Here is a 57,671-nt window from a genome sequence, read left to right as displayed (position 1 = left end):
TCGTCGCGCTGTTCGGCGCCTTCACCGTGCTGTTCGGCGTCTCGACCATCACCTGGCTGTCGATCGCAGCTCTGGCCCTGCTTGGCGCCACCGACATGTTCAGCGTCTATATCCGCGAGACGCTGATCCAGCTCTGGACGCCCGACGAGGTGCGCGGGCGCGTCAACGCCGTCAACCAGGTCTTCGTCGGCGCCTCGAATGAGGTCGGCGAATTCCGCGCCGGCACCATGGCGGCGCTGATCGGCACGGTTCCCGCCGTGGTGATCGGCGGCATCGGCGCCATCGCCGTCGCGGGATTGTGGGCCTGGCTGTTCCCAGCGCTGCGGCGGGTAAGGCATCTCAACAGCCGGAATTGATTAGCGCTGATTTACGCCGCAGAACCCGACGTTCGGGCTGAATCAGGCTGGGCCGACACGACGGGGATGGGCCGGGAACCGACGGTCCGGCATCGGTCGGGGCCTTCGACAAGCTCCCGTTCAGCTACTGGACGCGGTCCTTCGCGTCCCAAACCTACAATGGTGGGCGGAAGTCGATCTTCCTTTGAACGGCTTGGTCCACATCCTGCGGATCCATGAGCACCGTGACCCGAGACTTCACCATGCCGCTGGCCTGAGCGACAATTGCGGTCGCAGCCATGTCAATGTTGCTCGGCAGGTCAAGAATAATAACGAAGTCATCGCTACCAAAGGCGAAATAGAACACTTCGACTTTGCCGCCGATCTCCTCGGCGAGTTTCTCGACCATCATTCGCCGTTTCGAACCGCCCTCCTTCAGCAAGCCCTTGAGACCCTGGTCCGTGTAAGAACCCTGGACGAGATATTTCGGCATCGCGGCTCCTCACTTTCAAAGTTCGTGGTGACAGGAGGTAGGATACAGCTTGCAATTGGATCGCGGAATAGGTCGTCAATGTCCGCTTACCGGGCAAACGGCTTCGGACGCGTCTCACGACGCGCGCTTTGAGGCGGCGGCAAAGTTCACCTGAACGACGACCGACATGAGGCGCTAAGCCGTCTTGCCGCGCTGCCCCGCAGCGATGCCGGCAAGAGGTCGATGAAAGCCCGATTTCATCATCTGCCTGGAAGATGGCGTGAAGTTCAAATCGCTTAAGCGCCACGCAGTGCCCGTAACGGCCTGACATCGGATGAGTGCCGTGCAAAATGCAAGCTGCCCTCCGACTAAACCGTGGTAGCGACTGACTAGGCCGCCGAGAGATCCCTACTTTGCTGCCGCTAAGGACTTCGAAAGGATTTGCTCGCATCGTTGATTAGCGCTCACGAATAGATTGGCGGCTGGAATGCAAAGGGATCATTCCTTGCGACCGCATCCCCGATCGTTGGGTTGGATCGGCACTACGGCGCTGGCCATGGGTGGCAGCAACCAAAGCCTTTTTCTTATAGCCGCGCTTTTCGTCGGCCAGGGTGCGATCCCGGGCCAGGGCAGCGCTGCCGTTGTTTTGCTGATCGTAGGTGTCATCCTCAGTTGGGCAGCCGCGCCAGCGTGGACAGAGCTGGTATTACTATGGCCCGACCGCGTGGGCGGCATTGCGGCGACGTGTTCAGAGGCATTCCGACCGTACAGTCCGGTTCTCTCAGGTTTGGCGGCTATTGGTGGGGTTGGGTTCCAACCTGTGGCCTGACGGCACTGCTTTCGGCGTCGGCAATACAGCAATGGTACCTGCCGGATATTCCCGTCGAGTTCGTGGCCTGCGCCTTGGTCGTGTGCTTCACCGCAGTCAATCTATGCGGGATAAAATGGGTCTCTCGGCTGGTCGTTCCGATAGCCACGGGCTCGGCCTTGCTGGCGTTCGCGGCCGCGATCATCCCGATCCTTTCGGGCAACGTCGATTGGCGGCAGGCGACGACCTTCGCGTTAACGTCACCGTTCCCGGGCTGGTTTGGAGATCTGACCTCGATAATGGCCGGCCTTTATCTGGTCGGGTTTGCGGCCCCCGCGTTTGAAGCGGCGACATGCCATGTCGGCGAAACAGTCGATCCGAACCGCAACGTTCCTCGTGCGGTGTTTGCAAGCGCCGTCATGGCAGGACTTTACTTCATTGTCCTGCCAATTGTCTGGTTGGGTGCGTTGGGATCTCAGTCGCTGGGCAAGGACCTGGCTGTCTCTCTGGGTCCTGCCTTTGCCCCCCTGCTTGGCAGTTTTGGCAAGGCAGCCGCCATCTGGTTCATGATGCTCAACATGTTCCATGGAACGATGCAGCCGCTGGCCGGCGCCTCTCGGACCTTGGCGCAGCTGAGCGAGGACGGGCTGCTGCCGCGGTTCCTCGGCCAACGTTCGGCGACGGATTGTCCATGGGCGGCGACGTTGCTGACCGCTTCAATGGCCATTCTGTTCCTTGTCATAGGCGATCCGATATGGCTGATCGCAGCGGCGAATTTTACCTATTTGATCGGAATTTGCCTGCCGAATGTCGCGGCCTGGCTTTTGCGCCGCGACTATCCTTCGGTCGACCGACCTTATCGAGCACCGAGGGGAGCCATCGTGCTTGGCCTGGTTGCCTCCGGGATATGGATGCTGGCCGCTTTGCTCGGTTTTCAGCAGTTCGGACTCCCGACGGTCATTGTCGGTCTCGTCATGGCCTATTCGGGGGCCGCGCTCTACGCATGGCGCACAATCGAGGATCGGCTCCGCGCAGGGTTGCCGGCGGTCGGGCAGTCGCTGCATCTTAAGCTGACTGGCGCTATGTTGCTGGTTCTGGCGCTGGACGCCGCTGGCTACGTCATCGCGGTAAGCACTGTCTCGGCCGAACATGGCGCTCTCATAGCGGCGCTCGAGGACATCTTTGTCGCGGTCGCGATGTTGACCATCAGCGTCGGACTGGTTCTGCCAGGGATGATTGCGCACTCGGCAACCGAAATCAGCGAGGCTGCCAAGCGGCTCACCTCCGGTACGCTTCGCGACTTCAGTCGAGCAATGGTGGCCCTCGGTCGCGGTGACCTTGGTGCAGCCCACGCCTCCGTCAACATCACGCCCGTTTCCATTCATTCGAGGGATGAAATCGGCGAGATGGCGGAAAGCTTCAATCTAATGCAGCAGGAAGTTCTCCAGGCCGCTCATAGCCTCGATGACGCCAGAGACAATCTTTCCCTGGCGCGAAGCCAACTCGACGCGTCGTATCAGAGCATCGTTCATCTCGCCCATCACGATGCGCTCACCGGCCTGCCAAATCGGGTAGCATTTGCCAAACATTTGGCCCTGACCTTCGAACACTCGATAGCCAGCGGCGAGACCTTCGCGGTCTTTTGCATGGACCTGGACAATTTTAAGGAGGTCAACGACGTTTTCGGACATGCCATTGGGGACGAGCTCCTGAAGGAAGCCGCGCTGCGCCTCACAAGCGCCTCGCAGGATGCTTTCCTGGCAAGAGTCGGGGGCGACGAATTCACTTTGATTGCGGCACATCCAGTTTCGCTTGAACCGCTCGAGCAACTTGCTGGCAGACTGCTGGCCACGGCCGATGATGCCTTCGATATTGAAGGTCAAAGACTGCGCATTGGATTGAGCATTGGCATCGCGGTGTTTCCCAAAGATGGAAGCGATGCCGGGACGCTTGTGGCGAATGCCGATGCGGCGCTTTACCGCGCGAAAGCGCAAGGTCGACTAAATGCCCGCTTTTTCGAACCGGAGATGGATCGCCATCTGCGCGAACAGCTGGCGCTGCAGCTTGACCTTCGATCGGCGCTCGAACGGGATGAATTGATGCTGCATTACCAGCCACAAGCCACAATTGATGGAAAGGTGTTCGGATTTGAAGTTCTTCTGCGGTGGCGCCACGAAACGCTAGGCCTCGTCCCTCCCAAGGACTTTATTCCGTTGGCCGAGAAGAATGGTCTGATAGTTTCGATTGGCGAATGGGTGCTCAGACGCGCTTGTCGCGAAGCTGCAGCGTGGTTCGCTCCTTTGAAGATCGCGGTTAACCTGTCGCCGGTGCAGTTTCAACATGGCGACCTGGTGAACCTTGTCCACTCGATCTTACTCGAAACGGGGCTCGCTCCTGCCCGTCTGGAGCTGGAAATCACCGAAGGAGTTCTCATAAACGACCCCCAGCGGACTCTGTCTATCCTGCGTCGGCTCAAATCCCTAGGTGTCAAGATTGCAATGGACGACTTCGGCACTGGCTATGCTTCTCTTTCCTCGTTGCGGTCGTTTCCGTTCGACAAAATCAAAATGGATCGCAGTTTCATTGTCGATGTGGCGACCAGTGACCAAGCGGCAGCAATCGTGCGTGCCGTCATAGGACTAGGGTCCGCTCTCGGCGTGCCCGTTATCGCCGAGGGTGTCGAAACCGAAGCTCAGCGTTCCTTCCTTGCCCGGGAGGGCTGTGTCGAAGTTCAGGGCTACCTGGTTGGCTGGCCTGCGTCCATTGAGACCTTTTCCGATTTGACGGGCAAAGCCAATGCTGGGCTTGTTCGAGGCCCAGCCCGTCGGGAAATAATAGAGATCCCCCGTCGCTCTCAGCGGAAACGGTGAAGTCTGGCGAAAGGCAAGCCGCGCCGTGACTTTGTTTTCGGGGTTTGTCGCGTGGCCATTGCAGGCGAGCGACGCTGAGAGGCGGCCCACGGGAGCCCTAGAGCGGCCTGCTACAGACCACGGTCAGAGCGTGGACAATGGTCCCATCCGGCATCGGTGAAGAACCTATGCTCGAACGCGCTTAGGATTGGACCCCGGCCGGTAAGCGATGTCGATCAATGCCAGAGCAAGCGCCGACCAGCGCTACTCCCCACTCTCCTCGCCCTTGACCATGTAGCGGACGACATGGGCTACCTTGACCGCACTCGCCTGCGGGGCTTGCGCAACCCATTCGAGCAAGGTTTCGACACAGGCCTCGAGAATGTCGTCATCATCTTGGTCCGTAGATGCGACGCCACTTCGCGTTCACCCGACCCTTGGTCCGCTCGCAGATGGCCTGGAATCCTGTCGGGCGCGGCATTACCGCAACTCGCTTGCCGACAACTATTCCTGCTGGAATTGACAGGGCCAATCTTCAGGCCTGGTCAAGCCAGAAGGCAACTCGGTCCGGGCGTCTCCGCAAGCCATGTTGAGCTGCCATTGGGACAGACCCGCCGATTTGGAAAGATCGAGGCCCTCGATACGGGTCAGAAAGAAAAAAGCGCCGTCAAAGTCGATCGGCGCGGTGAACGTTGCTCCTCGGAAGTCCGCCCGCGCGAGATTGGCAAACGAAAAGCGGCTGCCACTGATATCGGCGTCATGGAACTGCGCTCGCCCCAATTCCGCCTTTGTGAAATCAACATTGGTCAAATTGGCGTCCTCGAAATTCGAGCGCTGCACTTCGGCGCTCGTAAACACGGCGCCCTGCGCGTCCATATGGCTGAAGTCGGTCCTGTAGGCCTCGATTTTGTCGAACCGGGCGCCTTTGGCGGTCGAGTCGGCTAGGGAAGCACGCACAAGCGTTGCCTTCTCAAAATTTGCCGCAAGGAGATTGCTGTCCCTGAGATCGGTCGAAGTGAAATCGACACCGATCAGGTTCGCCCCGCTCAGGTCCTGTCCTTTAAGGATGAGAAGCTTTTTGTCACAGTCCTGCCAATTGACGCCGGGCGTCGCGGCCGCGTCGCAATTTTGAGCGGCAGTGGCGTTCTGCCAAGCACATACAATCCAAACCACTAGAACCAAGCCGAATGTGACGTAAGCTCTGGTTCGTCTCAAAGTCATTGTTTCTGGACCTCTCCTACTCGCCGGCAATCAACCTTACCACATCTGCTGACACGCGAGCCACGGTGACGACCGCCGTCACATTTGGCTGTCCCATTTCATTTCTCCTTCGGCCATGATTGGCCACTGGAGGAACGGCTAAGTGGTTGGATTAGGGCCGAAACTTGCCCTTCCGGTTCTCGGAACGGAGTTATCGACAAGCACCCCTTCAGCCCTTTTGACGGCGTTTATCGCTGTTGATGCTACCTGCCGTGTTGACAGTGGGTTGGCGAAGCTAATTCCGTTGCTGCCCACATCTCGGGCACCCAATTGCCGAGCGCTACCGGCCCGGCAACTGACCGATCATATTGCAATCGACCGTGCCGCCGGAACGCTCGGTATACGCGGCGTAGATCACCTGATCCATGTTCATGGAGATTTCACGAACCAGCTTTCGACGGACCGCGGTGGCGAACATCGCGGCGTCGGTGACGCCGATTGCGAATGCGTCCGGTCCGCCGATGACGCAGCGCTCGAAATAGGATTGCAGGCTGGAGGGGTCGTACCGCGCAAACCCGTCGGCCTCGCCAATGCGGGGTAGTGCGATAGGCAGCCCGTTGATCGTCACACCTTCCGCGAGAAGAAAATGCCGGATGGGGTCAATGAGTGCTCCGGCATTGTTGGGTCCGTCGCCAGATACGTCAATAACACGGCGCGGGCTGCGCAAGCCGCTCTTTGCGAACAGTCCATTCGCGGCCTGCAACGCGCCGGAAATCGACGTTCCGCGGCCTTCAGTCAACGACAGAGCAGCGAGCCTGTCCGCCAAAGTCAGAGCGTCCTCGCGGCTTTCGACAATTGTCCACGGCACGATGACGGTTTGCTGATTTGGCCCCGCCCACTCCAGATAGAGCACTGCGATTCTTCCCAGTTCTCCGGCCCTGATTGCCATCGCGATGTCCGCGTGGCGGAAAGCATCAACATAGCCGTCGCGCTGCACTTTTTGCTCAATTCTGCTCATCGACGGCGAGACGTCCACGGCAAGGATCAATTGCAAATCGACTTCGGCCAGGCCGCCCGTGGGACGGCCCGTCGAGTGAGCCTGTGGCGCTGTCGCGAAGATCAGGGTGAGCAGGAAGGCGCCCGTGAGCCGCAGCACTGGTCTTGCACCCATGCTTGCAGCAATCCGTACTAAGCAGTCCATAGCGAACCCCTCTCACCGACAATGGAATGTGAAATTGTCGGTCCGGGGCATTTGCCAAGTCACGAACGGCTTACGATCATTCGCCGAAATCCGCGCTCCCCGCACGGTCTGGATGATGATCAGTCTTCGCAGCGCGAAACCGTGCTAGTATGGGACTGCGGCTTCGTGCTTGAGGGGAACCTGCTTGAACAGCTCGCCGCCCACGACGTTCGTGCTCAACGGCGTGACCGCCGACGTGAGCAGGGAGACCTTGCGCGACCAGTTCAACAGGACAATCGCAGTTCGCCACCAGACCTTCGCGGTACTTCGCCACCTTCTGGAGAACGCTGATCGCGTCATCACCAAGGACGAGCTGATGAAGGCGGTCTGGAATGGGCTAGCCGTCACCGATGACAGTCTGGTCCAATGCATTCACGAGATCCGTGCGGCGCTCAACGACAGTCGCCAGGCCGTCGTGCAGACAGTGCCGAGGCGCGGTTACAGGTTGGTCCTTCCCTCAAATGCCGGACCAAGATTGATTACAATTCTGGCGGCAGAATTGGCCGCCGAAGTCCGGCCGGCAGGCAAGGATGAGCGGAGCATTGCTGCACCTACCCCGGCGTACAGGCAGGTCCTTGATCGGCTGCTGATAAAACATGCCGGTCGTGTCTTCGCGAGCGTCGGCGAGACAGTCCTTACGCAGTTTGCTGGCCCTGTCGAGGCGTTGCGATGTGCGAACGAGATCCAGCATGAGGTCGATAGGCGGAACTGCGAGGTCCCCGAGACAAAGCGGCTGCGCTTCCGCATCGGCGTTGACCTCGGTTACGTCGTCGCCGAGGGCGACCACCTCAGGGGCGAGGCCGTCGAGGTCGCAGCTCATCTTCAAACCTTGTCACGCCCCGGCGGGATTTGCATCACGGAAGCGGTCCGCGCCCAGGCTCAGGACCACCTCTCGCTGGAATTCATCGATCTCGGCGAGCACAAACTGAAGGATGTCGCCCGTGCCTTGCGCATCTACGGCGTATGTCTTGCGTCCGAGGAGCCGGTCAGATCGCCATTTCGCGGTCTCGATGCCTTCGAATTCGAAGATGCCGATCTATTCTTCGGCCGAGCGCGGGCGATTGCGGCCTGCACTGCCAGACTGGAGCAGCAGGCAGCAAGCGGCACGGCATTCCTGCTCATCTACGGAATGAGCGGTTGTGGCAAGTCTTCCCTCCTGCGCGCTGGCCTGCTGCCGTCATTGACGCGACCTGGAGCCGTGGCAGGCATATCCTTGTGGCGCCGCTGCCTGATCCGCCTCTCCGAAGGACCGGATGCATTCGCTGTGTTGGCTGCGGCGCTGCTTCACGACGCTGCTGTGCCGGAGCTGTCCTCAGAAGCGACAGCCGCGGAGTTTGCTCGACTCTGCAGGAACACGCCGGATCGAGCCCTGGCGATGGTCCGACAGGCACTTCGCCAGGCCGCCGGGCCGGCCCGCTCGCAGATCAGACTGCTTGTGGTCATCGATCAACTGGAGGAGCTGTTCACGACAGAGAAGCAACCGGCGACGCGCGAGGCCCTTGTGCGGTTCATGGCGGTGCTGGCCGCGAGCGGACTGGTCTGGGTGATAGCGGCGATCCGTTCGGATTTCTTTCACCGCTGCGGTGAGGTCCAAGGTTTCTCGGCGCTCAAGGACGGCCTCGCCAGCTACGAACTTCTGCCACCAACCGGCCCAGAGATCGCGCAGATGATCCGCGAACCTGCGGTCGTGGCCGGGCTCCGCTTCGAGGAGAGTGCCGAGTTGGGGCGGCTCGATGACGTGCTGCAGGCGGCAGCAACTGCCGATCCCGGATCATTGCCGCTTCTCGAGTTTGTCCTCGACGCGTTGTACCAAGCCAGTGGCGACCGACGCGTTCTCACCTTTGCGCACTATCGTGCGCTCGGCGGGCTCGAAGGCGCAATCGCGCGCCGCGCCGACGAAGTCCTGGACTTGCTGGCGCCCGGGATCCAGGAGGCCTTGCCCGCGGTGCTGCGCGCCCTCACCACGGCGAACCTGGGCGATGAAACGGTCACGGCACGTGCGGCCCTGTATACCGAAGTTGCGGGCACTCCCGCGCGATCGGCCCTCGTCAGGGCACTAATCGACGCCCGGCTCCTCGTCAGCGACGAGGACGCCGCAGGGCATGTCTTCGTTCGTCTTGCACATGAGGCACTGTTGAGCCGTTGGCCGCGCGCCGGTGACATTGTGAATGCAAACCGCAACTTCCTCGCGACGCGCGAACGGCTGAGGGCTGACGCCCACCGATGGCACCTGGAAAGCAGGAATCGAGAGCTTCTCCTTCCGTCCGGCAAACGTCTGGCGGAGGGCGAAGAGTTGATGCTGTCAAGGCGGGAGGAGGTCGACGAAGCCGTCCTTGAATACATCGAGGAGTCCTTGCGTGCCCATCGACAGAAGGAGGAGAAGGACCGTCACGCAGAGCTAGCACTGGTCGCGGCTGCCGAAGAGGCAAAACGCGAGCGCCTGGAGCGCGAGGCCGAGCGCCGGAGCCTCGCGGCTGCCGCAGCAAACCGCCTTGCCCGACGGACACGGAACGCCGCTATCGTGGCAATAATGCTCGCTCTTATGGCGGGTGCTGGCGCACTGGTCGCCTTCAAAGCGCGGGAGGAAGCAAGAGGCCAACGCGATCAGGCGCTGCGCAATCAGTTCCTTTCGCTCTCGTTCCTCTCGGAGCGATCCGCCGCGGCAGGCAACACCGAGGCTGCGATCCGGTTGGCGCTTGAGGCGCTACCCTCGAAAGAGCAACCCGAGCGGCCATATCTCTTTGAGGCGGAGGCAGCTCTCTATAAGGCTCTGCTGGCGCACCGGCAGATCAAAATCCTCCGCCCTGGCGCCGGTGTGGCGCATGCGGCATTCAATCCTACAGGTGATCGCATCGTCACCGCATCCTATGACAGAACTGCTGCAGTCTGGGACATCTCCAGCGGTGCCGAAACTGCAATTCTAAAAGGTCATGATGGGGCCGTGGAGAGGGCCGAATTCAGCCCCGACGGGAGCCGTATCCTGACGGCCGCGAGGGACGGCACTGCACGTCTCTGGGACGCCGTCTCGGGAGAGCAGCTCTACATCCTGCGGCCGGTAGGCAATTACCCGACGGCAATCTTCAGCCCGGATGGCACCCGGGTGCTGACGGCGGGAGAGAACAGCGATGCAACGCTCTGGGATGCCGGGACCGGAAAGAAAGTCCTAGGTGTAAGCAGCGACGCATATACGCGTGCTGCTTTCAGTTCAGACGGCCGCAGGTTCGCGACGGCGGGCAAGCATTTTGTTTCGATCTGGAATACCGCAGACGGCGCGCTGACAGAATCGATCGGAGTGACCTCCTGGCCCTACACCCTGGCGTTCAGCCCGGACGGAAGCCGGATGGTAGCCGGCCCGTGGGGTTGGCATTCACACCGCGACACGTCCAGCCTTTTCGATTTGTCGAAAGGAACGGAGATCGCAAAGTTGGCCGGCAGCAAGAGCGACACGCAATTGAACGGCGTGATTTTCAGCCACCGGGGTCAACGAATCGCCACGGTATCCCTCGATGGCACTGCCCGGATTTGGGATGGAACGTTGGGAACGCTGGATGAGGTGCTCGGCCAAGAGGTTTCGGGGTTGAAACATGACATCGATACAGATGAACGCGATGTGGAGATGAACGGTGCCTTCACCCAGGACGACCGCTTCCTTGCCACGACCTCGATCAATGGGCCGATCCGCATCTGGGACGCTGAACGCGCCTCGTTGGTGACAACGATCGCCGGTCATGAATCCCTGGTCGAGCATTTGGAATTCAGCCCGGTCGACAGCAACATTCTACTCACTGCTTCACACGATGGCACCGCTCGGCTTTGGGATGTCGACGGCGCCCTGACGACGTCGCTCTCACATGAGTATCGGCCGACTTTCGCGGTCTTCAGTCCCGACAACGTCCACCTGCTGACCGGCGGCGGCGACAGCGCGGCGCACCTGTGGGATGTCGTGAGCGGGCGCGAGATAATCCGCCTCGACACGCATGAGATCATTCAAAGCGCCTCGTTCACTCCAGATGGGAGGCGCGTCGCCACGGCATCTCTTGAGGGCGTGGTCCGAATTTTTGACGTGGCCACGGGACACGAGACCGCCCAGTTCCGATCAGATGCCGGACTGATCAAGATCCAGTTTGGTCGCGATGGCAAATCGCTTGTTTGCGCATGGATCAACGGCACCGCCCAACTGTGGAACGCGACGACCGGTGCCGAACTGGCTGTCATCCATACAAGCAGCAATCTGCCGCAAGCCATTCTTAGCCCTGACGGACGTCTGATCCTCTCGACCAGGGAAGACAATGTGGGACATCTCCTGACGACGAGCGGAGTCGAACTACGTGCTCTTGTCGGGCATCAGGATCGCATCACGGCAGGGGCCTTCAACCCTGACGGTCAACTCGTCGCCACGGGCTCACTCGACCACACAGCCCGAATTTGGTCGACCACCGAGGGGACAAGCGTCAGAACGCTGCAGGGACATACCGGCGCGGTGACGGTGGTCGTCTTCAGTCCCGACAGCCAGTCGCTGCTGACTGGTTCACGGGATGGAACCGCCCGGATCTGGAGCGTCACAGGCGGCCCGGAAAGGGTTCTCAGGGGCCACAGCGGCGCGCTGGACAGCGCCGAGTTCAGCCCCAATGGCCTGTATGTCGTGACCGCGTCGACCGAAGATCGAACGGTGCGGTTATGGGCGGCGCAATCGGGACGCCAGATTGCCGTCCTCGGGAGCCAGGACGGAGCAACCTTTCGACCGGGCTTTACACGTGCAGCTTTCAGCGCCGACGGCACCCACGTCGCGATTATTGCCGGCGAACAAAGAGTCAGCATCGTTCGCGTCTTCCAGACACCCAAGGAGCTTAATGAATTCGCCCGGCGTACCGTCCCTCGCGAACTGACCCCTTGCGAGCGGCGAAGCTTCTTTCTTCCTGAAGTCCCTGCAAACGGCACCTGTCCGGGCTGAGGCGACAACGGTCAGACTTTGCCCCTAGGTCTGCTTCCGGCTGGGTCCAGCCGTCGGTTGGTCGCGGCCAGGCTGGGCACAGGGTAGTTCGACGCGGTACGCGCCGCGCACCGCTCGGCGCTGCATCATCACCCGAGTCAAATCGCCATGGAACTGGATGCCCCAGACATTGTCGCGGCAGAAGACCCAGTTGCGATAGGTTTCGGCCGCCTCCAGCCGACGGTGTTTGAGATCACCCGTACGCGGACTCTACTACTCCGAAAAGCTCACGCTGACGCCGCGCTGCCGAAAATAGGCCTGCATCAACTTGCGGCCGGCGCGGTTGTTCTGCACCAGCCTCGTCGGATCGAACACCGCGTGTTTCTTCCCCTCTCGGGCCAGCGCCGCCTTGAGGGTCGCGATATGCGCATCGAGGTCGGCATTGTCCGCGCGGAGTGAGGCATAGATATTTTCGGTCGCCTCGGCCAGGGTCAGTTCGTTCACAGTGTCGTCCTTTGGTTGATCGGGCGGCGCCTTAGCACAGATTCGCGGCTGCGCCGATACCGATGAGACTGCCTGTGCACGGCGCCGGTGGCGAAGCCCGATCCATTCGCCAGCGCCTCGGACCTTCAGCAACGACACTTATTGGGACGGCTGCGCTGCGCCGCGCCGCTCAAGCGCGGTCGTGCGGATGATTTCAGCGATCTCCGGACTGCTGCTGCACAGCATCTGGAAATCCGACGAGTGCAGTGACAGGAGTGACACCGATGATACGGCGCTGACGGTTGCCATACGCGGTTCACCGGTGATCAACGCCATCTCGCCGAAAAAGGCGCCGGGGCCGAGTTCCACCGGCTTCGGTGCCGCGACGCTGACGCGCCCCTCCACCACGAAGAACATCCGATCACCGGGCTCGCCGCTGCGGCAGATCACGGCGCCCGCCGGCATCGTGCGAGGTCGTAACGCGCTCACGATCTCAACCAGCGCGGCCGGGCCAAGCTTCTGAAACAACGGCACGGCGGCGACCAATTGCCAATTGCGGACGAAATCCCCGCGACGGACTTCCTGAGCGAAGCCGGTGGCAAGAATGCCGGCCCAGAGCGCGAAGATGCCGATGCCGCTCATCATGACAGCCCCAGAAAGGACGCGGCCAGCGAAACTTTGCGGAATAGCGTCGCCATAGCCGGTGGTGGACAGCGTGACCACCGCCCACCACATTGCCTGGGGGATGCTGCCGAACTTTTCCGGCTGGATATCGCGCTCGATGACATAGCCCGCGAGGGCGACACCGAACAGAACGACGCCGAAGAGCGTGGTGACGCCGATCAGGTTGCGCGCTTCGTTGACCAGCACCCTGCCCAGCACCGGGAAGAAAGTTGAGTCGCGCAGCGGTTTCAGCAGCCAGACAGCACAGTAGAGGCTCCAGTCGGGCGTGCCGACGAAGAGAAATGCGGCGAGTGGAACCAAGACCGCGAGCACATCGATGGCGATTGCCGGCGGCCTGTCCCTGACGTCTCCCGCCCGACGCTTGAGCAGCGTCGCGGCCATTTGCAGGAGATAGGCGCCCCAAATGACAACGAGTACCGCGGACAGAGCCAGCCTGCTTCGTCCGGACATGTCCGGTACCGTGAGCCCAGCCACCGCCAGAAGCCCAGGCGCAGCCAGCACCGCATTGAGCGGCGCGTAAATTCTTAAGAAAGGCAGTACCGACATTCTGCGCCCACCAGCCGCTACGACTTTCCAAAATAGATGCCTTAAAGGCAAGCGCAACGGTGCTTGCTCTCGCTTGCAACGTGCATCATCACCAAACGGTGAACTCGGATGTCCGGGATTGCTTGGTGACCGGACGCCAGGGCGAGCACGACCTCTGACTCGTGGCGTGAAGCAGCCGTAGTGCTCGAATGATCGATATCGGCCTTTGCCGGATGGCAATGGTCGATCGAATAACCGAGACGAGGCGCAAAGCTGTCATGTCTTTTGGGGCCGACAGCGGACTGGCAGGTTCAAGCCGCGGGTTATCAAAAGCCGACATTCGGCTGAACGAGGACATAGTCGCGACCCGACCCAAGGGAGCCCTTCGGCAGCCCGCGATCGGACCATAACCAAGCCGTGTGAGGAATGGTCCAGGGAACGTGGTGAGTTGATCACTGTCGGCGCCGGCACTGCACGCTCGCATTGGAGGTAGGACTGGAATACGCTCACCGCCCGGAGCTTCGGCCTACGGAACAGGCAGGACACGAGCATGGAGCGACGCCTCACCGCAATCCTTGCTGCCGACGTCGTTGGCTACAGCCGCCTCATGGGAGCAGACGAGGTTGGCACGCTTGCGCATCTGAAGAGGCTTCTCGCCGAAGTGATCGAGCCCAAGATCACAGAGTCGCACGGACGCATCGTCGGTTCCGCTGGCGACAGCCTTCTTGTCGAATTCGCCAGCGCAGTCCACGCGGTGCAGTGTGCGGTCGAAGCCCAGGAGGGATTGGCCGCTCACAATGCAAGTTTGCCCGAAGACAAGCGCATGACTTTCCGCATGGGCGTGAATTTGGGCGACGTGATTGCACAGGACGATACGATCTACGGTGATGGCGTGAACATCGCCGCGCGGCTCGAGAAGCTTGCAGAACCTGGCGGCGTCTGCATCGCGAGCAACGTCTACGAGCAGGTCAAAGGCAAACTGGACTATGCCTACAACGACCTCGGTAGCCATCAGGTCCACAACATCGTGGAGGCGGTGCGAGCCTATCGGGTCAGTCGAGCGAAACCCGCTTCGCTATCCTCCACAAGGGTTGCTCTGACGCTTCCCGAAAAACCGTCCATCGCGGTCTTGCCATTCGACAACATGAGTGGCGACCCCGAGCAGGGCTACTTCGCTGACGGCATGGTCGAGGAGATCATCACCGCGCTATCCCGAACGCGCTGGCTGTTCGTCATCGCGCGCAACTCGAGCTTTACCTACAAGGGCCGGGCGGTGGACATCAAGCAGGTCGGACGCGAGCTTGGTGTGCGCTACGTCCTTGAAGGGAGCGTGCGCAAAGCGGCGAGCAGAGTTCGTATCACCGGGCAGCTTATCGACGCGACAACGGGAGCACATCTATGGGCCGACCGTTTCGACGGCGGGCTGGAGGACGTTTTTGACCTGCAGGAGGAAGTGACCCGGAGCGTCGTCGGAGCGATCGCTCCGAAGCTGGAACAGGCAGAGATCGAGCGGGCCAAGCGCAAGCCGACCGAGCATCTTGACGCCTACGACTACTATCTGCGCGGAATAGCAAGCCTCCACCAATTGACCAGGGAATCCACCGCAAACGCCCTTCAGTTGTTTTACAAAGCCGTCGAACTCGACCCTGAATTCGCCTCGGCATACGGCATGGCCGCGTTCTGCGCTGTCATGCGCAAGGCGAACGGCTGGATGGCCGATCGTGAGCAGGAAACCGTCGAAACAGAACGCCTGGCTCTGAAGGCAGTGGATTTGGGCAGGGATGACGCGGTTGCGCTCTCACTCGGCGGGGAAGCGCTCGCGTTTGTCGTGGGCGACTACAATAGCGGGGCAGCGTTCATTGATCGCGCGCTTGCGCTCAATCCGAACCTGGCTACTGCGTGGCTATTCGGCGGCTGGGTCAGGGCGGACCTCGGCGATACCGAAGCCGCCCTCCAGCACCTGGCCACCGCGATGCGCATGAGCCCAGTCGACCCGTTCATGTTCGATATGCTGAATGCGGTTGCAATGGCTCATCTCTTGGCTGGTCGATTTGAGGAAGCATCATCCTGGGCGGAAAGGTCGTTGCGGGAAAAGCCAGACTTTTTGGCGTCGTTGCGCTTTGCGGCCGCATGCTATGCTCACGCCGGCCGGACCGAGGATGCGCAAAAGGTGGTGAGCCGAATTCTCGCCCTCGATCCTAGCGAACGAATTTCCAATCTCGCCGACGTCGTTTCAATCAGGCGTGCGGCCGATATGGCTCTGTTTTCAGATGGTTTGCGAAAGGCGGGGTTGCCAGAATAGCGCTCCGGGCTGGCGCGTACCGATCGCGAGTTGGGAACGCACCGAAATCGCAAGACCGAACCGTGGGTGGCGTCGGCCCGGCACAAATCGCAATAGGCGGCGGGGCAGCCACAGGGTGGACATTTCTGCCCACATGGAAAATGATCATGTTGCTATGCACAATACCGCAGTGCTCTAATCTCGACGAGAAGCGTGAGCGTAGACGCGGATCAACCGACCTCCGGGTCCAGCGAGCGGGGACGCAAATGGACACCCTAGGGAATGGGCAATTGCAGTGCGATGCGGGCGGGCGACCCCGGCGACCGGCCGGCTGGCTTGCCCGCGCCGCCGTGCCGGCGGCATTCCTGCTCGGCGTGGCTTTCAGCAGCACTGCGTTTGCGCAGGACCAGCAGCTGCCCGTGGTGACGGCGGCCAAGCCGGTGGTGCGTGACATCGTCGAGGACGACGAGTTCGTCGGGCGTTTCGAAGCCGTCGACCAGGTTGCCATCCGTTCGCGCGTCAGCGGCTATCTGGACAAGGTCAGCTTCCAGGACGGCGCGCTGGTCAACAAGGGCGACCTGCTCTTCACCATTGACCAGCGTCCGTACCAGGCCGCTTATGATGCCGCCAAATCGCAAGTGGATGTCGCCAAGAGCCTGCTCGAATTCACCAAGATGCAGCTGGATCGCGCCAACGAACTTGCCAAGACAGGCAACATCTCGCCCGCCACGGTCGACGACCGCCGGCGGGAATACCTTGCGGCGCAGGCGCAGATGCAGGGCGCGACGGCTGCGCTGACAACGGCAAGCCTGAACATGGAATTCACCGAGACCAAGGCGCCTTTATCCGGCCGCATCGACCGCCGCCTGGTGTCGGTCGGCAACCTCGTGCAGCCGGATTCCACCTTGCTGACGACCATCGTCACGCGCGACCCGATCGACTTCTATTTCGACGTCGATGAGCGGCTGTATTTCAGCTACGCCCGCGACGCGAAGGCGCGTGGCGGCAGCATGCAGGAAGGCGCCGGCGGGCTCGATGTGCAGGTTCAGGTCGCCGACCGCGCGGAGGCGGTGGTCAAGGGCAAGCTCGATTTTGCCGAGAACCGGATCGACAACGCGACCGGCACAATGCGGGTTCGTGCGACGTTTCCCAACCCCGACGGCGTTCTCCAGCCAGGCATGTTCGGGCGCATCAACGTGCCGGGGTCGCTGCCGCATAGCGGCGTGCTGGTGCCTGACGAGGCGATCGGCGCCGATCAGGATCGTCGCATCGTGTTGCTGGTGGACGAGGCCGGAATGGTGTCGGCGAAGCCCGTGCGCACCGGACCGCTTCTCGACGGCTACCGGGTGATCCGCTCGGGCCTGACCGGCGCCGAGACGATCATCGTCAACGGGCTGATGCACGCCAGGCCCGGCACCAAGGTGAAGGTCGAGATGGTGACGTTGCCGCCCAAGGCCGAAACCGCCGGGTTGCAGCAATGAGGTTCGCGCATTTCTTCGTCGACCGCCCAATCTTCGCATCGGTCGTTTCGATCGTCCTGCTGATCCTCGGCGGGATTGCCTATACCCAGCTACCGGTCGCGCAATATCCCGAGATCGCGCCGCCGACCATCGTCGTTCGCGCGCAGTATCCGGGCGCCGACGCCCAGACGGTCGCAGCGACGGTGGCAACGCCGATCGAGCAGGAGATCAACGGCGTCGAGGGCATGCTCTACATGTCGTCCTATTCGTCGGGCGACGGGTCGATGGCGCTGACCATCACCTTCAAGCTGGGCACCGATCTCGACAAGGCGCAGGTGCTTGTGCAGAACCGCGTGTCGGTCGCCGAGCCGCGCCTGCCCGAAGAGGTCCGCCGCCTCGGCATCACCACCACCAAGAGCTCGCCCGACCTGATGATGGTCGTGCACATGCTGTCGCCCGACAATACCTACGACCAGCTCTACGTCTCGAACTACGCCCGCTCGCGGGTGCGCGACATACTGCTCAGGTTAGACGGCGTCGGCGACCTCATCATCTTCGGCGAACGCGAGTATTCGCTGCGCATCTGGCTTGATCCGGAAAAACTGTCCGCTCTGGGAATGACCTCGGGCGATGTGGTGCAGGCGCTGCGCGATCAGAACGTCCAAGTGTCGGGCGGCTCGATCGGCGCGCCGCCGACCGGCACAGGCACGGCGTTCCAGTACACGGTCACCACGCAAGGCCGCTTCAACGACGCCCGCGACTTCCGATACGTGATCGTCAAATCGACCGACGACGGACGCCTGATCTCGCTGCAGGACGTGGCGCGCATCGAGCTCGGAGCCAAGGATTACGTCACCAACTCCTATCTCAACGGCAAACCGGCGGTGGCGCTCGCCATCTTCCAGCGGCCGGGCACCAATGCGCTCGCCGCGGCCGCGGAGATCCAGGACAAGATGAAGGAGCTTTCCCGCGACTTCCCGAAGGGGTTGAGTTACGACATCGTCTACAATCCGACCGAGTTCGTCGCCGAGTCGATCCAGGAGGTCTACAAGACGATCCTCGAGGCGATGTTGCTGGTCATCATCGTCATCATTGTCTTCCTGCAGTCGTGGCGCATGGCGATCGTGCCGATCGTGGCGATCCCGGTGTCGCTGATCGGCACACTGGCTGTGCTTTACGCCGCCGGCTTCTCGCTCAACATGCTGACGCTGTTCGGCCTCGTTCTGGCGATCGGCATCGTCGTCGACGATGCGATCGTCGTGGTCGAGAACGTCGAGCGCAATATCGCCAGCGGACTGGCGCCCAATCCGGCGTCGCATCTGACCATGAACGAAGTCGGAACGGCCATCATCGCGATCTCGCTGGTGCTGATAGCCGTGTTCGTACCGACAGCCTTCATCCCCGGCATTTCTGGGCAGTTCTACCTGCAGTTTGCGATCACCATCGCGGTGTCGACGGCGATCTCGGCATTCAATTCGCTGACGCTTTCGCCGGCGCTGGCCGCACTGCTGTTCAAGTCGCACCACGCCGCGGCGGCGCCGCCGCGCTTTTTCCTGGCGCGGTTCGGACGGGCGCTCGCCGACGGCTTCAATCGCGGCTTCGACAGGGTCGCCCATTGGTATTCGAGCATCATCCGCGTGCTGGTCGGCTCGTGGATAACGATCGCCGCCATGCTGGCCGTTTTCGCGGCCCTGATCTCCGCCACGGTCTACATGGCGCAGGTGGTGCCGCGCGGTTTCATTCCGTCGCTCGACCAGGGCTATGCCATCGTCGTCGTCCAGTTGCCGGACGGGGCCGCGCTGTCGAGGACCGATGCGGTCATCCAGCAGGCGTCGCAGATCATCCAGAAAACGCCAGGCGTCGACTACGCAGTCGCCTTCGCCGGCTTCTCCGGCGCGACCTTCACCAACGCCAGCAACCAGGGCGTCATCTTCGCCAGGTTCAAGCCGTTTGACGAGCGGCTGAAAGCCGGCCAGTCGGCGACCAAGGTCATCGGCAATCTGTTCGGCAGCCTGCAAAGCATCAAGGAAGCCTTCATCATAGCACTGCCGCCGCCGCCTATTCGCGGCGTCGGCAATGCCGGTGGCTTCAAGCTGCAGATCCAGGAGCGCAACAGCGCCGACATGCGGCAGATCCTGGCGCTTGCCTACGAAATCGCCGGCAAGGCCAACAAGACGCCGGGGCTGACGGGCGTGTTCACCACCTTCTCCGCGTCGAGCCCGCAATTCTTCCTTGCGATCGATCGCGACAAGGCGCGCATCCTGAACGTGCCGATCCCCAACATCTTCGAGACGCTGTCGATCAATCTGGGCACTGCGTATGTCAACGACTTCAACGCTTTCGGGCGCGTCTACCAGGTGCGGGCGCAGGCCGACCAGGCGTTCCGCCTCGATCGCGCCGACATCTTGAAACTGAAGGTTCGCTCGGCGACCGGCGCGCTGGTTCCGCTCGGCACGTTGATTGAGATCCGCGACGTCACCGGCCCGGCGCTGGTCCAGCGCTACAACATGTATGTCTCGGTGCCGCTGCAGGGCAACGCCGCGCCCGGCGTTTCCACGGGCGACGCGTTGGCATTGATGGAAGGGATCACGGCAAAGACGTTGCCGGCCGGTACCTCCTATGAATGGACCGAGCTCGCCTATCAGGAGCGCAACACCGGTAATGCCGCAGTCTATATCTTCGGACTGTCGGTGCTGTTCGTGTTCCTGGCGCTGGCGGCGCAATATGAAAGCTGGGTACTGCCGTTCGCCATTGTGCTGGTGGTGCCGCTCGGCGTGCTCGCGGCGTTGCTCGGCGTGACTTTCCGAGGGCTGGACAACAACATCCTCGTGCAGATCGGCCTCATCGTGCTGATCGGGCTTGCCGCCAAGAACGCGATCCTGATCGTCGAATTCGCGCGACAGGCGCAGGAACGCGGCCTGTCGGCCGCCGAAGCTGCCGTCGAAGCCTGCCGGCTCAGGCTGCGGCCGATCCTGATGACCGCCTTCGCGTTCATCCTCGGCGTCGTGCCGCTGATGATCGCAACGGGCCCGGGCGCAGAAATGCGCCAGTCGCTCGGCACCGCGGTGTTCTCCGGCATGCTCGGCGTCACCTTCGTCGGCCTGTTCCTGACGCCGGTGTTCTACGTTACGCTCAGGTCGCTGTTTTCAAGGCGCAAGCCCCGTGCCGAAGCCGAGCCTTCGGGGCCGGCAGAGGCGCCATCGGAGACGCCCGCCGAGTAGCGCAACGCGACCCCTCCAGCGTCCTCGCGTGCGATGTCTGCTTTCAGGACGCGGCAGCTGATCTCTGCGGACGAGATGAGGCCGACAAGAGCCCGCGGATGTCAAAAGCGGACATTCACGTCGACATGAGCACGATCACCACATTGATGTTGCCTCGTGTCGCTTTGGAGTAAGGACAAATCTCGTGCGCTTGATCCACCAGAATTTGTCCGACATCCCGCTCCACACCCGGCACGGCGATACTCAGTTGGACGCTGAGAAAGTGGCCGTTTTCTCCGTAGTTCAGATTCACCTCGGCCTCGATGCTCACCCCTGCAGGCAGCGCGATTTTTCGTTCGTGGGCCACAGATGCGATTGCGCTTGCGAAGCTGGCCGACCAGCCGGCCGCGAGCAACTGCTCCGGATTGGTGCCTATACGCGCCGATCCGGGCGCCGAAAGCCAGATGTCCAGAAGGCCGTCGGAACTGCGCGAGGCGCCATTTTCGCGGCCGCCCGCAGTTGCGGTCCTAGCCGTGTAGACAACCCTCGCGATGCGGCTCATGGGCATTCTTTTTCTGGCAGCGGTGACCACCGGGGGCGGTTACTGCTAACTCGATCAGGGATCGACCTCGATAACGGCATCAACGAAGGCCTGCGGCGGAGGTCATGGACTGCGCCACATCGGTGCCCCTTGGAAAACCGGCAATCGGAGCCCGATTGCCATTACGAGCGCCACGGCGACCAGTAGCTTTGTTGCTTTCATTAATGACGCCTTCGATGTTGTCGCGCGAACGGTTCGAATGCGCACTCAGAGCGGAAGCTCTTTGCCAGCCTGCTCCGCCACCATGTACTCGGCGTACCAATCCGGCCAGTTCTCGTCACGCTGGCCGCCTGTCCGCCGCTCGTGCTCGCCATGAGCCACAGATGCACGCCGAAGTGCGGCTGCGAGTTCGACCGACGACATAAATGTGGCGCCGTCAGCGTCGACGCGGCCTGGCGCTCGCGCAGTGACCTCCTGCAAAAGCCAGTTGTTTCCGGCCGGATCGCTGAAGGAAGCCCACGAGGAATAGCTGCGTCTTTCCGGGTCAGGCCCGCTGACACGCCCCTTATCACCGGCGTAGTGATACACTTCGCTTACGTCGAGCCCGCGATCGACGAGCTCGGCGCGTGCTGCCTCTATGTCCGACACGACGAGTTCACCAGCGGTTTCGAGGATATCGAGCTCGATACGAGCATAAGGGCCCGGTGCTACGCCTGAGCCGAAGACGACCGAACAGTTTGAGCCAGGAGGCGTAAACTGGACGACATGAAATTTGTCGCCCACGAGGTCGGCGTCCAGCCGCCAACCCAAGCCTGTGTAGAACAGCTTGGCGCGGTCGACATCAGAAACTGGAATGACCACGACCTCAAGCTTCATGTCGTGGGATCGCGGTTTTTGCGTCTCGACTATGGTGTTGCTGCGGATAGTGGCAATCGTCATGTCTGCCTCCTGCGTTGAGTCTGATGGGAATGCTTCTTTGGCCCTTCGGTCGGTTCAGTTTCTTTGCCGGAGCGACCTGAAGGCAGCGCGCAACTCGGCGGAGAAGAGCTCCGGCTGCTCCCACGCGGCGAAGTGGCCGCCTTTGTCGACCTCGTGGAAGTAGATCAGGTTGGGATAGGCGCGCCGGGCCCACGTCTCGGGGGCTTGATAGCCTTCCCCCGGAAAGACCGTAATGGCGACCGGCAGCGAGACTTCGTTCGTTTTTTCAGGGTGAGCAAAGACGGGACTGCGCCCGCCGCCGTACTCCCAGTAAATTCGCCCGGACGAGGTGGCAGTGTTCGTCAACCAGTACAGACTTATGTCGTCCAGCACCTCGTCCGGTGACTTTTCAGGGTCGCTTTTGTCGTAGGTCCAGCCTGAAAAGCCAGGATGCCCGAGCATCCACGCTGCGAGCCCCACAGGGGAGTCATTGATGGCGTAGCCGATCGTCTGCGGTCGGGCGCCCATCATCGTGGCATAGGATCTATTCCCCATCTTGGCGGCCATGCTAAGCGCGTCGAATGCAGTGCGCTCCTTACCGGTCAGGCCTGCCGGCACCGGTCCGCCGGCGGCGAGCACAGCAGCTATCTCAGGTGGCACGACAGCCGGCAGATTGACATGGATACCAAGAAGTCCTGCAGGAGCCAGGCGCGCCATCGCGTTCGAAACGGGGGAGCCCCAGTCGCCGCCTTGGGCGACGTATCTTGTGTAGCCGAGGCGCTTCATCAGCTCTGCCCAGGCTCGCGCGATGCGATCTGTATCCCAGCCGGTCTCAGTCGGCTTGCCGGAGAAGCCGAAACCCGGCAACGACGGCAGTACGAGGTCGAACGCGTCCTCAGGGCTGCCGCCATGCGCGGTGGGATCGGTGAGCGGGCCGACGGTTTTCAGCAGTTCCAGCACCGAGCCAGGCCAGCCATGCGTCATGATCAGCGGCAGGGCATGGGGATGTTTCGAGCGAACGTGGATGAAGTAAATGTCCACGCCGTCGATCGTGGTCATGAACTGAGGCAGGGAATTCAGCTTCGCTTCCGCTGTCCGCCAGTCGTAGGCCGTACCCCAATACTCGACGAGTGGCTTGATCTCCGCGAGCTGAATGCCCTGCGACTGGTCACCGACGGTCTCCCGGTCGGGCCACCGTGTTTCGGCAATACGACCGCGAAGATCGTCGAGCGCCGCTTGTGGCACCTGAACTTTGAAGGGCCGGATCGAGCGATCCTCGACGGGATTTGCCAAGGCGGGCGCCGAGAGGGTGCAAAGCCCGAACACCAGCGCAGCCGCCAGTTGGTGGAGACTCATGGCTGCGCCTTCTTGTCCGAAATGTGGAACGTCATTGTTTGTTTGGTGAAGACATTGCCTTCGGGGTCCACCACCTCGATCAAGACCTGGTGCTGGCCACCGGGCATGCCTACCAAGATGATGGTGTTGCTCTGACCGTAATCCGCCCACGCCCAGGGCAGGTCGTCGACGGTGACGTGAAGATGCCCAAGACGCGGAGACACGCTACGTGCCGCCGACCCACCCACAGGCAGGATGCGCAAATTCTCCACCCGGTACGGGATGTACACGACGCCGCCGGCCAATGGATCCGGAAGCGGCGGCTCCACGAACAGCTTGGGCGCTGGCTCGTTTTCGATGGGAACGACCGTGCTCTGGGCCGCAACTGCGGCATGTGTCTTGATGAGAGGGTTCATTGCAATCGCTCCCTTCGGAAGTTCGCTACGCAGCCAAAGCAGGGCGGAAGATGACGCGCGCCGGCGCACCATCCCCCCGCCAACACGTCAGGTCTGCAACGTCTTGAATGTTGCGCGCACCTCATCGGTGAAGATCTTCGGCTGTTCCCAAGCCGCGAAATGGCAGCCCTTGTCTGTGCGGCCGTAATGCAGAAGCTTCGGGAACGCGCGTTCAGTCCAGCTCTTCGGCGCTGTGTAGATTTCACTGGGGTTCGCAGTGGCGCCGACAGGAATTGTGATGCCCTTGGCGTCGAAGAAGCCGGCCTTTGCCGTTTGCGTGTGTTCCCAATAGAGGCGTGCCGACGAGATCGCTGTGTTCGTCAGCCAGTAGAACGTGATGTTGTCGAGGACGTCGTCGCGGGTAAGGCCCTCCGGCTCTCCGTCGAAGGAGCGGGCGATCAGCGCATAGCTATCCGCATCGTGATCGAGGATCCACGCCGCCAGGCCGGCCGGTGAATCGACGATCCCGTAGAGCGTTTGCGGACGAAGCGCCATTTCGTTGGCGTAGCCCAGGCCGTTCTTATAGAAAAACGCGACCTGCTCGTAGGCGCGCTTCTCGTCGGGGCCGAGATCGGCAGGGGGCGGGCCGCCGGAGGCTAGCGCCTTCACGATCTCGGACGGAATGGTCCCCGGCATGTTCGTGTGGATGGCGACCAGCTCGGGAGGTGCGATCAGAGCCATCTGTTCGGTGATAAGTGCTCCCCAATCGCCGCCCTGCGCGACGTACCGGTCGTAGCCGAGGCGCTTCATCAGCACGATCCACGCCCGCGCGATACGCGGTGGATCCCAACCGGTTTCGGTGGGCTTGCCGGAAAAGCCGTAGCCCGGCATCGACGGGATCACCACGTCGAACGCGTCGCCCTCGGTACCGCCGTGCGCAGTGGGATTGGTGAACGGATCGATGATCTTCAGGAGCTCGATGACCGATCCCGGCCAGCCATGCGTGATGATGACAGGCAGGGCGCCCTTATGCTTGGATTTCACGTGGATGAAGTGGATATCGAGGCCGTCGATCTCGGTGACAAAATTCGGCAGCGCCTTCAACCGCGCCTCGCACTTGCTCCAATCATATTCTGTTCCCCAGTACTGCATGAGCTTCTGCATCGTGGCGAGTTGCACGCCCTGCGTTGGCCCTGCGGTCGCCGGGGTGGACCAGATCCGCCGAGAGGCCTGGTCGGATACGAGCTCGCGCCCGGGCCAGCGCGTAGCCACGATGCGCCGGCGAAGCTCGGTGAGCTCTTCCTGCGGGAAGCTGACGGTGAAGGGACGAATAGCATCGCTGGTTGATGCGGCGGCCTTTTGTGACGGAAGCAGGCTCGCGGCGCCTGCGGCCGCGATGCCGACCGCGGCAGTGCCCAAAAGTCGCCGGCGATCCTGGTCGATTGCTTCGGAGGTTCTGGTCGTGTTCATGGGACTCTCCTGGGGTTGATGGATGCGATCTGCCCTGCTTGACATACCCTCGGGAGATGGGATTAGCCCGTTATGCGTCGTGAGCCCTTGTTAGTCGCTGCCCGCCTGCCGCCTTTTTGAGCAAATAGGAGGCGCCAGACAATGGAACTCCCTATGGTGCGGGAATGCTCCTTGACCTAAACTGAGGCGCTGGGTGCAGGCGGCTCCCAAAAGAAGAGACGCCATGACGATAACGGCAAGTCGGGCCAAAGACGGACTGTCGTTCGGCCCTTTCTGTTTGGCTGCGGGTGAAAGGCTCCTGACAAGAGAAGGCGCTCCCGTAGAGCTTGGCTCGCGCGCCCTCGAAATTCTTATCGTACTGACTTCCGCCCCGAATGAAGTCGTCAGCAAGAAGGATTTGATGTCGCGGGTCTGGCCCGATGTGGTTGTCGAGGAAGGCAGCCTGCGGTTCCACATGACCGGACTGCGCAAGGCGTTGGGCGATGGAAAGGATGGCGCGCGTTACATCGCGACACTTCCGGGGCGCGGCTATTGCTTCGTTGCACCGGTTTCGCGATCAAGCGGCTCACACGACGAGGCCCCATTCATGGCCGTCGAGTTTCCGCATGCGAATCTTCCAAACCGCTTGAGCAGAATGGTCGGGCGGGACGAGGACGTTCTCAAGCTGTCGGCGCAACTGAATGCTTCGCGGTTCGTCACCATCGTTGGCGCCGGCGGTGTCGGCAAAACCACCGTCGCGATCGCAGTCGGGCATCATCTGATCGACGCATTTTATGGGGCCGTGCTGTTCGTTGATCTGGGAATGATCGGTGATCCCGGTCTGGTGACGACAGCCGTCGCCTCGATGCTTGGGCTAACCGTTCAGACAGAAGATGCCACGCCCAACCTGATCGCTTACTTGCGCAACAAACGGATTCTCTTGATCCTCGATACCTGTGAGCATCTCTTGGACGCGGTGGCGCCTTTGGCAGCAAGCATGGTCGATGCGGCGTCGCAGGTCCACATTCTGGCGACGAGCCGCGAGGCGCTTCGGGTCGAGGGAGAACATATCTATCGGCTGGATGCGCTTGCCTACCCGCCCGACGAACCTGGACTAACGGCAGCCATTGTCCAGACCTTCCCAGCCACCCAATTGTTCGTCGAACGAGCGGTGGCAGGCGGCGCTCGTTTGGACGTCAGCGATGCTGAAGCCCTCCTCATCGCCAGCATCTGTCGAAAGCTCGACGGAGTGGCGCTCTCCATCGAACTGGCGGCCAGGCGGGTCGAATCCTATGGGCTGCAACAGACCGCCGCACTTCTTGATCAACGCCTGACACTGCTGTGGCTCGGTTCGCGGATCGCGCCGCCGCGTCAGCAAACGCTGCAGGCGACGCTGGACTGGAGCTTTGGACTCCTGACCGACCTTGAGCGCGCGGTGTTGCGTAGGCTCGCTGTATTCGTCGGTCATTTCACGCTCGATGCGGCACTGGAGGTGGTGACGAGCGCAACCCTCGATCGATCGACCGTCCTGGGCGCCATGGACAGTCTCGTCGCCAAATCGATGGTAGCGACGCGTCCGGTCGGAGCGATGATACGCTACCGGCTCCTCGATACCACGCGCGCCTACGTTCTCGAGATCCGGATCGATGACACCGAGGCTGCCGATCTGGGAGTGCGTCACGCCGCGTACTTTCGAAGGTGGCTGGAGCAGACAGGGATGGAGTGGCCGAGACTGGCAACCGGTGAGGAACGGGCTCCTCATTTCGCCGCCATCAACAACGTCCGGGCTGCCCTGCAATGGTGCTTCAGCGACCGCGGCAACGCCGACATCGGCATCGGGCTGGTCACCGCTGCCGCGCCGGTTTTTCTGGCGATGTCGTTGTTGCCGGAATGTCACCACTGGTCCGAACGCGCGATACTGGCTTTCGACAATGCAGCTCTTGGTGGACTTGACGAGATGCATCTCCAGGCAACCCTCGGCGTGTCCTTCATGTTCATGCGAGGTGGACGCCAGAGGGCGCGCGTAGCCCTGGAGAGGAGTCTGGCGATTGCCGAGGAGCGCGGCGATCGGCTGGATCGAGTGCGTCTGTTGGGTCCGCTTAACATGTTCCATCTGCGCACGGGCAATTTCGTAACCGCCCTCGAATTTGCGAGACGTTGTTCAGCCACAGCCGCCGGTCTGGAGGATTCGGTCGCGATCGCGCTTGCACACTCGATCCTGGGTATCTCGCTCCACTTGCGAGGTGACCTCGCGGCGGCGCGCGCAGAGCTGGAAGCGGCGCTCGACCGTGGGCCGCGCGCTCAGCGGACCACGACGATCTATCTGGGCTTCGAAGGCAAAATCCTGGCCAGGGCAATTCTGGCGAGGAACCTTTGGCTGCAAGGCCACCCGGATCAAGCTGTGACACACGCCCGGCAGGCCGTCGACGAAGCTGCCGCCATGGATCATTCTCTAACGCTGGCGATCGCGCTGATCTGGGCGATATCGGTCTTCCTGTGGACGGGCGACCTGAAGAGCGCCGAGGCGTACATCGACATGCTCATCGCCCGCGCGGAGTCCCATTCCATGACTCCTTACCTGCTGGTCGGTCGGGGATACAAAAGCGAAGTCGCCATCCGTCGGGGCGATCCAAAAGGCGGTGTCGAGGGCCTGCAGACTTGTCTTCAGAAACTGCACGCGGCACCTTACGAATTGCTCACGACTCCGCTCAACCTCTCGCTGGTCAGGGGATTATCCACAATCGGTCAGGTAGACGAAGCGACTGCGCTGGTCGACGAGTCGCTTGGCCTCGTTGAAAAGAACGGCGACCAATTGTATCTCCCGGAGTTACTGCGGATGAAGGGTAACCTCCTTCTCCAGTCGAGACGCAACCGCGACGAAGCTGCCGCCTACTTCATGCAGGCACTGGAGTTGAGCCGCAGTCAGCACGCGCGGGCATGGGAGTTGCGAACCGCAACCGACATGACGACGCTGATGGCCGCGCGCGGGGAGACCAATAGCGCTCGCGAACTCTTGCAACCGGTTGCGGCGCATTTTGTGGAGGGCCTGAATACGGCGGACGTTAAGGCAGCCGAGCACCTGCTGGCGACGCTCAGGTAGAACTTCAATGCCAGCGCCCCCACCGTCCGTTGTTGGCGCATATCAAGGTGGAATGCGCACTATCAATGTCGGCCTCGAGAGCGGTGACTGGGCTCTCGGCCCGACTGTTTCCGCAACTGCGCGCAGGGGTTCGGCATCCCAACGAGCGAACCTGATTGAGAACCGGATCCAAGCCGCTTGATCCGGTACTCAGGCTATTCAGACTGCGCCGACGACGGCTGAGATGGGCGGTCAGCGGAACGGCGGTTTTGGAGTCGGAAGACCGATAGCGGACGCGACTGTCAGAAGGACTGATGCCTCGGCCTGACTCAAAACGGTCATTCCGGCAACCCCGCTTTGCGCATGCCTTCAGCTAGATGCTGGCGGTCTTCGATGTGGAACAGCGGCTCCTTGGCCACGAATCTGGCAGTGGAGAATTGTGGGACCCGGCGCAGCAAACCAGCAACGCAATCTCTCGCAAGATCGGGCTGGCCAGCCATTGCGTAGCTTGCGGCGAACCAAACCTGCTTCGAGAACGACAAAGAACTTGATCGGCGCATGTTGGCAATGGCGTCGTCATAACGGCGCGCGTTGAAGTAGACGGCGGCGAGTTCGCCCCAGTACCAAGAAGGGTTGAAGAATGGGTCGAGGCGCTTCGCCTCCAGCATCCCCTCAATGGCTCTCTCGGTTTCGCCGCGATAGTTATAGAACATCGCCAAGTCGGTGTGATTGACCGGATGGTTTGGATTTAGCGAAATGGCCTTGGCGAAATGCTGTTCACCCACTTCGTAGGCGCCTCGATCGACCTGTGCCCAAGCCATTACTAGTTGACAAAGATGGTCGTTTTCATCGAGCGCGACGGCTTTCCGCGCCATCTCGAACGCCTCGTCCCGCAAGCGGTTCGAATCACTCATATCGAGAAACCACTCTCGCTCGAGAGCTGACGACAATAATGCGTAGGCACGAGCGTAGCTGGGGTCGAGTTCGATGGCCCTTTCGAAGTAATGCCGTGCCTCTACCTCGATCTCCGGCGTACCCATTGGCAGCGCATCGCCGCGCAGGACACATTCATAGGCCTCTAGGCTGGCTGGCGGCTTGCGCAGAACCAAGTCGGTCCGCGCCGCCGTCATTCGTCCTACAAGCGTTCCGACGATAGTGCGAACGACGCGATCCTGGACATCGAATATCTCGTCTTGCAGACTGTCATAACGCTCTGCCCAGACGTGATTGCCCGTCGTGGCATCGATCAATTGGGCCGTTATCCGGATGCGCGTTCCCATACGGCGGACACTGCCCTCGACGAGGTACTGCACGCTGAGTTCGCGTCCCGCTCGTTTCATGTCGACATCGGCTCCGCGGAAGCGGGAGGACGAATTTCGCGACGCAACCTGCATCTGCCGGAACCGTGAAAGCTCCGTTATCAGGTCCTCTGTAAGCCCGTCGCAGAGGTATTGCTGCTCGGCATCGCCACTCATGTTCTGGAAGGGGAGGACAGCGATCGAAGGCTTGTCTTGCTGGACTCGTGTCCCTTGTGCGACTTCCGGTTCCGTCGATGCGGCACCGGACAGCATGTGATAGGCGCGCACAGGCCTCGCGATGTTTTTCAAGGTTTGCTCGCCCAGATCGACGAACTGTTCCTTGAGTTTTTCACGCACCTGCTCGTAGGCCGAACCCGACAAGCAGATTCCGTTCGGCTTCGCCAAGCCTTCCAGGCGGGCGGCGATGTTTATTCCGTCGCCCATGAGGTCTCCGTCACTCTCCTCGACGACATCGCCGACATGGATGCCGATGCGGAATTCAATGCGCTCATCGTGGGGCAGTCCTGTGTTCCATTCGACCATGCGTTCCTGCATTTCAGCAGCGCAACGCACGGCCTCGACAACGCTGCGGAACTCCACGAGAGCGCCGTCTCCAGTACGCTTGACCACTCGTCCATCGTGTGCGGCGATCGTCGGATCGAGCAAGTCGTTCCGCAGAGCCCGCAGCCGCGCAAGTGTCCGATCCTCATCAGCTTCTGCGAGGCGGCTATAGCCAACCACATCCGCGACCAGAATCGCTGCGATCTTCCGCATTTGGTTCGTCACCTCACTTCGAACAAGAAAGATAGCATGTAACTCGATTATTGGGCGGAGATCACGTCTCGGGAATTGTCCTGCAATGGAGCGGCGACCAATGTCAGCTTGTGGCGCAAAGCTGCCTGTAGCCTCCTGCGTTCGTAGGAAAGACTGCCATGAGGCGCAAAACTGTCGTCCACGCTTTGCAGACGTAAGTCGCCTTTGGGCAAGCTTGGCCATCCAGAATACTTGGATTTTACTCTACCCGACCGCCGGCTTGCCAAATATCAGCCCCAAAAACTCGCTCAGCCAGCGCTTGAGGTGCATGTCCCAGATCAGCCGGCCGCCGAGATGGTCGCGGCCGGGCTGGGCGCCTGGCAGCTCGAAGCGATGCGCGCCGCGCACCACCCAGCGCTGCATCATCACCCGGGTCAGCTCGCCATGGAACTGGATGCCCCAGGCATTGTCGCCGTAACGAAACGCCTGGTTGGGATAGGTTTCCGCTGTCGCCAGCAGCGTCGCTTCCTTCGGCAGGGAAAAGCCCTCGCGGTGGAACTGGTAGACCATTTCCGGCCAGTGCAGCAGCTTCTTCCCGGCGTCCGTCGCCTTCAGCGGATACCAGCCGATCTCGACCAGCCCGTCTCCATGGCCCTCGACCTTGCCGCCGAGATGGTTGGCCAGCATCTGCGCGCCGAGGCAGATGCCGAGGAACGGCCGGTTTTCCTTCAGCGGGATTTTCAGCCAGTCGGTCTCGCGGCGAACGAACTCGTCCTCGTCATTGGCGCTCATCGGCCCGCCAAACACCACCACGCCGGCATGGCCGTCCAGCGTGCGGGGCAGTTCGTCGCCAAGCGGCGGCCGGCGGATGTCGAGATCGAAGCCCTCTTCCAGCAGCATATGGCCGACGCGGCCGGGGCTCGACGTTTCCTGATGCAGCACGATCAGGATTTTGGGTCTCGGCCTCGGTCTGGGTGGCATGGAAGGCGAAGGGTCCTGTTATTCGTCGCTTGAACTGCCCCGCGCGCCGGGCGCCTCGGCCGCCGCCTTGCGGCGCGCCTCGATGCGGTCACGCCGCTCGACGCCGATCAGCTCGGCGACCCGCCATACCGTGTTGTCCTCGAGCTCGTGAAGCTCGCCATCGGCATAGACGATTTCCCACATCAGGCCGATGAAGGCCTTGCGCGCCTCGGCGTCGAGATCGCGCTTCAAGACGCTGGTGAAGGCATAGAGGTCGATCGCCTCGTTGTCGGCGCGTTCGCCGGCCGCGGCCAGCGCATCGAGCTCCTTGCCGCTCACCGAATAGGTCTCGGCCAGGATCTGCTTGAACCGCTCCCATTCGACGTCCTGGCGCACCCCGTCGGCGTTCATCACGTGGTAGAGCAGCGCGGAAGCCGCGACGCGCGGATCGTCGGCGCTCGGCTTGGTCTCGCCGGCAGCCGGCAGATCCCTCAGGAAGGACAATACGCGCTCGAACATCGATATCTTTTCCCTGCCCACCAAAACCGGCCCCAGAACATAGCTTTAGAACAAACGAAACCGGCGCGGCGATTTTTCCGCTTCATCTTCCGGCGCGACGCCCGGATCATCCGGCAGAGGCGGCAACTCCGAACCCTGCCCGATCGCTTCCGCCTCGCCGGCCGCGTCGGCAACCGCCAAATCCTTCTCACCGCCATTCGTCGAGGCCGGCTTCCCGGTCGGAGCATCGGCAACGATGTCGATGGCCTGTTCAGCGGATGCGGCCGGAGGCGCGGCGGCGATCGCCGGCACCGCGACATCCGCGTCGCTTTCGATCAGATGGCCGAGCCGCTCCATCGGCGCGCGCCAGGTGAAGGCGTCGAGTTTGCCTGTGACCGGCGACACCGGCGCCCAGCGTTCGGAGATGACGCCATCCGCCACCCAGGCCGGATCGCGCGGCGCCCGCACGGCTTTCGACAAGAGCTGCCGCACCTTGCCCTGGTCGCCGGTCTCGGCTTCCTCGATATCGGCGAGCAGCAGATAGGCGCCTTCGCGGCGATCCATGCGGATCGCGGCCTCCGCCTCGCGCCGCGCCGTGGCGTAATCCTGCGCGTCGAGCGCAGCGCGCGCCACGGCCATCGACGACTCGGCGTGGTTCCTCTTCAATTCCTGCAGCTTCTTCGCCCGGTTGAGGCGGTCGAGCACGGCGTCGCCCGGCCTGGCATGGGTGTAGAGCTCGGCGATCTCGGGATGCGGCTCGGCCTTCCAGGCGGTCTCCAGGATCTTGGAGGCCTTGCGCACGTCGTTTTGCCGGATAACCAGATCGGCGGCGATCACCGCCGCCGGCGCGAAACCGGGCGCCAGCTTGTTGGCTTCGAGCGCCGCGGTGCGGGCTGCGTTCGGGTCGCTGTCGACCAGCGCCTGCGCCTTGGCGGTCAGCAGCACGGCGCGGCGGCGGTTGGCCGCGTCGCGCTCGATCTGCCTTGTCGATTTCTGCGCCTCGACCAGCTTCAGCGCGCCGTCCCAGTCGCCGCGTTCGGTCAGTTCCTCCAGCGTCGATTCGGCCGCCCAGGCAAGCTGCGGCGCGACCGCCGCGGCGCGACCGGCATAGTGGCGCGCCGCGTTGCGGTCGCCGAGCCGCTCAGCTTCCAGATAGAGCCCGCGCAGGCCGAGCAGCCGCATCTCGGGATCGTCGAGCATGCGCTCGAATTTCTCGCGCGCGCCTTCATGGTCGCCTTCGAGCAGCGAGGCCTGCGCGTCGAGCAGGTTGATCAGCGGTTCCTGGTCGGAGCTGATCAGCTTGGCCGCCTCCTTGGTCTTCTTGCGCGCCAGCGCGCCGTCGCCGGCTCCGGCCGCGATCATGCCCGTCGACAGCGCCTGATAGCCGCGGTCGCGGCGGCGCACGCGGAAATAGCGCGAGATCGTGTAGGGGCTGTTCCACAGCGACTTGATCAGCCACCAGACGATCATCACCGCGGCGACCACGGCAACGATCGCCACCGCCGCCACCATCAGCGTGACCTGGTACTGGTAGCCGTTGAAGGTGACGAGCATCTCGCCCGGACGGTCGGCGAGCCAGGCAAAGCCGAGACCCAGCGCGAAGACGACGGCGAGGAAGGCGAGGAGACGGATCATGGTGACGTCCTCACGCTTTCGTCGCGCCGGCAATCAGCGCTTCGAGCTGCTTTTCGACTTCGAGCCGCGCCTTCAGTTTGCCGGCAAAATCGGCCCCGGCCGCCTTGGCCGAATCGGGCAGCGTGTCATACTCGCTGAGCGCCTTGGCGTAGTCGCCCTGGTTGACCGCCATTTCCATGCGAGCGACGGTTTCGGGCGCGCCCTTGCCTTCAACGGTGCCGACCGGCCGCACTTTGACCAGCGATTCCGCGCTCGACACCAGGCTCTGGAAGAAGCCGGCATTCTGGTCCACCGGCTTTGCCGCCTCAACCATGGCGTTGGCGGCGGCATCGGCTTCCGAAGCGATGGTGGCGCGGGTCGGCACGCCCTTTTCGGCATAAGAGCGCAGCGCCGCGAGCTCGGGCGCATCCGGCGCGATGGCCGCGAAGGTGTCGAGCTCGGTCGCGAAGGGCGCGCCGCGGTCGAGAGCCGACTTCAGCGCCGAGGCGGCAATGGCCAGCGCGATCTTGGGCTGCGAGGCCTGAGCCTCGACCTTGCCGGACAGCTGCGACACGGACTGCTCCAGCGCCGCCACCCGGCCGTCCTCGGCCTTGGCCGCGTCGCCGGTCGATTTCACCTGAGCGTCGAGCCCGGCGATCTTCTCGTTAAGCGGCCCAAGATCGACGGGCGCCGCATTGCCGTTCTTCTGCAGCTCGGCAACGGCCGTCTCGATCTGGCTGACCTTGTCGCCGAGCGCCTTGAGCGCGGCGCCGTCACCGCTCTGCCCGGCCGAGGATTTCAACGCCGCCACATCGGTCTTGACCTGATCGAGCGCCGAGGAAAGACCGTCCACCTTGGCCGAGGCGCCGGTGTCGCCGCCTTCCTTCAGCGCCGCGATCTCGCTCTTCAGCGAAGCGATCTCGCCGCTGACGCCGTCAAGCGATCCGCCGCCCGACCCCGGCGCGCCAAGCACGCCGACCGCCTGCAGCAGGCCGGCGCCGGCAAGCGCGATCACGCCGCCGATGACGCCCGCGGCGATGGCGTTGAAGCCGGCTTTGCGCGACGGCTGCGGCACGCGATCCTCGCTCCTCGTGTCGCCTGGTTTCGCGGCCGAGGCGCTGGCCCGAGGCGCGGATGCGTCCTCGAAATTGTAGTCGAAGCCCTTGGGCTGGCTCTTCGGCGCATCGGCACCGCCGGGATATGGCTTTTCCGGCTCGTCCTTGCCGGCCTCGGGCTTGTCGGGCGTCGCCTGCGCGGCATCGCTATGCTCCCACGGCTCGATATCGGCCTGCTCGGCATGGATCGGCTCTTCCGGCGCCTCCGGCTGCGAAGCGGCGGCAGCCTCTTCCGCCTTCGCCTCGTCGGTCTGCGCGGCCTTGGCCTTCGCGGCATCCTCGTCGGTGATTCGCGAGACGGCGCCGGGCTCGAGTTCGATGGTTACCGGCTCGCGCCGGGTCTTCGAATGTCGCATCTTCGGCGTCTTGACCATGCTTGGGCTCCGCAAAATGGCTTGGGGATGGATCAATGGGTCCAGAGCGTCAGCATGCTCTAGCACATCACCAAGCGGTGAAAAGGGGCGGTGTGATGACGCGGCTTAGAGCAATTCCAGGAAAAGTGTGAGCGGTTCTCCGTCCGGAATTGCGTAAAAACAAAGAGATAGGGCATTTCACCGTTTCCGTGAAACGGTGAAATGCCCTAGCGCGGTTGCGACAAAAGCGCGAGCAATGCGTCTTCCTCGGGCTGGGATGCGATGCTGATCATTTGACCGGCAATCCCATGCAACGGTCCGGCGACACGCGCAGAGAGCGTCAAGAATTCCGTTTTTTCGAAGAGCTGCCGCAAGCTAGGCCGCGCAATCAGGCTGACCAGCGCCGCGCTGGCCTTGGCTGAATAAAGCAGCGCGGCGTCGACCGGCTGCCCCGACAGGCGGGCGACCACATCGGCATCGCCATAGTCGATGCCGGTCGTGTCGTAAGTCTCGATCGGCTGGACATGCACGCCAGCCGCCGTCAGCCGCTGCTCGAATACCTGGAACCGAACGCGGCCGCACAGATAGATGATTGCCTTGCCGGCAAGGCCGCCGGCGATGGCATCGGCCAGCGCCTCGGCATCGCCCGGACCTTCCGCGACGGATAAAAATCCCGCCGCGCGGCAGGCGTCGGCCGTCCTTTTCCCGACCGCGTGGCATGGCAAGCCCGCAAGCGACGCGATCAGCGCCTTTGGCGCATGCCGCACCGCATTGGCGCTGGTCACAGCAACCGCGGCGGCATCGGCGCCGATAGTCGCCTCGGCCGGTAATGCCCTGGTCTCGGTCAGCGGCAACAGGACAGGCTGAAATCCCAGGGTTTCGAGGCGTCGTGCCGTGCGCGACGCGCCGGGCTCAGGCCTCGTCACCAGGACGCGGACCATGTCAGGCCCAGCCGTCGAAGAATTCTGCGCCGGCCCTGGCGCGAACCGTCCGCGCGGCATCCATGCCGATTTCCGCCGCGGCCGCAGCCTCGCCGTCTAGCCGCACCTCATGCGATTGCCTGCCGTCGGGCGAGATGATCAGCCCGGCAAAGGACAGTTTCTCGCCCGAGACCGTCGCATGGCCGGCGATCGGCGTGCGGCAGGATCCATCGAGCGTGGCGAGGAAGGCGCGCTCGCAGGCGAGCGCCTGGCCGGTCGGCACGTGATGGATCGCCGCGAGCATTTTTTCGACCTCGCGGTCGCCGATGCGGGTTTCGATGCCGATCGCGCCTTGCCCCGGCGCCGGCGGAAAATCCTCGAGCGGCATAAGGTCGGAGACCACGTTTTCAAGTCCGAGCCGCTTCAGCCCGGCATAGGCGAGGATAGTGCCCTCGGCGACGCCTTCGTCCAGCTTGCGCAGCCTGGTCTGCACATTGCCGCGAAAGATCACCACATCGAGGTCCGGCCGCATCCGGCGGATCAGCGCCTGGCGCCGCAGCGACGAGGATCCAACCGTCGCGCCATGCGGCAGGTCCGCGATCCGCTTCACCCGTTTGCCGATGAAAGCGTCGCGCGCGTCCTCGCGCGGCAGGAAGGTGACAAGCTCCAGCCCATCGGGCAGCACCGTCGGCATGTCCTTCGACGAATGCACGGCGATGTCGATGCGGCCGTCAAGCAACGCTTCCTCGATCTCCTTGGTGAACAGGCCCTTGCCGCCGGCTTCCGACAGCGGCCGGTCCTGGATGCGGTCGCCGCTGGTCGAGATGGCCACCACCTCGAACGCCTGCTCCGCCAAGCCATGCGCCTGCATCAGCCGCGCGCGCGTCTCATGCGCCTGGGCGAGCGCCAACGGGCTGCCGCGAGTTCCGATTTTCAAAGTTTGCATGGCGCGCGGTCCGTGATAACCCCCGGGGCAGCTTGAGGTCTGCCGGGCCTTTTCCTAATTGGGATTGACCGGTGATACAATCTTTGAGGCCAGCGACAATTGATCCGCGTTCTGGGCATTGAAACGAGCTGCGATGAGACGGCGGCCAGCGTTGTGGCGCTGGACGGCGGCGCCGCGCCCGAAATCCTATCGAATGTGGTGCTGAGCCAGATCGAGGAACACGCGGCCTTTGGTGGCGTGGTGCCGGAGATCGCCGCGCGCGCCCATGTCGAGGCCCTGGACGGGATAGTCGAGGCGGCGCTTGAAGATTCCAAGGTGTCGCTCGAAGAGGTCGATGCCATAGCCGCGACGGCGGGGCCCGGCCTGGTCGGCGGACTGATCGTCGGCCTGATGACGGCCAAGGCGATCGCCGCCGCGGCCAACAAGCCGCTGATCGCCATCAACCATCTGGAAGGCCACGCGCTGACGGCGCGGCTGACCGATGGTCTCGACTTTCCCTATCTTCTGCTGCTCGTCTCCGGCGGCCACACCCAGATCGTCGCGGTGCGCGGCGTCGGCGATTACCAGCGCTGGGCGACCACGATCGATGATGCGCTCGGCGAAGCCTTCGACAAGACGGCCAAGATGCTCGGCCTGCCCTATCCCGGCGGCCCGAATGTCGAGAAGGCGGCGGCGATAGGCGATGCCGGCCGCTTCGCCTTCCCGCGCCCGATGAAAGGCTCGGCGCAACCGGACTTTTCCTTCTCCGGCCTGAAGACGGCGGTGCGCCAGGCGGCGACCGCGATCGCGCCGTTGAGCGACCAGGACGTCGCCGACATCTGCGCCTCCTTCCAGGCGGCGGTGGCCGACGCGCTTGGCGATCGTGTCGCCCGCGCCCTTGCCCGCTTCCGCCAGGAATTCCCCGACCAGGCAAAGCCGGCGCTGGTCGTCGCCGGCGGCGTCGCCGCCAATCGCACGATCAAGGCGACGCTTGAAGCGCTTTGCTCCGCGGCCGGCTTCGCCTTCGTCGCGCCGCCGCAGAAACTGTGCACCGACAATGCGGCGATGATCGCCTGGGCGGGCATCGAACGCCTGCGCGCCGGGATCGCCGACGAAAACACCGCCGACTTCGTGCCGCGCTCGCGCTGGCCGCTCGACAGCGTTTCCACGCCCATGGTCGGCTCGGGCCGGCGTGGTGCCAAGGCATGACAGCCAAGCGATCCGCGAGCTGGCGCGTCACGGTGCTAGGCGGCGGCGCCTGGGGCACGGCGCTGGCGCTGGCCATGCTGCGCGCCGGCCATGATGTGCGCCTCTATGCCCGCGACACCGATACCGTCGCCGCCATCGCCCGCGGCGAGAACCCGCGCTATTTGCCCGGCATCAGGATCGAGCCCGGCATCGCGGCCACCAGCGACATTGCAGCCGCTCTCGAAGGCGCCGACTGCGTGCTCGCGGTGACGCCGGCGCAGTCGCTGCGCGCGGTCCTGGCCGCTGCTCGCAATCATGTGCCTCAGGGAGCGCCGCTGGTGCTCTGCGCCAAGGGCATCGAGCGCGACACCGGCGCGCTGCTCTCGACGATCGTCGAGGAAAGCCTGCCCAACAATCCGGTCGCGGCACTTTCCGGTCCGAGCTTCGCCAGCGACGTCGCGCGCGGCCTGCCGACCGCCGTCGTGGTCGCCGCCCGCGAGGCGGAATTGGCGGCGGAGCTTGCCGCGCGCTTCTCGGCGGAGAACCTGCGCTGCTATTCCAGCGACGACCTGATCGGCGTCGAGATCGGCGGCGCGCTGAAGAACGTCTTTGCCATCGCCGCCGGCGCCGTCACCGGAGCAGGCCTCGGCGCCAGCGCCCAGGCCGCCATGGTGACGCGCGGCTTCGTCGAACTGCGCCGCATCGGCGCCGCTTTCGGCGCCAGGCCGGAGACGCTAATGGGGCTTTCCGGCCTTGGCGACCTTCTGCTCACCTGCTCCTCGGCACAGTCGCGCAATTTCGCCTATGGCCTGGCGCTCGGCCAGGGCAAGCCGCTTGCCGGCATGCCGCTGGCCGAAGGCGTGCCGACGGCGGGCATTGCCGCCCGCATCGCCGCCGGGCGCGGCATCGAGGCGCCGATCATTTCGGCCGTCGCCGCCATCCTCGACGGCAAGATCAACATCGGCCAGGCCGTGACCGCGCTGATGACACGCCCGCTCAAGACCGAAACCGACATCTGAACCATCGGAGCTGAAAAGATGCTGTTTGCGTTGATTTGCAAGGACAAGCCCGGCAGCCTGCCGCTGCGCGTCGACACGCGGCCGGCGCATGCGGCGTTCCTGGAGGGCCTGATCAGCGAAGGCAGGCTTGCCTTTGCCGGTCCTTTCCTCGACGCCGACGGCAAGCCGGACGGCAGCCTGGTGATGATCGAGGCGCCGGACATGGCCGGCGCGCAGGCCCTGGCCGCCGCCGATCCCTATGCCAAGGCCGGTCTGTTCGAAAGCGTCCAGATCCGTCCGTGGAACTGGGTCTTCCAGAAGCCAGTGACCGAATGAGGTTCGTTTGCGCTGCCCCTCATCCGCCTGCCGGCATCAGAACGGGCAGAAGGGAGAAGCTCCAACGCTGGCGACCCCCTCTCCCCGTCCTTGCGGGGAGAAGGTAGGGTGAGGGCAGCGCCAACGCCGAATAATGGCCAACCGACAAAGCGATGGGACAAACGATATGAACTACTGGCTGTTCAAGTCCGAACCCTCGGTCTTTTCCTTCGAGGCGCTGAAGGCCAAGGGCAAGGCCGGCACGCAATGGGACGGCGTGCGCAACTATGCCGCCCGCAACAACATGAAGGCGATGCAGATCGGCGATCTCGGCTTTTTCTACCATTCCAATGAAGGGCTCGACATCGTCGGCATCGCCGAGGTCTGCGCGCTGGCGCACCCCGACACCACGACCGACGATCCGCGCTGGGAATGCGTCGACATCCGCGCCTTCAAGGACGTGCCGAAGCCGGTGACGCTGGAACAGGTCAAGGCCAATCCCAAGCTCGCCGAGATGGCGCTGGTGCGGCTCGGCCGGCTTTCCGTGCAGCCGGTGACGCCGGCCGAATGGAAAGAGGTCTGCCGCATGGCCGAGCTCAACCCGGCACCGTGACGAAGCTTACGCCCAAGAACGCCAAAAAGTTCATCCTCGACAACACGGCGCTGATGGCGCCGCCGCATGTGCCGGAAGTGCCGCTGCACCTCGCCGACGAGGCGCATGACCTTTGGCTGCGCACCGAGGAGGAATTGGCCGAGATCGGCCTGCCGCCGCCTTTCTGGGCCTTCGCCTGGGCCGGCGGCCAGGGCCTCGCCCGCTATGTGCTCGACCACCCTGGGACCGTGCGCGAAAAACGCGTGCTCGATTTCGCCTCCGGCTCGGGCCTCGTCGCCATCGCGGCGATGAAGGCCGGTGCTGCGGCCGTGATCGCCGCCGACATCGATCCGTTCTGCGAGACGGCGATTGCGCTCAACCTCGAAGCCAACGCCGTTGAAGCGCAATTCCTCGGCACGGATTGCGTCGGCACCGACGATGGCTGGGACGTCGTGCTCGCCGGCGACGTCTTCTACGACAAGGCCTTCGCCGACAGGCTGCTGCCCTGGTTCACGAGCCTACGGGCGCGCGGCGCCGAGATCCTCATCGGCGACCCCGGCCGCGCCTACCTCCCCAGGACCGGGCTGCAATCGCTTGCCGACTACCAGGTTCCGGTGACGCGTGTGCTGGAGGATACCGAGGTCAAGCGCACGACCGTCTGGCACCTCGCTTGACGCGATCGCCGAACAAGCGTTCCATCGCGCCTCGATCTGAAGGGGATAAGCATGGATTTTTCGGTCGTGAACTGGCTGGCGGTGGTTGTCGCCGCCATCGTCGCATGGTTGTTCGGCGCGGTCTGGTACATGGGGTTGAGCAAGCCCTGGCTGAAGGCGGCCAAGCTTGACCCTGCCACCATGAAACGCTCGGCCGTTCCGTTCATCATCAGCTTCATCGCCGAACTGGTCATGGCGCTTGTCCTGACATTGGTGGTGGGGGCAATCACCGGCGGCGAGCCGAACCCGATTGCGGGGCTGCTGTTCGGCTTCGTGCTTTGGCTAGGTTTCATCGCCACCACGCTTGCCGTCAACCACCGCTATCAAGGCTTCGGCTGGGCGCTGACGCTGATCGATGCCAGCCATTGGCTGGGCGTGATGCTGATCATCGGCGCCATTATCGGCTGGTTCGGCGCGCCGGCGGCGCCCGCGGGCTGATAGACAGCCTTACCCTGCGTCCGCGTCTTTCGCCACCTCGTCGAGAAGCCATTCGCGGAAGGCGATGATCCGCGCGTCGTCCTTCGACGCCTCGGGATAGACCAGGAAATAGGCGAATTCCGGCGCGACCTTGATGCCGAGCTCGAAGGGCCGCACGAGGCGCCCCTGCGAAAGATCGTTGGCGACCATGGCAAAGTCGGCGAGCGCCACCGCATTGCCGTCGAGCGCCGCCTGGGTGGCATCGGTTGACGATCCGAACACCAGCGTGCGGCTGTCGTCGAAATCATCGACGCCGGCCGCGTGCATCCAGATGCTCCAGTTCGGCCAGGTCACGCCCTGTCGCGACCATTCGATATGCGCAAGCGTGTGGTTGAACAGGTCGCGCGGCTCCCTCAGCGGCGGACCTGACACCAGCAGCGCCGGGCTGCACACCGGGATGATGATGTTTTCGAACAGCCGGTGCGCGACGAGCCCCGGATACTTGCCGGCGCCAAAACGGATGCCGATATCGACATCGTCGCGCTCGAAATCCCTGACGTCGTAGGTGATGTCGAAGCGCAGCTCGATGCCGGGCTTCTGCCGGCGGAAATCGTCGACGCGCCGCATCAGCCATTTCGTCGCGAACTGCGCGTCGAGCGTCACCTTCAACAGCGCCGTGCCGCGCGTCATCTTGCGGGCGCGGCTGACCGCGCGGCTGAGCAGGTCAAGCGCGTCGATCGACGCGTCGTGCAGCACGCCGCCCGCTTCGGTCAGCCGAATGGTGCGGCTGGTGCGGGTGAACAGCACCAGGTCGAGCTGATCCTCGATTTCCTTGATCTGGTGGCTGACCGCCGCTGGCGTCAGGCCGAGCTCGTCGGCGGCGCGGGTGAAGTTGAGATGCCTGGCGGCCGCCTCGAACGTCCGCAGCGCACGCGTTCCGGGCAGCAGCTTGGACATATGATCTCCAAATAAAACTTGATGATCAGAAAAGAACTACTCGTTTCCCGTTTGTTTTTCAATTCGGCATCATGGCTTCATCGAAACACCATCAAACCGGATTTGATATCCGGAGAACACGGATAGAGCCATGACCGAGATCGTTCTGAAGTCTTGCACCACCCTGAAATCACCCTCCAGCTTCACCCTTTGGCTGCGTTCAGCACGTGACTGGCTGCGTCAGGCCCGCGTCGCCGCCCGGCCTCCCTTTGAATCGCTCGAGGATCTTTCCGACGACCTGCTGCGTGACATCGGTGCCGAGCGCCAAGATGTCTCGAAGGCAATGGACCGCGAGCTTGGCCGCATCGGCTTGCTGGACACCGGCTGGCAGCCTCCGCATCGATCCCACCGCTGATGCATACACCGCTGGCGCTTTCACCGGCATGACGGGCTTTAGCGCCAGCGGGTCGATCAATGGAAGGAGAATTCACATGCGTGGCCACTGCCTATGCGGCGCCGTTGCTTTCGAAGTCGATGGTCCGGCACAGGCCTGCGTGGTCTGTCATTGTGAAAGTTGCCGGCGGCAATGTTCTGCGCCGATGACTACTTACATCGGCGTCCTGGACGGCCAATGGGTGGCTCGCCGAGCCGCCAAAGGTTTTCAATTCTTCTCCCGGCGTCGAAAGAACATTTTGCGATCGCTGCGGTACGCCGCTGTCCTTCCGCTCGAAGAAGATGTCCGACGTCATGCATTTCTTTGCCGCGGCGATGGAGGAGCCGGAGAAATTCGCGCCCACGCTGCATGTCGCTTTTGAAGAGAAGCTCCCCTGGGTGAAACTCGCCGACGGCCTGCCGACACATTTTGGACCTGACTACACGAAAGGCTAGGTCAGGCCGGCCGGAGACGCGAAGTAGCCGAACTTGCAGGCCGGCCTCACCCTACCTCACCACCTTCACCACCGTCCTGTCCGACAGCAACGGAAGCAGCCTCGCCATGGTCCGCGCCGTCACCGCCACGCAGCCTAGCGTCGGCGTGAAGCCCGGCCGCGCCAGATGGAAGAAGATCGCGCTGCCGCGCCCGCGCAAGCGCGGCGCGATGTTCCAGTCGAGCACCAGGCAGACATCGTAGAGCCGGTCGTCGCGCTTCATCCGCTCATGGCTCGCGCCATAGGGGATCTTCACCGGCCGGTTGTAGTTGCGGTCGTCCGGCACCTCGCACCAGCCGAGATCCGGACCGATCGGCGCCATCGGCAGCCTCGTCTTGCGCCCGCCCGGGAAGTGATCGCCCCGGAAATAGCCCGACAGGATGCGCATTGACGCCAGCGGCGTCGCGCCGTCTCCTTCATGCTTGTTGGCGGTAATGCCGTTGCGCCCCAGGGCGCAGGGAAACACCGTTTTGCCGGCCTGCAGGAAGCCTTGCGCGGGGTTGCCAGGGCGCGCGCGCACCACCAAAACGCGCAAGCCCTTCGGCAAAAATGCGCCCGCCTCATTGCGCGCGCGTTTTTTCTTGTATGATCGGGTCACGGAACAAATCACTGTGATCGGCTGTTGCGCCGGTGAGCTTCCGCATAAATGGGGGGAGGTCAACTGAATATTCTTTTTAAAACAACGGATTGATATCCCATGACATCACGCACCATCCTGATCGTCGATGACGACGACGACCTGCGCGCCACTCTGGTCGAGCAGCTGGCGCTCTACGAGGAATTCGACGTCCAGCAGGAGTCGACCGCCGCAAAAGGCGTGGCCGCGGCGCGCAGCGGCGTTGTCGATCTGCTCGTCATGGATGTTGGCTTGCCCGACATGGATGGCCGCGAGGCGGTGAAGATCCTGCGCAAGGGCGGCTACAAGGCGCCGATCATCATGCTGACCGGCCATGACACCGATTCAGACACGATTCTGGGTCTTGAGGCCGGGGCCAACGATTATGTCACCAAGCCATTCCGCTTCGCCGTGCTGCTCGCGCGCATCCGCGCCCAACTTCGCCAGCATGAGCAGAGCGAGGACGCCACGTTCTCGGTCGGACCCTACACGTTCAAGCCGAGCCAGAAGCTCTTGATCGACCCACGCGGCGCCAAGGTGCGGCTGACCGAGAAGGAAGCTTCGATCATCAAATATCTCTATCGCGCCGACCAGAAGGTGGTGACGCGCGACGTGCTTTTGGAAGAGGTATGGGGCTACAATTCCGGCGTCACCACGCACACGCTGGAGACCCATGTCTACCGGTTGCGCCAGAAGATCGAGCGCGATCCTTCCAATGCCGAAATTCTTGTGACAGAAAGCGGCGGCTACAAGCTGGTTCCTTAAACACTTCATGATCTAAAGCAATTCCAGGAAAACTACGAAACGGTTGAGCTTGGCGGCTTCGCCGTAGCCTTCCGTCCGGAATTGAGCCAAAAGAGATGAGAGCGGTCGGGCGGGACCGCTTCGGGTACGATCCTGGTGCTGGAGGGTGATGGATCGGCTCGTTGCAAGCATCGCACGATGCATGGTGGAGCGTTTTTCGCGCGCCCAGGAGGGCGCGCCGCTCCAAAGGAGGGACTGGACTGACCGCTCGGGGACACAGCTAGGATGGCGCTGGATGACGACATCCGCATCCTGTCCGGTGTGAAGCTTTTCCAGGGCTTCACGCAGGAACAGTTGCGTCTGCTCGCTTTCGGCGCCGAGACCACCCTGCTGCAGGCCGACCACAAGCTCTACCGCGAGGACGACGTCGCCGACTCTGCCTACATCGTGGTCAGCGGCTTGATCACGCTCTATCGGGAGCTGGGGGGCGAACGCGTCCCGATCGGCACTGCGGGTCCGGGCACCATGCTGAGCGAACTGGCGCTGATCGCCGACACCAACCGGCTGACCAGCGCCTCCGCCGCGGTCGATTCGGAAGTGATCCGGCTGAGCCGCAAGATGTTCCACCGAATCCTGGAAGAATATCCGGAGATCGCGGTCCTGTTGCATGAGCGCATCCTGGAGGAATTCCAGCAGATGATCGCCCGCATCGAGCAGCTGGCGCCGCGGTTTATGGGCTGATACGCGAGAGCCGGCCCAAGGCGGGCTCGTCATTCCAGGGCGGAGCAAGGAGCGAAGCGACGCGCGCAGACCCCTGGAATCCATTCCGTGACGTTGAGGCGTTGCCGCGTTGCAGAATGTGGTTTCCAGGCGAAGATCGATGTGGGGAGAGAATTACCCCCGTTCTGCATCGTTGCATCCTTCGACGCAGGTAACGGAATGGATCCTCGGGTCTACGCGCGTCGCTTCGCTCCTTGCTCCGCCCGTGGATGACGACCGAACGCCAGCGCCGCCATCTCCCGCAGCGCGTCAATCCAAGTCAAATCTCGCAATCACCGGCACATGGTCGGACGGCTTTTCCCAGCCTCGCGCCGCCTGCAGGATCTCGTAGCCTTTGAAGCTCGGCACCAGATTGGCGGACGACCAGACATGGTCGAGGCGGCGGCCGCGGTTCGACGCTTCCCAGTCTTTCGCGCGATAGCTCCACCAGGTGTAGAGCTTCTGCTCGGCGGGCACGTTGAACCGCATCAGGTCGACCCACCCGCCGGCCTTGCGCATCGCCTCGAAATTTGTCGTCTCGACCGGCGTGTGGCTGACGACGTTGAGCAATTGCTTGTGCGACCAGACGTCATGCTCCAGCGGCGCGATGTTCAGGTCGCCGACCAGGATCGAGGCTGACGATTCGTCGCCGCTCGCCGGCACGGAGTTCATTTCGTAAACGAAGTCGAGCTTATGCCGGAATTTGCGGTTGATCTCCGGATCCGGCTCGTCGCCGCCGGCCGGCACATAGAAATTATGCACCAGCACCGACTTGCCGCCCGCCTGGACCCTGACCGACAGATGCCGGCTGTCGTCGATCTCGCAGAAGCGCCGCTTCTCGACCAGTTCGATCGGCCGGCGCGCCACGGTGGCCACGCCGTGATATCCCTTCTGGCCGTGGAACAGGATGTGCTCGTAGCCCGCCTTGCGGAATGCCTTCTCCGGGAAGAGCTCGTCCGGTACCTTGGTTTCCTGCAGGCAGAGCACGTCGGGCGCGCGCTCCTTCAGCAGCCGCTCGACGATCGGCATGCGCAGGCGCACGGAGTTGATGTTCCAGGTGGCGATGGTGAACGGCATTCAGGCGGGTCCGGAAAGGAGTCGCCGAACTAGTGCCAGCCGAGCGCCGGAAAGACAAGCCAACCTATGCCGCGGCTATCTTGCACCAGCGGCCCCGATTCAGGTCAGGCCGAGTCGGAGTCGAAGACGGGCGCGAAGCGACCAAACAAGGTGGTTTCCGAGAACCGGAGCGGAGCGTACTTAAAGTACGTGAGCACCGGAAGCGCAGGAGACCGCCATTTGCAGGCCGGCCTCACCTGAATCTACCGGGTCTTCGTATTCAGTTCGCGGTTCGCTGTATAATCGATCGCGAACGTGTCGGGCGGGAAGCTGACGCCTTCCTTGGTGTTGAAGATCATCACCGTGGTGTCTTTCCCTTGAGCGTCAGTGATCGTCCACTGGCGCAGATCGTAGGTCCTCGGGTCGAACATCATGGTGATCATGGCATTGCCGAAGACCGACTTGTCGGAAAGCTTGATGGTCGTGAGGTCGTCCTCTTCCTTGACGGCCTTGACGCGCCCGCCGGAGAGGTCGATCCGGTCGTCGAGCAGCAGCTTCAGCGGCGTCTTCGACAGCGGGTAGAGATCGGAGGTGTTGAGCTTCTTGTTGAGGATCACCACCGACTTGCCGTCGGAGATGACGCGGAAGTTCGACGAACCGTCATAGTTGAAGCGGATCTTGCCGGGACGCTCCAGGAAGAACTTGCCGCCGGTCTGCTCGCCTTTCGGGCCGAACTGCACGAACTCGCCGCTCATCGACTTCACCGAGGAGAAATGATCGGCGATCTTCTGCGCCGCCGGCGGCACCGCCGCCTGCGCGGCCGCCACAAGCTGGTAGCCGGGCACAAGGTTGAGCGCGGCAGCTCCGCCAAGCATCAAGCCGAGGCCGAGGACCTGGCGGCGGGTGATGGCGAATTCGGTCTGGGTGTTCATGCCGGTCACTTCCTGTGTTTCGTGTCGTGGCAGTATCTGGACTCCCACTAGGGCCTAAGTTTGGCGGGTGCGCGACAACTTCGCACAAACGCGCCAGACGATTTCCGGTTGCTTGCTGACCCCTACGTCTAGTCAGGCCAGGGCTTGTCGAGATTCAGGTCAGGCCGAGTCGAAAATGATGGGTTCCGAGAACCGGAGCGGAGCGTACTTTTCGTACGTGAGCACCGGAAGCGCAGGAACCCGCCATTTGCAGGCCGGCCTCACCTGAATCTCGACAAGCCCTAGCTAGAACTTGTCGTCCTCCGTGGGCACCAAAATCTCGCGTTTGCCGGCATGGTTGGCCGGGCCGACAATGCCTTCCTTCTCCATCTTCTCGATGATCGAGGCGGCGCGGTTGTAGCCGATGCCGAGCCGCCGCTGGATGTAGCTGGTCGAAGCCTTGCCGTCGCGCAGCACCACCGCCACCGCCTGGTCGTAAGGATCGTCGGAATCTTCGAAATTGCCGCCGCCACCGCCGCCGGAACCGCCCTTGCCGGAAGGACTGTCCTCGTCCTCTTCCTCATCGTCCTCCGTGATGGCGTCGAGATATTCCGGCACGCCCTGCAGTTTGAGATGCGCGACGATCCGCTCGACCTCGTCGTCCGAGACGAACGGGCCGTGGACGCGCTGGATGCGACCGCCGCCGGCCATGTAGAGCATGTCGCCCATGCCGAGCAGCTGTTCCGCGCCCTGCTCGCCGAGGATGGTGCGGCTGTCGATCTTCGACGTCACCTGGAAGGAGATGCGGGTCGGGAAATTGGCCTTGATGGTGCCGGTGATGACGTCGACCGAGGGACGTTGCGTCGCCATGATGACATGGATGCCGGCGGCACGCGCCATCTGCGCCAGGCGCTGCACCGCGCCCTCGATATCCTTGCCGGCCACCATCATCAGGTCGGCCATCTCGTCGATGATGACCACGATATAGGGCATCGGCTCGAGATCGAGATTCTCGGTCTCGTAGATCGCCTCGCCGGTCTGGCGGTCGAAGCCGGTCTGCACCGTGCGCGAGATCCTCTCGCCCTTTTTCTCCGCTTGCTGGACGCGTGCGTTAAAACCGTCGATGTTGCGCACGCCGACCTTGGACATCTTGCGGTAGCGGTCCTCCATCTCGCGCACGGTCCATTTCAGCGCGACGACCGCCTTTTTCGGGTCGGTGACGACCGGCGTCAGCAGATGCGGGATGCCGTCATAGACCGAGAGCTCGAGCATCTTCGGGTCGATCATGATCAGCCGGCATTCCTGCGGCGTCATCCGGTAGAGCAGCGACAGGATCATCGTGTTGATGGCGACCGACTTGCCCGAGCCGGTGGTGCCGGCGACCAGCACGTGCGGCATCTTGGCGATGTCGACGATGACGGCCTCGCCGTTGATGGTCTTGCCGAGCGCCAGCGCCAGCTTTGCCTTCGTCGTCTCGAAGTCGCGGCTCGCCATGATCTCTCTGAGATAGACCGTCTCGCGCTTGGCGTTGGGCAGCTCGATACCGATGGCGTTGCGGCCGGGCACCACCGCGACGCGGCAGGCGATCGCGCTCATCGAGCGCGCGATGTCGTCGGACAGGCCGATGACGCGCGAGGACTTGATGCCGGGCGCCGGCTCCAGCTCGTAGAGCGTCACGACCGGACCGGGGCGGACATGGATGATCTCGCCCTTGACGCCGAAATCCTCCAGCACGCCCTCGAGCAGACGCGCGTTCTGCTCCAGGGCGTCCTTCGACAGGCTTGGATCCTTGGCGACATTCTTCGGCTCGGACAGGAAATGCAGCGACGGCATCTCGAACGTGTCGGAACCGATCAGCGAGGTCTGCGCCTCGCGCTGGACACGGGCGCCCGGCACCGGCCGCGCCGCCGGCGCCTCGACGCGGGTCGCGGCATCCGAGCGGAAGTTCCGCACCCTGGCCGCCGCGCCGCGCCGCGAAGCAGGCGCCTCGTCAAAATCGTCAAGGTCGACGTCCTCGTCCTGCTCGTCGTCGAAAATATCCTGGTCCACGGGATCGACCAAGGCGCTGCGGTCATTGACCATGGCGGCAAAGAATTCCGGCTCGACACGGGCGCGGCCGCCCGGGCTCACCCGGCTTTCGGCGAATTCGGCCGATTCGACGCGCTCGGCGGCGCGCCGCCAGGCGCTGGCCTTGGGCTGCATCGGCGGCTCCAACTCGTCGCGCTCGCGCCTGCGGCGCGCCGCGCGGCGGTGCAGGAAGGCGCGGAACGACAGCCACCAATGGGTGACGGCGCCGAGCGCGAGTATTCCCTCATCGCCCTCGTCCTCATCCTCGTCGAACAGCATCTGGTCCTGCTCGCGCGGATCGGGCGCGGCGCTGCGCTCCATGACGGCGAAGCCGTTCTTGCGCACGATAAGCGCCGAGCCATAGGCAAACAGCCACGACATCGGCGCGGCGAGGACGACCGCGATGATCGTCGCGAAAAGCCCTTTCGGGTAACCGCCGACCGCGATGCCGGGGATCTTCAGCACCATGTCGCCGAAGACGCCGCCCAGTCCGGTCGGCAGCGGCCAGGTGTTGGGGGGCGTCACGCAGCCGGCGATAGCCGCGGCCAGAAGCGCAAAGCCGAACCAAGCGAAGCCGCGCTTCGGCAATTTGTCGACGCCGCGCGCAGTGAAGAGCAGAAAGCCCCAGATCACCGTCGGCACCAACCCGGCGACGGCGGCAAGGCCGAAGAACTGCATGGCAAGGTCGGAGAACACAGCACCAGCATAGCCCATGGCATTGGTGACGACGTTGCTGGTGGCGTGCGAGAAGCTCGGGTCGGCAACGTTCCACGTGGCCAAAGCCGCGATGCCGAAGGCGGTGAACAGGAACAGCCCGGCGCCGACCAGCCGCCCGACCTGGCGTCGCGCGAATGCCTGGATGCCGTGCCCCGTATCGGTCAGCGCGAGCGGTGCTGAAGCGCCTGAACGCATGCCTCTTCCCCGTGATCGTTGCCTGGCCGGGCGCTTGGCGCACCCCGGCAGATTCGAACGCCAGACTATCGGGGGGAAGGTTAAGGCCGCATTAACCATGGCCTTTTACCGAACTTCATCTGCACTTCATCGGCAACAACGGATGGCGGGCTTGCGGCCCGCCCTTCTTTGCGTAAGCGGCGAAACGATCAGGCTCGTTTCGGGACCCGATCCTCGGCGATCACTGGTTGGCGGGCCGATGTTTCATGCAGGCGCGATCAAGTCCAACGTGAACGAAACGGCTTGGATGGCCGGCTGACAAAAAAAGGAGGCCCGGAAGGGTGTTCCGGGCCTCAAGGCGTGAGCCCCTTTCGAGAGCGTCACGACGGGATCTTGGGAGGAATTCAGGGCCGGCGGGAGGAGGATCCGCCGGCCCTCGGCGCAACTCCAGGAAAAGTGTGAAACCTTCCGGAATTGCGCCCTGGTAAGGGGCAAAGGCAGCCTTACGGCACCACTTCGCCGTGCAGGGTGACGTCGAGACCTTCGACCTCTTCCTGGGTGGACGGGCGCAGGCCGACCAGCGCCTTGACGATGTAGAGGATCACGAAGGTGGCGATCGCCGTCCACAGGATGGTGAAGACGATGCCGTAGATCTGCTTGCCGACCGACGCGTCCTTGCCGAGCGCGTTGATGGTCGGATCGGCGAGCGCGCCGGTGAGCAGCGCGCCGACGATGCCGCCAACGCCGTGCACGCCGAAGGCATCGAGCGAGTCGTCATAGCCGAGCGCATGCTTGATCTTGACTGCCGAGATGTAGCAGACGACGCCGGCGATGATGCCGATGATGAAGGCGCCGGTCGGGTTGACGAAGCCGGAAGCCGGCGTCACCGCGACGAGGCCGGCAACGGCGCCTGAGATGATGCCGAGCACCGAGGGCTTCTTGGCGACGATCCATTCGGCAAACATCCAGGCCAGCGCCGCCGCGGCGGTGGCGACCTGCGTGTTCATCATCGCGGCGCCGGCGAGGCCGTCGGCCGCCAGTTCCGAACCGGCGTTGAAGCCGAACCAGCCGACCCACAGCAGCGAGGCGCCGATCACCGAATAGACGAGGTTGTGCGGCGCCATGTTGGTGGTGCCGTAGCCTTCGCGCTTGCCCAGCACCAGCGCGCAGACCAGGCCCGCGACACCGGCGTTGATGTGGACGACCGTGCCGCCGGCGAAGTCGAGAACGCCGGCCGTAGCCAGGAAGCCGCCGCCCCACACCCAGTGCGCGATCGGCGCATAGACGAAGACCAGCCACAGGCCCATGAAGATCAACAGCGCCGAGAATTTCATGCGCTCGGCGAAGGCGCCGGCGATCAGCGCCGGCGTGATGATGGCGAAGGTCATCTGGAACATCGAGAAGACGAATTCAGGAATGTTCGCCACGCCCGGCAGCCAAAGCGTCGAGACCGTGATGCCGTGATGAAAGAAGCGCGAGAGGCCGCCGACATAGCTGTTCAGGCCGGCGGAATCATTGGTGGTGAAAGCGAGCGAATAGCCGAACATGAACCACAGCACAGTCACCAGGCAGGTGATGGCGAAGCTTTGCATGATGGTGGCCAGCACGTTCTTCTTGCGCACCATGCCGCCGTAGAACAGCGCCAGGCCCGGAATGGTCATCATCAGCACCAGCGCCGTCGAGGTCAGCATCCAGGCGGTATTGCCGGTGTCGAGAACCGGGGTCGGCGCCGCAGGCGCCGCCGCCGGAGCGGCCTCCTGCGCGAAGGCGGCGGCGGTGCTCAGCGCTACGAGAGCGAGCGAAGCGGCCGCGCGTCCCGTCGTCTTCAAGGTGGAAGGAATATTCATTGAACTCTCCGTTGGAATGGATGGTCGCCGCTCAGAGCGCGTCGGTGTCTGTTTCGCCGGTACGGATGCGCACCGCCTGGTCGATGCCGAAGACGAAGATCTTGCCGTCGCCGATCTGGCCGGTCTTGGCGGCCGAGGTGATGGCTTCGACGGCCTTGTCGACCATGTCGGCGCCGACCGCGACCTCGATCTTGATCTTGGGCAGGAAGCTGACCGCGTACTCCGCGCCGCGATAGATTTCCGTGTGCCCCTTCTGACGCCCGTAGCCTTTGACTTCGGTGACGGTCAGGCCCTGGATGCCGACGGCGGTGAGCGCTTCGCGCACCTCGTCGAGCTTGAACGGCTTGATGATTGCCATCACGATTTTCATAAGGTTTCACCCTTTGCTGTTGCGGTCCCCCGCGATTGCACACCTACACCGATCCCGAGGAGAGCCGGAGAGTGCCCGACAGGATTCAAGCTCCGTGCCAATTGCCGAAGCAGAATGTTAACCTGTTGTAAACAAAGGGGCAGGGCGGCCCGCGCACATCATTTGTGCGCGGTCGCATCAGCCGTCATGATTAAAAAATAGGCAAAATTTCGAAAATGCCTACCTAGCGGGCATCAACCAGAAGCCGGCTCAACGCTTGAGTCGGATCAGGCCCTCCTGGGCGACCGAAGCGATGAGCGTTCCGTCCCGCGCGAACAGCGAACCGCGCGTGAAGCCGCGTGATCCCTGCGTCGACGGGCTGTCCTGATTGTAGAGGATCCAGTCGTCCAGCGAGTGGCTGCGGTGGAACCACATGGCATGGTCGAGGCTGGCCGCCTGGATGTCGCGGTCGAAGATGGCGCGGCCATGCGCGAAGGTCGAGGTGTCGAGCAGCGTCATATCGGAGAGGTAGGCGAGCACGGCCGCCTGTATCGCACGGTTTTCGGGCACCGGGCCGGTGGTGCGGATCCAGATGTTCTGCTGCGGCTCCAGCTTTTCGCGGCTTGTGTAATGCTTGAGCATCACCGGCTTCATCTCGATCGGCCGGTCGCGATCCCAGTAGCGCCTGATGCCTTCCGGCACCGCTTCCCCGAATTTACCGAGCAGCTCGCGCTGGGAGAGCAGCGTGTCGGGCGCCGGCACGTCGCGCGGCATCGGCATCTGGTGCTCGAGGCCAATCTCGTCCTGCTGAAACGAGGCCTCCAGCGAGAAGATCGCCTGGCCATGCTGGATCGCCACGACCCGGCGCGTGGTGAAGGAGCCGCCGTCGCGGATGCGGTCGACCTCGTAGACGATCGGCAGCTTGGTGTCGCCGGGCCGCATGAAATAGCCGTGCAGCGAATGCACATGGCGTTCCGGCTCCACGGTGCGCTGCGCGGCGACCAGCGCCTGGGCGATGGTCTGGCCGCCGAAGACGCGCTGCCAGTCGACCTTTGGGCTGCGACCACGATACAGATTGTGTTCGAGCTGCTCGAGGTCGAGAATGTCTAGAAGCTCGTCCATGGCCGCCGTCATGTCTGAAATCCTTCAAGGATGCGCCATGGCCGGTTTCGGACAGGATGTGCGGCCAGTCAAGGCCGCAAGCGGCGGCCGGACGAAGCCGCGAAAGGATGATGCCATGGTCGACCGCAAGCCGGATGGAGCAAAGGCCGACGCGAAACGCGAAGCTCCGCTCGACGTGCTCATCGCCGGCGCGGCCTATGTCGGCCTCACTGCGGCCGTGTCGCTGAAGCAGGCGCGGCCGGGCCTCGCCATCGCCGTCGTCGACGCCGCGCCTGCGGGCGCCTGGCAGCGGGACGGCCGCGCCTCGGCCATCGCCGCGGCCGCCGGCCGCATGCTGGAGCAGCTCGGCGTCTGGGACGAGATCGCGCCGGAAGCGCAGGCGATCACCGAAATGATCATCACCGACTCGCGCGCCGCCGACCCGGTGCGCCCGGTGTTCCTGACCTTCGACGGCGAGGTGGCGCCGGGCGAGCCTTTCGCCCACATGGTCGCCAACCGTGACTTGAACGGCGCGCTGCGCCGCCGCGCCGAAAAGCTCGGCATCGATATCATCGAAGGCATCGCGGTCAGCGCCTTCGACGTCAATGGCGCCGGCATCACGGTGCACCTGGCCGACGGCGCGACGCTGAAGGCGCGGCTGCTGATCGCGGCCGACGGCGTCAACTCCAGGCTGCGCGACATGGCTGGCATCAAGACCGTCAAATGGGAATACGGCCAGTCCGGCATCGTCTGCACGGTGGCGCATGAGCGCCCGCATAACGGCCGCGCCGAGGAACATTTTCTGCCCGCCGGCCCCTTCGCCACGCTGCCGCTGAAACCGGACAAGGACGGAACCAACCGTTCGTCGATCGTCTGGGTGGAGCGCACGCAGGACGCCAAGGCGCTGGTCGAGGGCGACGAGTTTGTCTTCGAGCACGATCTGGAGCAGCGCTTCGGCCTGAAGCTCGGCGAAATAAGGGTCGTCGACAAGCCGCGCGCCTGGCCGCTCGGCCTGACGCTGGCCCGCGCCTTCGTCGCGCCGCGCATCGCGCTCGCCGGCGACGCTGCGCACGGCATCCACCCGATCGCCGGCCAGGGCCTCAACCTCGGCTTCAAGGACGTCGCGGCGCTCGCCGAAGTCGTGGTCGAAGCCGACCGGCTCGGCCAGGATATCGGCGCGCTCGACGTGCTCGAGCGCTACCAGCAGTGGCGCCGCTTCGACACGCTGCAGATGGGCGTCACCACCGACGTGCTGAACCGGCTGTTTTCCAACGACATCGGCCCGCTGCGCGCCATGCGCGATCTCGGCCTCGGTCTCGTGGAACGCATGCCCCGGCTGAAGGATTTCTTCGTCCGCCAGGCCTCGGGCCTGTCCGGCGACACGCCGAGGCTGCTCAAGGGCGAGGCGATCTGAGGCCTTGCCTGGAGGAATAGCGGCAGCGCCTGTCATTTCGTCATCCACGGGCGGAGCGACGCGAAGCGGAGCGCAGACCCGGATCCATTCCGTTCCCTGCGCCAAGGAACGCAGCGACGCAGAACCTGCACCGATGCGGCGCTCTGATGTCACGGAATGGATTCTATGGTCTGCGCGCGTCGCTTCGCTCCTTGCTCGGCCATAGAATGACGACGCGAGAGGCGTTTCGCTCCATCACGAAGGCAGGCGATACGGTCGTCGCCGCGCGGTGAAATTCAGGTCAGGCCGAGTCGGAGTCGAAGACGGGCGCGAAGCGGCCAAACTGGGCGGATTCCGAGAACCGGGCGAAGGCCGGAGCGGAGCGTACTTTTCGTACGTGAGCACCGGAAGCGCAGGGAGCCGGCATTTGCAGGCCGGCCTCACCTGAATTCTAGTTCACCTCGAACCCCAGCTTCTGCCGCAGCCTCAGCATCCGCTGGTCCGCTATCTTCAGGCTCTGCTCGCCGCCTTGCGCGACACGGTTCAGCATCCTGAGCAGATCGTCGCGCTCATGCGGGTCGAGGCGCTCGCGGAGGAAGGGCGCCAGCTTGTCGATGACGATCGTCGTGTCGTCGACCTGCGCGGCGGCCCATTTTGCGTAGACGACCGCCTCGTCCGTCTTCTTCGGGTTTTCCGCGATCTGCGAGATGACGTCCCGGATGACGGCCTCGCGCTGCGGCAGCACCGGCCCTTGCTCTGCAACAATCGCGGTAATCAGCGTCGCCGCTGCCACCACCGGATCGTCGATCGCCGTCAGCGGCGAGAGCGCGGCCTGCTTGCGCAATTTCTTGCGCCGTATGTTGCCCTGGACGCGTCCGACGACATCGGCGACCTCGCGTGCGGCGTCGCTCATATATTTCAGCCGGTACCACCAGATGGCGGCCGCCCCAAGCAGGCCAAGTATCGCAATAAGAATAGGCATGCCGAATTCCCCCCAAAATCGTGGCGACGATAAGAGAGATGCAGCCCTGCTTCAACACGCAACGGTTGCGTCCGTGAAGAAACCCTGAAGATGTTTCCCGCAAGAGACAGCTGCAACGCCGCGCCCGACCTGGCCAGCGCCTATGACCCTGGTATGTCATAGATCGCCCTGACCTCGACGGTGCCGAGCTCGGCCAGCGGGATGCCTTCCGCGATCTTCAGCGCCTCGGCAAGGTCGGCCGCCTCGACCATGACGAAGCCGAGCAGCTGCTCCTTGGTCTCGGCGAATGGCCCGTCGGTCACCAGCGCCTTGCCTTTGCGTCGCCTCAGCGATTTCGAGGTCTTCACCGACTGCAGCGCCTGCGCGATGATAAGCTTGCCTTGCCGGTCGAGTTCCCTGTCATAGGCAAGCGAGTCGGCATCGAGCCTGGCCGCCCGTTCCGGGGTAAGCGCGTAAAGGTCCTTCTCCTCGCCATAGACCAGCAGGACATATTTCATCTCGAGCTCCCTTCGGTGGCCACGTTATAAAAGGCAAAGGCGGCGGTGTCAGTTTTGCTTGCCGTGACCATGTGGTCGAGCAGGCATGCCGCGACGCCGACAATAGCGATGGCCACAACCAGTCGACCGAGACCGGGCGCCGGCGGATCCAGCCAGAATTCCTCCGCTCGCCGGGCTTTTCGCTCCGGCTTTCCCCAGACCGCAAAAAACAGATTGTCCATCTCAAATCTCCATCGGCCGTGAGTGGCCGCCCGCAGGACGGCCGGGCCGATGGCAAGTCGACATTTTGCGCGGACATTTTTTCGAGAATTTGCCCTGCCCAGTCAAAGCAGCGGGGAGGTGCGTTGAGATTCAGGTCAGGCCGAGTCGGAGTCGAAGACGGGCGCGAAGCGACCAAACTGGGTGGCTTCCGAGAACCGGCCTGCGCCGGCCGTAGCCTTCGTCGGGCGGAAACACTTGTGAGGGCTTCGGCCGGCGAAGGCCGGAGCGGAGCGTACTTTTCGTACGTGAGCGCCGGAAGCGCAGGGAGCCGCCATTTGCAGGCCGGCCTCACCTGAATCTCAACGCGCCGGTGGATGGCCTTCCACCGCGCCCGCGCTATAGTTCAAGAGAACGCCGGCATCCGCCGGCGCAACACCGACAGACCAGGAGGACTCCATGGACCGCACCGCAAACGCCGTCTGGAAAGGCAATCTGAAGGAAGGCCAGGGCACGCTCGACACACAGAGCGGGACGCTGAAGGGCACGCCCTATTCCTTCAAGGCGCGCTTCGAGGACGAGAGCGGCAAGTCCGGCACCAATCCGGAAGAGCTGATCGCGGCGGCGCATGCCGGTTGCTACGCCATGCAGCTGTCGCATTTCCTGGCCGAGAACGGCACGCCCGCCGCCGAGCTCGACGCCAAGGCGGTGGTGACGCTGGTGCCCGGCACCGGCATCACCGGCAGCGCCATCACCCTGGTCGGCAAGGTGCCGGGCATCGACGCGGCGAAGTTCAAGGAACTGGCCGAGAAGGCCAAGGCCGAGTGCCCGGTGTCGAAGGCGCTGGGGGCGATCAAGGTGTCGCTGGATGCGAAGTTGGGGTGATTGGCGTTTCTATTTGAGACGTAGCGATCCTTCGCCCCCCTCTCTGTCCTGCCGGACATCTCCCCCTCAAGGGGGGAGATCAGATGTCACGCCAGCTTTCGCCAATCGCCGACGTTGCAAAGGGAGCGCCGGCGCCGAAGCTGCCAATCTCCCCCTTGAGGGCATATGCGCTAAGATAGCTTTGGCATGGCTTGAAACTTGCGTTTTCGTGGTGGCTCGCGCCAGCGATGTCGCAAGGCATGAAGATTTCGGCGCAGAATCGCCAGGGGCGGCTGGGTAAAGATCGCTGCGATCAGGGAAGCGACGATCTGGCGGGTAGCACGCCACAGCAACGGGCGCCCGTCGCTCAAGGGGGAGAGACACCCAACTCCCGCGAGAGGGGTTCGGTCACAAGCGCGATGAGGAAGTGGGCAAGAATCCAAGGCTTTGCGATCCTTGGGTCTTTGGCGGGAGGCGCGCGCAGCCCGATCAGGCTCTTCAGGCGCTTGAAGGCGAGCTCGATGCGCCAGCGCATGCGATAGAGCTTGAGAACCGTGCCGGCGGGAAACTCCTCCCGGTCAAGCGAGGTCACAAGGATGACGAAGCCGGCTGCTATCAGCGTCTGCGGTTGAACCTTGTTGCCCTTGGCCTTGGCTTCCTTGTTGATTTTGCGCCGTGCTTCTTGTGCAGC

At 63.2% G+C, this 57,671-nt stretch carries 49 protein-coding genes and 1 pseudogene (1 of these 50 running past the window's edge); 20 read left to right on the top strand and 30 right to left on the bottom strand.

Annotation, left to right across the window (positions count from 1 at the left end):
* Window positions 1–356 carry the final stretch of an MFS transporter gene (locus CK230_RS07120; RefSeq protein WP_095816510.1) on the top strand. Its footprint begins 883 nt before the window's first position, so 356 of the gene's 1,239 nt are visible here — the last part of the coding sequence; its start codon lies beyond the left edge, outside the window; it ends in the stop codon at window positions 354–356.
* A gap of 154 nt (window positions 357–510) precedes the next feature.
* Here CK230_RS07120 and CK230_RS07115 read toward each other — a convergent pair whose 3' ends face one another.
* Complete coding sequence (locus CK230_RS07115; RefSeq protein WP_095816509.1) at window positions 511–828, bottom strand: GYD domain-containing protein; 318 nt, start codon at window positions 826–828, stop codon at window positions 511–513.
* 238 nt (window positions 829–1,066) lie between these two features.
* Between CK230_RS07115 and CK230_RS34075 the strand changes: the two genes are divergently transcribed.
* Window positions 1,067–1,135 carry a hypothetical protein gene (locus CK230_RS34075; protein WP_348629143.1) on the top strand — a complete coding sequence of 23 codons (69 nt, stop codon included), beginning with the start codon at window positions 1,067–1,069 and terminating at the stop codon, window positions 1,133–1,135.
* A gap of 383 nt (window positions 1,136–1,518) precedes the next feature.
* Window positions 1,519–4,485, top strand: coding sequence for an amino acid permease (locus CK230_RS07105; RefSeq protein ID WP_210201471.1), 2,967 nt, complete (start codon window positions 1,519–1,521; stop codon window positions 4,483–4,485).
* 483 nt (window positions 4,486–4,968) lie between these two features.
* Here the strand turns inward: CK230_RS07105 and CK230_RS07100 are convergent, their stop codons facing one another.
* Window positions 4,969–5,685 (bottom strand): pentapeptide repeat-containing protein, encoded by a 717-nt coding sequence (locus CK230_RS07100; protein WP_095816508.1) that lies wholly within the window; start codon window positions 5,683–5,685, stop codon window positions 4,969–4,971.
* A gap of 319 nt (window positions 5,686–6,004) precedes the next feature.
* On the bottom strand, window positions 6,005–6,835 hold the full coding sequence (locus CK230_RS07095; protein ID WP_176480040.1) for a DUF1194 domain-containing protein: 831 nt from the start codon (window positions 6,833–6,835) through the stop codon (window positions 6,005–6,007).
* 214 nt (window positions 6,836–7,049) lie between these two features.
* Between CK230_RS07095 and CK230_RS07090 the strand changes: the two genes are divergently transcribed.
* The gene (locus tag CK230_RS07090) at window positions 7,050–11,855 is read left to right on the top strand and encodes a winged helix-turn-helix domain-containing protein (RefSeq protein WP_245429849.1); all 4,806 of its coding nucleotides are present in this window, start codon (window positions 7,050–7,052) and stop codon (window positions 11,853–11,855) included.
* A 60-nt stretch (window positions 11,856–11,915) separates the two neighbouring features.
* Here CK230_RS07090 and CK230_RS33550 read toward each other — a convergent pair.
* From CK230_RS33550 to CK230_RS07075, 3 genes and pseudogenes are all read right to left on the bottom strand, one after another.
* Window positions 11,916–12,062, bottom strand: a pseudogene (locus CK230_RS33550) (GMP synthase); the annotation flags it as partial.
* 45 nt (window positions 12,063–12,107) lie between these two features.
* Window positions 12,108–12,338, bottom strand: coding sequence for a hypothetical protein (locus tag CK230_RS07080; protein ID WP_095816953.1), 231 nt, complete (start codon window positions 12,336–12,338; stop codon window positions 12,108–12,110).
* A gap of 138 nt (window positions 12,339–12,476) precedes the next feature.
* Window positions 12,477–13,547 (bottom strand): cyclic nucleotide-gated potassium channel, encoded by a 1,071-nt coding sequence (locus CK230_RS07075; RefSeq protein ID WP_095816505.1) that lies wholly within the window; start codon window positions 13,545–13,547, stop codon window positions 12,477–12,479.
* Window positions 13,548–14,076: 529 nt separating this feature from the next.
* Here CK230_RS07075 and CK230_RS07070 point away from each other — a divergent pair.
* The 3 genes from CK230_RS07070 (at window position 14,077) to CK230_RS07060 (ending at window position 20,488) form a co-directional block, all read left to right on the top strand.
* Window positions 14,077–15,828 carry an adenylate/guanylate cyclase domain-containing protein gene (locus CK230_RS07070; RefSeq protein ID WP_095816504.1) on the top strand — a complete coding sequence of 584 codons (1,752 nt, stop codon included), beginning with the start codon at window positions 14,077–14,079 and terminating at the stop codon, window positions 15,826–15,828.
* 245 nt (window positions 15,829–16,073) lie between these two features.
* Complete coding sequence (locus CK230_RS07065; protein ID WP_095816503.1) at window positions 16,074–17,288, top strand: efflux RND transporter periplasmic adaptor subunit; 1,215 nt, start codon at window positions 16,074–16,076, stop codon at window positions 17,286–17,288.
* Window positions 17,285–20,488, top strand: a complete 3,204-nt coding sequence (locus tag CK230_RS07060; RefSeq protein ID WP_095816502.1) for a multidrug efflux RND transporter permease subunit — start codon at window positions 17,285–17,287, stop codon at window positions 20,486–20,488. The genes CK230_RS07065 and CK230_RS07060 overlap by 4 nt, the downstream gene beginning before the upstream one ends.
* A gap of 115 nt (window positions 20,489–20,603) precedes the next feature.
* On the opposite strand, the gene CK230_RS07055 is transcribed toward CK230_RS07060, so the two are convergent.
* The 5 genes from CK230_RS07055 to CK230_RS07035 form a co-directional block, all read right to left on the bottom strand.
* Complete coding sequence (locus CK230_RS07055) at window positions 20,604–21,029, bottom strand: Ohr family peroxiredoxin (RefSeq protein WP_095816501.1); 426 nt, start codon at window positions 21,027–21,029, stop codon at window positions 20,604–20,606.
* A 246-nt stretch (window positions 21,030–21,275) separates the two neighbouring features.
* Window positions 21,276–21,947: a VOC family protein gene (locus CK230_RS07050; RefSeq protein WP_095816500.1), complete on the bottom strand. Its 672-nt coding sequence runs from the start codon at window positions 21,945–21,947 to the stop codon at window positions 21,276–21,278.
* 54 nt (window positions 21,948–22,001) lie between these two features.
* Window positions 22,002–23,282: an epoxide hydrolase family protein gene (locus CK230_RS07045; RefSeq protein ID WP_095816499.1), complete on the bottom strand. Its 1,281-nt coding sequence runs from the start codon at window positions 23,280–23,282 to the stop codon at window positions 22,002–22,004.
* Window positions 23,279–23,677 carry a DUF6130 family protein gene (locus tag CK230_RS07040; protein WP_095816498.1) on the bottom strand — a complete coding sequence of 133 codons (399 nt, stop codon included), beginning with the start codon at window positions 23,675–23,677 and terminating at the stop codon, window positions 23,279–23,281. The genes CK230_RS07045 and CK230_RS07040 overlap by 4 nt, the downstream gene beginning before the upstream one ends.
* A gap of 87 nt (window positions 23,678–23,764) precedes the next feature.
* The gene (locus tag CK230_RS07035; RefSeq protein WP_095816497.1) at window positions 23,765–25,126 is read right to left on the bottom strand and encodes an epoxide hydrolase family protein; all 1,362 of its coding nucleotides are present in this window, start codon (window positions 25,124–25,126) and stop codon (window positions 23,765–23,767) included.
* Window positions 25,127–25,349: 223 nt separating this feature from the next.
* On the opposite strand from CK230_RS07035, the gene CK230_RS07030 reads away from it, so the two are divergent.
* On the top strand, window positions 25,350–28,205 hold the full coding sequence (locus CK230_RS07030) for a winged helix-turn-helix domain-containing protein (protein ID WP_095816496.1): 2,856 nt from the start codon (window positions 25,350–25,352) through the stop codon (window positions 28,203–28,205).
* A 317-nt stretch (window positions 28,206–28,522) separates the two neighbouring features.
* Here the strand turns inward: CK230_RS07030 and CK230_RS07025 are convergent, their stop codons facing one another.
* The 7 genes from CK230_RS07025 to hemC all read right to left on the bottom strand — a co-directional run bounded on the left by CK230_RS07025 (window position 28,523) and on the right by hemC (window position 36,641).
* On the bottom strand, window positions 28,523–30,256 hold the full coding sequence (locus tag CK230_RS07025) for an adenylate/guanylate cyclase domain-containing protein (protein WP_176480039.1): 1,734 nt from the start codon (window positions 30,254–30,256) through the stop codon (window positions 28,523–28,525).
* 243 nt (window positions 30,257–30,499) lie between these two features.
* Window positions 30,500–31,216 carry a glutamine amidotransferase gene (locus CK230_RS07020; RefSeq protein ID WP_095816494.1) on the bottom strand — a complete coding sequence of 239 codons (717 nt, stop codon included), beginning with the start codon at window positions 31,214–31,216 and terminating at the stop codon, window positions 30,500–30,502.
* Window positions 31,217–31,234: 18 nt separating this feature from the next.
* A complete protein-coding gene (locus CK230_RS07015; RefSeq protein ID WP_095816493.1) occupies window positions 31,235–31,714 on the bottom strand; it encodes a TerB family tellurite resistance protein in 480 nt (159 codons plus the stop codon).
* 45 nt (window positions 31,715–31,759) lie between these two features.
* Window positions 31,760–33,328 (bottom strand): heme biosynthesis protein HemY, encoded by a 1,569-nt coding sequence (locus CK230_RS07010; RefSeq protein WP_095816492.1) that lies wholly within the window; start codon window positions 33,326–33,328, stop codon window positions 31,760–31,762.
* A 10-nt stretch (window positions 33,329–33,338) separates the two neighbouring features.
* Window positions 33,339–34,796: a COG4223 family protein gene (locus CK230_RS07005; RefSeq protein ID WP_095816491.1), complete on the bottom strand. Its 1,458-nt coding sequence runs from the start codon at window positions 34,794–34,796 to the stop codon at window positions 33,339–33,341.
* 206 nt (window positions 34,797–35,002) lie between these two features.
* Window positions 35,003–35,716, bottom strand: coding sequence for a uroporphyrinogen-III synthase (locus tag CK230_RS07000; protein WP_095816490.1), 714 nt, complete (start codon window positions 35,714–35,716; stop codon window positions 35,003–35,005).
* 1 nt (window position 35,717) lies between these two features.
* Window positions 35,718–36,641 (bottom strand): hydroxymethylbilane synthase, encoded by a 924-nt coding sequence (gene hemC, locus CK230_RS06995; protein ID WP_095816489.1) that lies wholly within the window; start codon window positions 36,639–36,641, stop codon window positions 35,718–35,720.
* A 102-nt stretch (window positions 36,642–36,743) separates the two neighbouring features.
* Between hemC and tsaD the strand changes: the two genes are divergently transcribed.
* The 6 genes from tsaD to CK230_RS06965 all read left to right on the top strand — a co-directional run bounded on the left by tsaD (window position 36,744) and on the right by CK230_RS06965 (window position 40,864).
* Complete coding sequence (gene tsaD, locus CK230_RS06990) at window positions 36,744–37,829, top strand: tRNA (adenosine(37)-N6)-threonylcarbamoyltransferase complex transferase subunit TsaD (protein ID WP_176480060.1); 1,086 nt, start codon at window positions 36,744–36,746, stop codon at window positions 37,827–37,829.
* The gene (locus CK230_RS06985) at window positions 37,826–38,827 is read left to right on the top strand and encodes an NAD(P)H-dependent glycerol-3-phosphate dehydrogenase (protein WP_095816487.1); all 1,002 of its coding nucleotides are present in this window, start codon (window positions 37,826–37,828) and stop codon (window positions 38,825–38,827) included. The genes tsaD and CK230_RS06985 overlap by 4 nt, the downstream gene beginning before the upstream one ends.
* A gap of 18 nt (window positions 38,828–38,845) precedes the next feature.
* Window positions 38,846–39,142: a YciI-like protein gene (locus tag CK230_RS06980; protein WP_095816486.1), complete on the top strand. Its 297-nt coding sequence runs from the start codon at window positions 38,846–38,848 to the stop codon at window positions 39,140–39,142.
* 166 nt (window positions 39,143–39,308) lie between these two features.
* Window positions 39,309–39,734 carry an EVE domain-containing protein gene (locus CK230_RS06975; protein ID WP_040991460.1) on the top strand — a complete coding sequence of 142 codons (426 nt, stop codon included), beginning with the start codon at window positions 39,309–39,311 and terminating at the stop codon, window positions 39,732–39,734.
* Entirely contained in the window at window positions 39,689–40,387 is a 699-nt protein-coding gene (locus CK230_RS06970; protein ID WP_176480038.1) for a methyltransferase, read from the top strand. The genes CK230_RS06975 and CK230_RS06970 overlap by 46 nt, the downstream gene beginning before the upstream one ends.
* 51 nt (window positions 40,388–40,438) lie before the next feature.
* Entirely contained in the window at window positions 40,439–40,864 is a 426-nt protein-coding gene (locus CK230_RS06965) for a DUF1761 domain-containing protein (RefSeq protein WP_095816484.1), read from the top strand.
* Window positions 40,865–40,873: 9 nt separating this feature from the next.
* Here the strand turns inward: CK230_RS06965 and gcvA are convergent, their stop codons facing one another.
* Window positions 40,874–41,800 (bottom strand): transcriptional regulator GcvA, encoded by a 927-nt coding sequence (gcvA, locus tag CK230_RS06960; protein ID WP_095816483.1) that lies wholly within the window; start codon window positions 41,798–41,800, stop codon window positions 40,874–40,876.
* 130 nt (window positions 41,801–41,930) lie between these two features.
* Between gcvA and CK230_RS06955 the strand changes: the two genes are divergently transcribed.
* Together CK230_RS06955 and CK230_RS33540 are read left to right on the top strand one after the other, a co-directional pair.
* Window positions 41,931–42,194: a hypothetical protein gene (locus tag CK230_RS06955; RefSeq protein WP_095816482.1), complete on the top strand. Its 264-nt coding sequence runs from the start codon at window positions 41,931–41,933 to the stop codon at window positions 42,192–42,194.
* 332 nt (window positions 42,195–42,526) lie between these two features.
* A complete protein-coding gene (locus CK230_RS33540) occupies window positions 42,527–42,667 on the top strand; it encodes a hypothetical protein (RefSeq protein ID WP_245429848.1) in 141 nt (46 codons plus the stop codon).
* Window positions 42,668–42,718: 51 nt separating this feature from the next.
* Here the strand turns inward: CK230_RS33540 and CK230_RS06945 are convergent, their stop codons facing one another.
* Window positions 42,719–43,315: a L,D-transpeptidase gene (locus CK230_RS06945; RefSeq protein ID WP_095816481.1), complete on the bottom strand. Its 597-nt coding sequence runs from the start codon at window positions 43,313–43,315 to the stop codon at window positions 42,719–42,721.
* 87 nt (window positions 43,316–43,402) lie between these two features.
* On the opposite strand from CK230_RS06945, the gene CK230_RS06940 reads away from it, so the two are divergent.
* On the top strand, window positions 43,403–44,086 hold the full coding sequence (locus CK230_RS06940; RefSeq protein WP_095816480.1) for a response regulator transcription factor: 684 nt from the start codon (window positions 43,403–43,405) through the stop codon (window positions 44,084–44,086).
* 264 nt (window positions 44,087–44,350) lie between these two features.
* The gene (locus tag CK230_RS06935) at window positions 44,351–44,806 is read left to right on the top strand and encodes a cyclic nucleotide-binding domain-containing protein (RefSeq protein ID WP_095816479.1); all 456 of its coding nucleotides are present in this window, start codon (window positions 44,351–44,353) and stop codon (window positions 44,804–44,806) included.
* Window positions 44,807–45,094: 288 nt separating this feature from the next.
* On the opposite strand, the gene xth is transcribed toward CK230_RS06935, so the two are convergent.
* From xth to tesB, 6 genes are all read right to left on the bottom strand, one after another.
* Complete coding sequence (gene xth, locus CK230_RS06930; RefSeq protein ID WP_095816478.1) at window positions 45,095–45,901, bottom strand: exodeoxyribonuclease III; 807 nt, start codon at window positions 45,899–45,901, stop codon at window positions 45,095–45,097.
* A gap of 242 nt (window positions 45,902–46,143) precedes the next feature.
* Window positions 46,144–46,812 (bottom strand): outer membrane lipoprotein carrier protein LolA, encoded by a 669-nt coding sequence (locus CK230_RS06925; RefSeq protein WP_095816477.1) that lies wholly within the window; start codon window positions 46,810–46,812, stop codon window positions 46,144–46,146.
* A 285-nt stretch (window positions 46,813–47,097) separates the two neighbouring features.
* Window positions 47,098–49,770, bottom strand: a complete 2,673-nt coding sequence (locus CK230_RS06920; protein WP_095816476.1) for a DNA translocase FtsK — start codon at window positions 49,768–49,770, stop codon at window positions 47,098–47,100.
* Window positions 49,771–50,252: 482 nt separating this feature from the next.
* Window positions 50,253–51,578, bottom strand: coding sequence for an ammonium transporter (locus tag CK230_RS06915; protein ID WP_176480059.1), 1,326 nt, complete (start codon window positions 51,576–51,578; stop codon window positions 50,253–50,255).
* A gap of 49 nt (window positions 51,579–51,627) precedes the next feature.
* A complete protein-coding gene (locus CK230_RS06910; protein ID WP_027169082.1) occupies window positions 51,628–51,966 on the bottom strand; it encodes a P-II family nitrogen regulator in 339 nt (112 codons plus the stop codon).
* Window positions 51,967–52,215: 249 nt separating this feature from the next.
* Complete coding sequence (tesB, locus tag CK230_RS06905; protein WP_042645540.1) at window positions 52,216–53,079, bottom strand: acyl-CoA thioesterase II; 864 nt, start codon at window positions 53,077–53,079, stop codon at window positions 52,216–52,218.
* 103 nt (window positions 53,080–53,182) lie between these two features.
* Here tesB and CK230_RS06900 point away from each other — a divergent pair, with 103 nt between their 5' ends.
* Entirely contained in the window at window positions 53,183–54,460 is a 1,278-nt protein-coding gene (locus tag CK230_RS06900) for a ubiquinone biosynthesis hydroxylase (protein ID WP_095816952.1), read from the top strand.
* 430 nt (window positions 54,461–54,890) lie between these two features.
* Here the strand turns inward: CK230_RS06900 and CK230_RS06895 are convergent, their stop codons facing one another.
* From CK230_RS06895 to CK230_RS06885, 3 genes are all read right to left on the bottom strand, one after another.
* Window positions 54,891–55,421 (bottom strand): hypothetical protein, encoded by a 531-nt coding sequence (locus CK230_RS06895; protein ID WP_095816474.1) that lies wholly within the window; start codon window positions 55,419–55,421, stop codon window positions 54,891–54,893.
* A gap of 140 nt (window positions 55,422–55,561) precedes the next feature.
* Window positions 55,562–55,918, bottom strand: coding sequence for a YciI family protein (locus CK230_RS06890; RefSeq protein WP_095816473.1), 357 nt, complete (start codon window positions 55,916–55,918; stop codon window positions 55,562–55,564).
* Window positions 55,915–56,139 (bottom strand): hypothetical protein, encoded by a 225-nt coding sequence (locus CK230_RS06885; RefSeq protein WP_095816472.1) that lies wholly within the window; start codon window positions 56,137–56,139, stop codon window positions 55,915–55,917. Before CK230_RS06885 ends, CK230_RS06890 begins: the two co-directional genes overlap by 4 nt.
* 436 nt (window positions 56,140–56,575) lie before the next feature.
* Between CK230_RS06885 and CK230_RS06880 the strand changes: the two genes are divergently transcribed.
* On the top strand, window positions 56,576–57,001 hold the full coding sequence (locus CK230_RS06880; RefSeq protein ID WP_095816471.1) for an OsmC family protein: 426 nt from the start codon (window positions 56,576–56,578) through the stop codon (window positions 56,999–57,001).
* 346 nt (window positions 57,002–57,347) lie between these two features.
* Here the strand turns inward: CK230_RS06880 and CK230_RS06875 are convergent, their stop codons facing one another.
* A complete protein-coding gene (locus tag CK230_RS06875) occupies window positions 57,348–57,647 on the bottom strand; it encodes a transposase (protein WP_280952525.1) in 300 nt (99 codons plus the stop codon).
* Window positions 57,648–57,671: the final 24 nt, after the last annotated feature.

The organism is Mesorhizobium sp. WSM3859, from assembly GCF_002295065.1.
In the GTDB taxonomy this organism is placed as follows: Bacteria; Pseudomonadota; Alphaproteobacteria; order Rhizobiales; family Rhizobiaceae; genus Mesorhizobium.
Note: the sequence above shows the minus strand (reverse complement) of the source record. Positions and strands in the feature narration are given on the sequence as shown.

Bases quoted from the DNA above. Each gene is read 5' to 3' on its own strand.
- CK230_RS07115 (WP_095816509.1), bottom strand. From the start codon at position 828: ATGCCGAAATATCTCGTCCAGGGTTCTTACACGGACCAGGGTCTCAAG.
- CK230_RS07105 (WP_210201471.1), top strand. From the start codon at position 1,519: ATGGCCCGACCGCGTGGGCGGCATTGCGGCGACGTGTTCAGAGGCATT.
- CK230_RS07100 (WP_095816508.1), bottom strand. From the start codon at position 5,685: ATGACTTTGAGACGAACCAGAGCTTACGTCACATTCGGCTTGGTTCTA.
- CK230_RS07095 (WP_176480040.1), bottom strand. From the start codon at position 6,835: ATGGGTGCAAGACCAGTGCTGCGGCTCACGGGCGCCTTCCTGCTCACC.
- CK230_RS07075 (WP_095816505.1), bottom strand. From the start codon at position 13,547: ATGTCGGTACTGCCTTTCTTAAGAATTTACGCGCCGCTCAATGCGGTG.
- CK230_RS07070 (WP_095816504.1), top strand. From the start codon at position 14,077: ATGGAGCGACGCCTCACCGCAATCCTTGCTGCCGACGTCGTTGGCTAC.
- CK230_RS07065 (WP_095816503.1), top strand. From the start codon at position 16,074: ATGGACACCCTAGGGAATGGGCAATTGCAGTGCGATGCGGGCGGGCGA.
- CK230_RS07060 (WP_095816502.1), top strand. From the start codon at position 17,285: ATGAGGTTCGCGCATTTCTTCGTCGACCGCCCAATCTTCGCATCGGTC.
- CK230_RS07055 (WP_095816501.1), bottom strand. From the start codon at position 21,029: ATGAGCCGCATCGCGAGGGTTGTCTACACGGCTAGGACCGCAACTGCG.
- CK230_RS07050 (WP_095816500.1), bottom strand. From the start codon at position 21,947: ATGACGATTGCCACTATCCGCAGCAACACCATAGTCGAGACGCAAAAA.
- CK230_RS07045 (WP_095816499.1), bottom strand. From the start codon at position 23,282: ATGAGTCTCCACCAACTGGCGGCTGCGCTGGTGTTCGGGCTTTGCACC.
- CK230_RS07040 (WP_095816498.1), bottom strand. From the start codon at position 23,677: ATGAACCCTCTCATCAAGACACATGCCGCAGTTGCGGCCCAGAGCACG.
- CK230_RS07035 (WP_095816497.1), bottom strand. From the start codon at position 25,126: ATGAACACGACCAGAACCTCCGAAGCAATCGACCAGGATCGCCGGCGA.
- CK230_RS07030 (WP_095816496.1), top strand. From the start codon at position 25,350: ATGACGATAACGGCAAGTCGGGCCAAAGACGGACTGTCGTTCGGCCCT.
- CK230_RS07025 (WP_176480039.1), bottom strand. From the start codon at position 30,256: ATGCGGAAGATCGCAGCGATTCTGGTCGCGGATGTGGTTGGCTATAGC.
- CK230_RS07020 (WP_095816494.1), bottom strand. From the start codon at position 31,216: ATGCCACCCAGACCGAGGCCGAGACCCAAAATCCTGATCGTGCTGCAT.
- CK230_RS07015 (WP_095816493.1), bottom strand. From the start codon at position 31,714: ATGTTCGAGCGCGTATTGTCCTTCCTGAGGGATCTGCCGGCTGCCGGC.
- CK230_RS07010 (WP_095816492.1), bottom strand. From the start codon at position 33,328: ATGATCCGTCTCCTCGCCTTCCTCGCCGTCGTCTTCGCGCTGGGTCTC.
- CK230_RS07005 (WP_095816491.1), bottom strand. From the start codon at position 34,796: ATGGTCAAGACGCCGAAGATGCGACATTCGAAGACCCGGCGCGAGCCG.
- CK230_RS07000 (WP_095816490.1), bottom strand. From the start codon at position 35,716: ATGGTCCGCGTCCTGGTGACGAGGCCTGAGCCCGGCGCGTCGCGCACG.
- hemC (WP_095816489.1), bottom strand. From the start codon at position 36,641: ATGCAAACTTTGAAAATCGGAACTCGCGGCAGCCCGTTGGCGCTCGCC.
- CK230_RS06985 (WP_095816487.1), top strand. From the start codon at position 37,826: ATGACAGCCAAGCGATCCGCGAGCTGGCGCGTCACGGTGCTAGGCGGC.
- CK230_RS06980 (WP_095816486.1), top strand. From the start codon at position 38,846: ATGCTGTTTGCGTTGATTTGCAAGGACAAGCCCGGCAGCCTGCCGCTG.
- CK230_RS06975 (WP_040991460.1), top strand. From the start codon at position 39,309: ATGAACTACTGGCTGTTCAAGTCCGAACCCTCGGTCTTTTCCTTCGAG.
- CK230_RS06970 (WP_176480038.1), top strand. From the start codon at position 39,689: ATGGAAAGAGGTCTGCCGCATGGCCGAGCTCAACCCGGCACCGTGACG.
- CK230_RS06965 (WP_095816484.1), top strand. From the start codon at position 40,439: ATGGATTTTTCGGTCGTGAACTGGCTGGCGGTGGTTGTCGCCGCCATC.
- gcvA (WP_095816483.1), bottom strand. From the start codon at position 41,800: ATGTCCAAGCTGCTGCCCGGAACGCGTGCGCTGCGGACGTTCGAGGCG.
- CK230_RS06955 (WP_095816482.1), top strand. From the start codon at position 41,931: ATGACCGAGATCGTTCTGAAGTCTTGCACCACCCTGAAATCACCCTCC.
- CK230_RS33540 (WP_245429848.1), top strand. From the start codon at position 42,527: ATGCATTTCTTTGCCGCGGCGATGGAGGAGCCGGAGAAATTCGCGCCC.
- CK230_RS06940 (WP_095816480.1), top strand. From the start codon at position 43,403: ATGACATCACGCACCATCCTGATCGTCGATGACGACGACGACCTGCGC.
- CK230_RS06935 (WP_095816479.1), top strand. From the start codon at position 44,351: ATGGCGCTGGATGACGACATCCGCATCCTGTCCGGTGTGAAGCTTTTC.
- xth (WP_095816478.1), bottom strand. From the start codon at position 45,901: ATGCCGTTCACCATCGCCACCTGGAACATCAACTCCGTGCGCCTGCGC.
- CK230_RS06925 (WP_095816477.1), bottom strand. From the start codon at position 46,812: ATGAACACCCAGACCGAATTCGCCATCACCCGCCGCCAGGTCCTCGGC.
- CK230_RS06920 (WP_095816476.1), bottom strand. From the start codon at position 49,770: ATGCGTTCAGGCGCTTCAGCACCGCTCGCGCTGACCGATACGGGGCAC.
- CK230_RS06910 (WP_027169082.1), bottom strand. From the start codon at position 51,966: ATGAAAATCGTGATGGCAATCATCAAGCCGTTCAAGCTCGACGAGGTG.
- tesB (WP_042645540.1), bottom strand. From the start codon at position 53,079: ATGACGGCGGCCATGGACGAGCTTCTAGACATTCTCGACCTCGAGCAG.
- CK230_RS06900 (WP_095816952.1), top strand. From the start codon at position 53,183: ATGGTCGACCGCAAGCCGGATGGAGCAAAGGCCGACGCGAAACGCGAA.
- CK230_RS06895 (WP_095816474.1), bottom strand. From the start codon at position 55,421: ATGCCTATTCTTATTGCGATACTTGGCCTGCTTGGGGCGGCCGCCATC.
- CK230_RS06890 (WP_095816473.1), bottom strand. From the start codon at position 55,918: ATGAAATATGTCCTGCTGGTCTATGGCGAGGAGAAGGACCTTTACGCG.
- CK230_RS06885 (WP_095816472.1), bottom strand. From the start codon at position 56,139: ATGGACAATCTGTTTTTTGCGGTCTGGGGAAAGCCGGAGCGAAAAGCC.
- CK230_RS06880 (WP_095816471.1), top strand. From the start codon at position 56,576: ATGGACCGCACCGCAAACGCCGTCTGGAAAGGCAATCTGAAGGAAGGC.